This is a genomic window from Bacillus sp. MUM 116, from assembly GCF_001866655.1.
GTDB lineage: Bacteria > Bacillota > Bacilli > Bacillales > Cytobacillaceae > Neobacillus.
On sequence record NZ_MLYR01000072.1, the window covers coordinates 1 to 46,577 of the forward strand.

Genomic DNA, 46,577 nt, shown 5'->3' on the forward strand with positions numbered 1-46,577 from the left:
AGCTCCGGTTTCCCGAAGTTATCCCAGTCTTACAGGCAGGTTGCCCACGTGTTACTCACCCGTCCGCCGCTAACCAACAGGAGCAAGCTCCTATTGATTCGCTCGACTTGCATGTATTAGGCACGCCGCCAGCGTTCGTCCTGAGCCAGGATCAAACTCTCCAAGAAAGTTGATTTAGCTCGAAATTTACGTTGGCTTCACTTCAATAAATGAAATGAATAATTATTGTTTGTTGACGTTTTTGTTTGTTTAGTTTTCAAAGAACAATCATAGCAGCTAATAAATTTTTAGAAACTATTTATTAATCTGCTTTTCAACATCGCTCGAAAGCGACTTCTTTAATTTAACACATTCAACTTCATAATGTCAACAACTTTTAAAATTTATTTTTCGTTGTTTGACGCTCTTGAAGAGGACGAGATTTAATATATCATGATAATTAAATGATTGCAATATAATTTTAAAAGTTTTTCAAAGAAAAAAAATCAAGTAACTGATACATTATCTGTTTTATTTATTCCTTAAAGAATTATCCCCATTATATCCATTTCGTATTTCAACTCCTTATCGAAAATTATTAGTGAACTTCTGACCTTTTCTTTGTAAATAAAATTCATCAAAATAATTCCTCCCCCTCATTCATACGATATAATAAAAAATAACTTTTATATTTAAGAAAAAGATTTAAAATTGGACGTGAATTTATATGAATAGTATCGACACAGAAATACTGATAAAACTTGGAATTTCTGCAGTGCTTGGTCTTATCATCGGACTGGAGCGTGAGCTGAAAAGAAAGCCTGTGGGTTTAAAAACAAGTCTCGTTATGTCTATTGTGAGCTGTTTACTGACGATTGTTTCTATCCAATCAGCTTATATGTTCCCGGATTCAAAACATGTGAAGATTACCATGGACCCGCTCCGACTTGCTGCACAGATTGTCTCAGGAATTGGTTTCTTGGGAGCCGGAGTGATATTAAGAAGAGGAAATGATAGTATTTCCGGCCTGACTACTGCCGCAATGATATGGGGAGCAGCCGGTATCGGCATTGCTGTCGGGGCAGGCTTTTATTGGGAGGCATTTGCCGGAGTACTACTTCTTATTATTAGCGTGGAATTTATTCCATTCCTAATGAAGCTTATTGGTCCAAAACAATTAAGGGAAAAAGAAATCAGCCTTCAGTTATTTATGAGAGATAAAGATCAAATCGAAAAAGTTATAACATTTATTATGGAGAAGCATTATATTATTCGCAGAATTCGAATTAAAGATTTAGACAATGGTGATCATTCGGTGCAAATTTTAGTAGCTGTAGATTATCGCGAAAAAACAACAGATGTATACTATTCTATTTCCCAATTCGATGGTGTTAAAAAAGTAGAGGTGGAAAGCATTAGTTAAGAGCCATTTCATATGGCTCTTTTTTTATAATTTTCTCTTGCAAGAATGGCGCAAGGAATATATAATTTATCTTATACAAAATATACGGGGGATTAGCTCAGCTGGGAGAGCGCTTGCATGGCATGCAAGAGGTCAGGGGTTCGAGCCCCCTATTCTCCATAATTAAGAAAACCTTTGCATTTGCATAGGTTTTCTTTTTTTACGCAGATGAATTGGTTTATTTTCCCTTTTCTTCAAATTTTACCTTGCAAGATCTAGGAGTAAAAAATTATAATTAAAACTAGATTAGAATTTTCAAAATTTTTAAAAATAAAATTCAGGAGGTGGGACAAGATAATAATCAAATTTTAAATTGTCCTTATCTTTATTTCTTACACTTAAGCCAGCTATGTCTTTTTGTTTTGCAATCCTCATAAAAAACCAATGATTTAATCTGAGAGGGGGAGCTTCTTGTGGAGGCTAAAAAAGCGAAAGGAAATACTGAAAGCGATTACACAAAGATTGCACAGTCCGCAGCATTTCAAAAATTACTCTCCGAAAAGAAAAGGTTTATCGTCCCAGTAACCATCTTCTTCTTTTGTTTTTATTTTGCTCTACCAATCCTAACATCTTATACCACCGTGTTAAATCATAAATTTATCGGCAGTATTACCTGGGCATGGGTATTTGCTTTCCTTCAATTTATTATGACATGGGGTTTATGCATCCTTTATTCGAAAAAGGCAGCAAAATTTGATGAAATGGCAAATCAAGTAATTGAGGAAGGGGGCAATAGCTAATGAATAAAGCAGCATTTATCATGTTTCTCGCCATTGTTTTTGTTACGCTCATCGTTACCTATTTAGCCTCAAAGCGCACGAAAAACGCAAGCGAATTTTACACTGCCGGCGGAGGTCTGACAGGCTGGCAAAATGGACTGGCCATTGCCGGGGACTATATGTCAGCCGCATCCTTTCTTGGAATTGCAGGAGCTGTAGCCTTAACCGGATTTGATGGTTTCTTCTATAGTATAGGTTTCCTCGTAGCCTATCTTGTTGTTTTATACTTAGTTGCTGAGCCCCTAAGGAATCTTGGAAAATATACTTTTGCCGATATGATTGCCGCACGATTTGATACAAAAAAGATCCGCGGCTTTGCAGCGATGAACACGGTTACGATTTCGATTTTTTATATGATTGCCCAACTCGTTGGAGCAGGTGCACTTATAAAATTATTATTGGGCTTGGATTATACGACATCTGTATTAATTGTTGGTGTCTTAATGACCGTGTACGTTATATTTGGCGGAATGCATGCAACAAGCTGGGTGCAAATTATTAAAGCGATCCTTTTAATGGGTGGTACTTTTGTCATCTCGATTATTGTACTCGCTAAATTTCATTTCAGCATTACCGATATGTTTTTACAAATGAAAACAGCCACTCCTTTAAAGGAAGCCTTCTTAAATCCAGGGGTAAAATATAAAATTGGTTTAGATACCATCTCTCTAAATATGTGTCTCGTTTTAGGTACTGCCGGCCTTCCACATATTCTAGTCCGTTTCTTTACGGTAAAAGATGCAAAAACTGCCCGCTCATCCGTTGTCTATGCGACATGGGTGATTGGAATCTTCTATGTGATGACGATTTTCCTTGGCTTTGGCGCAGCTGCATTCGTTGGTAATGAAGCGATTGTAACAGCAAATCCTGCTGGAAATATGGCGGCTCCGCTATTGGCGAAGGCGATCGGCGGCAATATGTTGTTTGCGTTTATTTCTGCTGTTGCCTTTGCAACAATCCTTGCAGTTGTTGCTGGTCTTGTGTTAACAGCAGCTTCCGCCTTTGCACATGATATCTACAATGAAATCCTTCGTAAAGGGAAGGCAACTGAAAAGCAGCAGGTAGCAATGGCACGTTATGCTGCCATTGGGGTATCTGTTATTTCAATTATTCTTGCATTGGGAGCGCAAACGTTAAATGTTGCCTTCTTAGTGTCACTTGCTTTCGCGGTCGCAGCAAGTGCAAACCTGCCGGTGATCATCTACACAATTTACTGGAAACGTTTTAACACAACAGGTGCATTATGGGCAATGGTTGTTGGTCTTATATCGGCAATCGGGTTAGTTTTAATTAGTCCAAGTGTAGTGAGCCCTGAGGTCGGAAAGGCCATTTTTGTCGGCAATCCTATCTTCCCATATACGACACCGGGAATTGTATCCATCCCGCTCGGATTTCTTGCAGGTTTCCTAGGAACAATCTTCTCGAGTCAAAAGGCAGACGTTAAGAAATATGAGGAAGTGTTGGTTAAATCAAATACAGGAATTGGGATGGGTCAATAAATGAATGAAAGGGACTGAATTTCAGTCCCTTTTATTACTCCTTTTCTTTGTATAAGAAGGAGTCATTTTTTTGCTGTTTTTCGTTTTTTCTTTTATCGAATGTGACTTTGAATTGATCGGTTTTCGCTTTGATTGATTCCCTTTTGTTTGCTTATGTGTGGCAGGTTGGGAATCACTATCTGTAATTTTTTTCTGTTTCTTCCCGCCCTCACTTTCGAATACCTGTTTTTGAATCCGAATATTTAACTCCTTTTCAATCAGCTCCAATGTGGGTTTGTCAGCAGAAGAATAAAACGTGATGGCTAAGCCTTTCGTTCCCGCTCTACCGGTTCTGCCAATCCGATGGACATAGCTTTCCGCATCCTGGGGAATATCGTAGTTATACACATGCGTCACTCCCTCAACATCCAGTCCCCTTGCAGCTACATCCGTCGCGATTAACAATTGAATTTCAGCGTCCCTAAATCTTTTCATAACTTGCTCTCTTTTGGCCTGCGACAAATCTCCATGCAATTCATCACAGGAAAACCCGTGTGCTTTAAGAACCCCAAACAGTTTACTGACCCTTCTTTTTGTTCTGCAAAAAATAACCGCAAGGAATGGTCGGTGGGTTTCTACTAATTGAATTAATGTTGCTTGTTTTGCCCGGTCAATGGTATGGATGGCAATTTGTTTTACATTTGCAGCTGGTCCTTGCCTTTTTTCCACCTGAATATATTCTGCTTCCCTCATATGCTTATTCGCCAGGTTCCGAACCTCATCTGGAATTGTTGCTGAGAAAAGCATCGTCTGCCTGCTCTTTGGAGTTTCTTTAATAATATCCTCTACTTCCCTAAGAAACCCAATATGAAGCATTTGATCCGCTTCATCTAAAACAAGGAAGTCAACACTAGATAAATCAAGCGTTCCTCTTCGAATATGATCTAAAAGCCTTCCGGGCGTTCCGACAACAATCTGGACATTTTTTGCTAACTTTTTTAACTGTTTATCAACATCCTGACCTCCATAAACAGCTAGAATATTAACTTCCTCTTGATCCTGGACCATCTTATTTATCTCATCTGTAATTTGCAAAGCTAACTCTCTTGTCGGCGTCACAATCAATGCTTGAACATGTTGTGCTGCTGGATCAATCTTTTCAAGGATTGGCAAGATAAAAGCAAATGTCTTTCCTGTTCCAGTTTGTGCTTGTGCAATCACATCTTTCCCGTTCATCACAAATGGTATGGATTGTGCCTGAATAGGTGTCGGTGTCGCGATACCAAAACTGCGTAATTTTTCCGTTAATTCTTTTGAAATTCCTATTGATCTAAAATCAGGCAATGAAATCCCTACTTTCAATTCAAATAATTATCTATTCATAATGAGTGTTTATCAAAAATAAAGCAATTAAACTTTTTATTCTAACTAGTTTGAGAATGCTGTTTTCGTAAACTTTGTTGCTCTTGAATAAGGAGAGTGGTTGATTGGAACGTAGGGATGCTCCCTTTCCGCGGGGCGGGCGGTGAGCATCCTCGGAGCACAGCTCCTGTGGGGTCTCACCTTTTCCGCTGCTCCCGCTTGAGTCTCGCACCTTCCGTTCCAATCAACCTGTTTATCAATAGGTTGCATTTTCAAAACTTATTTCAAAACAACAATCTTTTAGAAAAGAGCCTTTGAGAATGATAAAAAATCCTAACATCGTCTATGGATGTTAGGATTCTTTTCATTTTTAACACTGCTCTCGTCCAAGCTCTACTGCAGTTTTTTGATCTCCTTTAAATAAAGAGATACGGCACTTCAGTGAAAAGTCTTCAAACTTGCAGCGATATTTTTCAAGCTGGTCCTGCCCGCAGGAATTGCTGCCGAGGCCATTTTGCTTGTAATCAATATTCAACACGATATAGTCTCGTGGCTTTAAGTCAATTGTATGCTTTGCGTCCTCAATGTCACTAACTTCATATCGTGAAGCACTGAAATTAAATGTTTCATCGGCGATAAATATGAGTCCCTTTTCACTGTCATTCGTAAAGCTTACCCAATCACAATCTGAACGGTTGCCGTTTTCTTGTGGTTTTACATAATTTGTGAATAAACCCTCAACTGATTGGGTGTAAACACCTAAATGGTTGGCTTGTTTTGAATCAGGGTAGCTTTCACCTGGTCCCCTTCCACGCCATATTGCTTGTGAAAAATCTTTATTAAGCTGCAGATTGATGCCTAAACGTGGAATCATGTTCGGAGCATTTTCCTTCATACCGGATGCAATACCGTTAATGGAAAATACAATATCTCCGTCAGGATAGATTTTATATTGATACTGAAGTTGATAATACCAAGAACTGTTTGTTGTACCGTAAAGTGCGTCCACCTCCCATTCAAACACGCCATCGTTTAATTGGTAGCGCACCTCTTCCACGATTTCATGGCCTAAATGCATAAAGTATTTGATCCGATAATCATTCAGCAAATACATATCATTATCGATAGGCGCACGCCAAAAATGAAAACGAGGTCCATTTTGAAAATAAATTTTGCCGCTTTGGCTAACTTGTTTTAGTGTTCCCTTAACACAATCAAATGTAACGGAAAAATCCGACCCCTTCACGTGGAGCAGCGCACTTTCTTTCGTTACCTCAAGATTTCCGGCTGTATGGACCTTCGACAGCTTAGGCTTACCTGGAAGTACAAAGGAGGCGTTTGCTATTTCATGACTTTTTTCCGCCCATGGTGCAACCTGTTTGAGTTTATATGAAAAGACAAAATAATAGTTAGCCCCGCTAACCCGGTCAATGTCTTGTCCCGCAGGAAGCTGAACCTCCACCTTTTCTCTCGCATTCAGCTTGGGAAGTTCAACAGTAAAAGACTCCAGCAATTGATCATCTTCATAAAGAGAGCATGTTAATTCTAAATGATCCAATGACAGAAAATCATATCGGTTGATTAAACGGAATCTCCCATTTTCAATATCTAAACATTCCGTTTGTACCGGTTCAATGACCTTTTTATATTCAAATAAACTCGGGGAAGGTGTACCATCAGGCATGATTAAACCATCAATACAAAAATTCCCATTCGTCGGATCGTCACCAAAGTCTCCACCATACCGATAGTAAACTTTTCCATCTTCCGTGATGGCCTCAATTCCGTGATCAAACCATTCCCATACGAATCCGCCTTGAAGTTTATCATACTTATAAAATAAATCTTGGTACTCTTTTAGATTTCCCGGTCCATTTCCCATTGCATGTGCGTATTCACAAAGAATATGCGGCTTTTTCGTTTTTTCAATGACTTTATCCATCGTCAGCTTTTCATTATGTTCCAGCCACGTATACATCGTACTGTATACATCAGTTACTTCTGCTTCAAAATCTCCTTCATAATGAACAAGACGGGTCGGGTCCATTTGTTTTGCCCGCTTTGCCATCGCACGGAAGTTATCACCAAATCCAGACTCATTTCCAAGCGACCACATAATAATGCATGGATGATTCTTATCTCGTTCAATCATCCGCTCAAGACGTGAAACATAAGCCGTTTCCCATTCGGGGTCATTGCTAATCCAATCATATTTTCCTGTCAGTTCAAAGCCGTGACACTCTAAATCCGTTTCATCAATTACATACATCCCGTAGTAATCACAAAGATCATAGAGATAGTGGGCATTCGGATAATGAGCAGTCCGGATCGCATTGATATTGTTTTGCTTCATTGTCTTAATATCCCGCTCAATTTCTTCTTTTGTAACAACCCGGCCTGTTTTAGGATTATAGTCATGACGATTAACCCCCTTAAGTTTAATCGCCACACCATTTACAAGAAATTGATCACCAACCAGTACAATCGAACGAAATCCCACTTGCTGGTGAATTACCTCTATGGTTCTATCTTCTTCTATAACTGTTATATAAAGGTGATATAAATTCGGCTGTTCTGCACTCCATTTTAATGGTGAGTTAATCTTTTTAGAAAAAGGCTCTTCTGCCTTCTGTTCCTCAACAAAAACCAATTTTCCATTTGGATCGATTAATTCATAAACAAACGTTTGGTTCCGTTCTTCCGTCAACTTCACCTTAACGGAAAGTAATGCATCTTTCCAGTCAGCATCAAACGTGGTATTTACCGTATAATCATAAAGACCGGCAACAGGTCTGGAATATAGTTCGACCTCACGGAAAATACCGCTTAACCACCACATATCCTGATCTTCCAAATACGTGCCATCCGACCATTGGAAGACCCGGACTGTCAAGGTATTTGTGCCTTTCCAGCAAAGATTTGTTATATCAAATTCTGATTGAATCCGTGCCCCTTTGCTATATCCTGCGAATTCTCCATTAATATACAGTTCAAAAGCCGAATCTACACCATTAAAACGAAGAATTAATTGTTCATCGTTGAAATCCCGGTCTATCTCAAATTCACGTCGATAAATCCCGGTTGGATTTTCTGTCGGCACCCGCGGCGGTATAATGGGAAAGTTATACCATAGATCAGAGTAATGCATTTTCCCATAACCTTGCATCTGCCAATTTCCTGGGACAACAATCGTATCCAAATCATCTTCGTAAAAACCATCTTCCCAATATTCAGGGGCTTCAAGAAAAGTAAATTTCCACGTCCCGTTTAGATTCTGATAATAATGTCCATTACTAGCTTCTCCTATTTTCGCCGCTTCCCGCGATGGAAAGCTGATAAAATGTGCACGGGCAGGAAGACGGTTGATTCCGTCAGTATGGATATCTTCCCATCTTTTTATATTTTTCAAAACTATCACCTCTAAATTCAGCATGATTCTTCACTTTTTTCGTAGTTTTTGTTGTTTTTAACAGAACTTTTTCCGATAAATAATGATGATGGAGTGCAAAATTACACTTAATCTTCGATATATCGGGTTTATCCGCGAATCTAAGTCATTTATCCGCAAATCAAAATACTACATATAACTCAGCTTTATTCTTTTACCGATCCACCCAGGATTCCGGATATAAAATGCTTTTGCAGCAATAAGAAGAAAATCATAATCGGAATCGTTGATAAAGTGGTTCCTAGCATCAGTTGTCCATAATCAATCCGGGCCATTCCGATTAAGCTCGATAAGGCAACAGGCAATGTAAACATTTCCTTAGAATTCAGTGTAATAAGCGGCCAAATTAAACTATTCCATTGTGACATAAAAAGAAAAATCGCAACGGCAGCGAGTGCTGGTCTTACGACAGGTAAAATGACCGAAAAGAAAATTTTAATTTCCCCTGCCCCATCAACTCTTGATGCCTCAATAATCGAGTCCGGAACAGCCTGCATGTTTTGCCTCATTAAATAAATCGCAAAAGGGGAGGCAAGGCCTGGCAATATAATCGCTTGGTACGTATTCAACCAGTCAAACGACACCATCATTTCAAATAATGGAATCAATGTAACCTGGGAAGGAATCATTAACGAACATAAAATCATGAAAAAAAACAATTTTTTCCCTTTAAAACGATATTTCGCAAATGCATAACCGGCCATGGCGGAAATAAGCGTACTAACAAAGGTATACACAAGCGCAATAAATAAGGAATTCCAAAAGATCTTTGCAATCCCTAATGATTCACTAAGAGAGTGAAAGTTTTTCGCCAAGTAATCTCCCGGCAAAAGCTTTGGCGGCAGACTAAAAATTTCTCCGGAAGGATGAGTAGAGCCGACAAGCATCCAATAAAAAGGAGCTATCGATATAACGACCCCGATGAACAACAATCCATATATTCCGATTTTGGAAGAAAGCCTACTTGAAGTATTCATGTATTCTACTCACCTACCAATTTCATTTGAATCCAGGAAATAACGGCCGTTATCAATACCAAGACATAGGCAATGGCTGATGCATAGCCAAAATCAAAGAATTTAAAACCGGTCTCATATAAATAAAGTGTAATCGTCATGGTAGCATTATTTGGCCCCCCATGAGTTAAAATAAATGGTTCATCAAATAACTGAAGGGTGCCAATTGTTGACATTACCACCGTAAAAATAAACACTGGTTTTAACTGTGGGACGGTAATCATAAAAAATTGCTTGACCTTTCCAGCCCCGTCAATACTGGCCGCTTCATATAATTCGGACGGGATATTCTGTAAACCTGCTAAAAAAATCACCATATTGTATCCGGTCCATCTCCATGTCATCACAAGAATAACAGACGCTTTTGCCCAGAAAGGACTAGTTAACCAATGAATAGGCTTAAAACCAAAAAATGATAGAAAATAGTTTACAAGCCCAAAATGCTCATCCAATAGAATCATAAATACAATGGATGCCGCAACAAGAGCTGTAATGGCCGGCATAAAATAAGAGATTCGAAAAAATGCCTTTGCTTTTACCATTGAAGAGTGCAGCCCAACAGCAATTAATAAGGAAAGGAAGAGCATGAATGGAACTTGAACAATCAAAATTTCAAATGTATTTAATAATGATTTATAAAATACCGGATCATGAAATAATCGTGTATAATTGGCAAACCCCACAAACGTTTTCTCCACACCACGAACCTCTTGAAAGCTTAAAATCAATGAAGAGATTACCGGGTAAACCGTGAAAACTACTAATAAAAGTAGTGCCGGGCCGATAAAAAAGTAGGGAGCATTTTTTGGTGTGATGATATTTTTTTTCGTAGTTACCCTTAATGTTTTCGCAGTTGTTTGTATCTTTTCAGTCTGAGCCATTGTATCTCCCCCTGACATCAGAGAATATGATAGAAATGAGAGGAGTAACCTCCCCTCTCTCTCTAATAAAATCTTTCTATTTTACTTCGTTTTTTAATTGATTCTCAGCATCTTTTAATGCGGATTCAACTGATTTATTTTCAAGCAGTATAGCCGCTTGAGCATTGCTTGTCAGAGCGCTAGCTTTTGATAAATACTCATTTTCGTTAATTTTTGGGACTTGATCAACAATATCGGCAAACCTTTTAAATATTGGTTGATTATTAAAGTACTGATTGTTTTTAGTAAATTGTGGCGCACTATAGGTTTCTTTCAAGGATGGGAAAAGCCCATATTTTTCAAAGCCTAATAATTGAGAGTCTTTATCTGTTGTAAAGAAGTCAACAAAGGCATAAGCAGCAGACTGGTTTTTACTAGTCGCCGGAATCAACAAGGACGAGCCGCCTACGTTCGCATACCTGTTACCGCCATTTTCAAAGCTTGGCAGATAAAATACATCCCATTTTCCTTTTAATTTAGGGGCTTGGTCCATAATGGAGCCTGCATACCAAACTCCATAAGGAACGGTCGCTACGCTGCCGTTTACTGTAGCCGTTACAATTCCATCCCAGCCCTTGTTGTTAAGGATTAAATCCTCATCATGTAGCTTTTTAATGACGTCCATTGCACGAATGGCTTCCTTGGATTGAAGCGTGATTTTTCCATCCTTATCAAAATAAGAAAGTCCCTGTTCCTGCATCATCATTTGGAAGACGCCATCATAATTGGGAATATCAATCGGTAACATCTTGGCGCCGGTTGCTGCTTTTATTTTCTTGCCAGCTGCAATATAGTCATCCCATGTTTTGATGGAATTTGGATCTACATTCGCCTTTTTAAAGTAATCGACACGGTAGAATACCCCTGCAGGACCAATATCCCAAGGTGCAGCAATGAAGTTGCCATCCTTATCTTGAACTGATGCGACTTTTGCCTGATTGAAAGAGTCTTTGTGCTTTTCATATCCAAGCTTACTTAAGTTCAAAAACCCTTGTGGGAATTGATGAACATAACCTGGAATTCGTTCATCCTCCATTAACACAACATCCGGAAGGCCTGACCCCCTTGCAGCTAAACCAACAGTTAACTTGTCATAAAGATCCGAGCTATTAAAGTCTTCTACCTTCACCTTTACATCTGGGTATTTCTTTTGAAATTTTTCTACTGAGGCTTTCATTGTTGCTGCGGCAACATCCCATCCCCATATAGTGATCGTTCCTGAAGGATGTTTGGCATCACCGGTTTTTTCCCCATTACTTGCAGAATTCGAACAAGCGGCTAGTAAGAGCAAAAACAAAGCTAATATCATTGACATGAACTTTCTCATTTTTCGGCCCCCTATTTTTCAAAAAATGATTGTTTGTATTATTTAGCCGATTCACATGTTTGCGTATTTTTTTGATATGTTCGCCATGTTATGCACCATTTGTCCGGATGATCCAAATAATCTTGCTCGTCCATTTTGTGAATGGTGCTATTATGCGGGGCTGTTTTCACAATCTCCGGATTTTCGTATGCTTCTTTTGAAATTTGCTCTAATGCATGAATATATTCATCTAAATCTTCTTTCGAATAGGACTCTGTCGGCTCAAGGGTGAATGGCTGTTTCACTATATATGGATGGTGACTGGTCCAGTAATGGAGACCGAAATCAGTCATTCTTAACGTTACATCCTCTGTTGTCACTCCAGTTTCCTTCGTAAGCTGCTCCCAGCTGTAACGAACCTGTTCTAGGCGATGGCCTTTAACATATGGAGCACTCGCACCGCGGATTGCTAAGACCTTATGGTACATATAGTTATTGTTTAAAACCGCAATTTTCGCTACTTCCTTGAGTCCTTCTGCTCCAAGGGCGCGAATCCATGCATATGCACGTAAAACGGTTTGGGCTACACCGTGGAAAGAACGGACCTTACCAATTGAATGCTTTAAATCATCGTTAAGCTTATATTTACCATCAACAAATTCGACAATTGGTGCTGGTAAGAAATCTTTTAATTCTGCTGTTACCCCAAGTGCACCCGTTGCAGGTCCGCCACACATATGTGGTGCAGCAAATGTTTTATGAAGATTAAAGAAACACATATCAAAGCCTGCTTCTTTTGCTCTTGTTATTCCTAAAAGCCCATTTGCATTTGCCTGGTCGTAAAAGCAAATTCCACCTGCCTGATGAACAATGTCTGTAAATCCTTTAATTTTCGGATTAAAAATTCCGGTATCTTCCGGGTTTGCAACAACAAAACCGGCTGTTCTTTCAGAAACGGCAGCTTTTAATTTTTCAATATCCGGGAAGCCATTTTCATCCGGATGAAGAGTAATAATTTTATAACCTTTTACTGCTGCCGTTGCAGCTTGGGATGGGTGGGAGAAAATCGTCGTAATAATTTCATCCCGCTGATTCCCTTCGCCTCTATGTTCATGATATTTCTGAACAATCGATGCCATAGTAAACAATGCCTGTGTACCACTGCTTGGCTGGAAGGAGAAATAATCCATCCCGGAAATCTCCCTCATACAAAGGTCCAATTTATAAAAGATTTCCAGCATTCCTTGTACCGTATCTTCATTTTGAAGCGGATGAAGCTCCATCATTTTTGAATCACGAATTAATAATTCGTTAATTTTGGGAATGTATTTCATCGTACATGTTCCCTGTCCAATTTCAACATTAAAATCAGACCCTAATGTTTCTTGGGAAAGTCTTAAATAATGCCTTAATACCCGTGCTTGACCAATTTCCGGAAGGCTCGGTTTCTTGCTTCTTTGCATGGATTTTGGAATGGAAGATACCCCATCACCAACCGATGCTGCAATTCTTTCACTTACTGGAGGCAGTTCTACTCCTTTTTCTCCAGGTTGATGGAGTTCGAAAATGATTGGTTCATTCCATTTTGCTTGATGAAAATCACGGGTTTTGTTAGTGCGCATAATCCTTTGCATGAATGAATCTCCTCTCTTTTTAAATTATTTTGATAAAATATCCTTTAGGGTTTGAACAAGATCATCAATATCTTCTTTCGTATGGATTTCCGTTACACAGAATAAAGCTGATTGGCCAAACTCGGGAAACTCTTTTGAAAGATCCTTCCCGCCAAAAATTTTCCGTTCTACTAACCTTTGATTAATCTCTGCTACAGTGATGCCCGTTTGATTAAAGTCCACAATAAATTCTTTGAAAAATGGTGAATCTAAGCGCGATCCTGAAACACCCGGAATTTGATTTAATTGCTGCACCGCATATTGACTGTTTTGCATGATGGTTTGACCCACTTCCTGCATACCATCAGGACCAAGCAATGCAAGATAGACACCTGCTGTGATTCCCCATAGGGCTGTCTGCGTTCCGACCGATTCCTTCCCTTTTTCTCTTAAGGCAAAAGAGGTTCTATCATATGCCACATCGCCAAAACCATATTCCCCCTCTTTAATTGTTGGAACAATTCCAAATAAGCGGGATGGATATTCATTCACGAAGTTCACATCATTATGGGTAGCAATGAAGCCGGCCTGCCCGCCGCTGTAATTCATATGCATGCCCAAAGGCTGTAAGTCTCCGCAAACAATATCCGCACCGTAATGACTCGGCGGTGCAAGAACACCAAGTGAAATGGGATCAACCCCAACAACCATTAAACTCTGGTTTTCTTTTAATAGAGTAGAAATTTCCGTCCCTTGTACTTCAATAAATCCAAGATAGGATGGATTTTCAAAATAAAGAGCGGCAACGTCATCTGTTAACTTTGCTTGTAAATCTGATAGGTCCAATGCCCCTGACTTTAAATCAAATTGTACAAATTCAAATTCTAATTCTGGTGTTCCGTAATTGATGATAATTTTGCTACGTTCCGGTGCAACTGTTTTAGCTAATAACACCTTTTTCCTTCCGGTAATCCGTGCAGCCATTCGAATCGATGTAGCTGCCGCCTGCCCCCAATCAAAGGTAGGAACATTGACGACATCCATATCCACTATTTCGGCTACTAAACTCTGATACTCAAAAAGAGCTTGGAAGCGTCCATGATCCTCATAAGGCTCACCTGCATATGCAGTCAAAAATTCAGAGCGTTGATTGATTTCATCACATACAGCTGGAACGAAATGCTGCCAACAGCCGGCCCCTAAGAAATTTAAATATTCTTTTGTGCTGATGTTTTTATTAAGAATTCCTTCAATATGCCGCCGCAATTCGTATTCTGTTAATGCAGACGGCAGCTTTAAATCCTCTTTCAGTTTAAGTTCCTCTGGAATACAGGAGTATAATTCCATGATGGAGTCGACTCCAATTACCTGTAACATCTCAGCTTGTACTTCAGGAACCATATTTGGTATATACGGATGAACTTTTTGTGACATAACCCTTACCTCCTTATTATCTTAAAAAACCTAAATTTTGATTTTTCCAAAAAATCAAGCCAAGCCACCGCCATCTACAATTAAAGCAGTTCCTGACACCCAAGAAGATAGATCGCTTGCAAGGAACAGCACTCCTTTTGCAATATCTCTTGGTGTACCCAGTCTTTCCAATGGCCGTCCTTTTGCAGATGATACAAGGAAGGCATCTTCTTTTAAGTTTAATTGCTTGGCTTCGTCCCTTAATAATGGTGTATCTGTATCACCCGGGCAGATACAATTTACACGAATGTTTTGCGGACCATGGTCAATTGCCATTGCTTTTGTTAAATTTACTACCCCGGCCTTCGCTGCGCAGTAGGCTGCCGCCAGATCTCCGCCTTTAATCCCCCAGCCTGATCCGGTATTAATGATGCTGCCGCCTCCGCTTGAAGACATTAATGGAATTAAATATTTTGATAGAAGATAAACCCCTTTTAAGGAGACGTCTAACACTATATCCCAATCGGACTCTTCCAAATCAACTACTGTCTTTCTTCTTATCACACCTGCATTATTAAAAAGAACATCAATTCGTCCATAATTTGCTTTAAGATGATCTCTTACCGCTTCACAATCCTTTGCATTTGTTACATTGCATCGAACAAACTCAGCCTGATATTCTTTGCTTCTTAATTCACCCGCCGCTTTCTGACCGTTTTCTTCATTAATGTCTAAAAGAATTACCCTTGCCCCTACTTCTGCTAATAAAGTAGCAGCAGCGAGTCCAATCCCTGATGCTCCTCCCGTTACAACACATACCTTGTTTTCTAATCCAAAATAATCTTGAGTTAACATACGTAAAACCTCCTATATTTCAATAAATCCAAGCCTTTTTATTTCATTAATGCATGAGCTAATAAAAGGAAAACACTAGAAGTCCAAGTAAAAGCCGGATCTCTCAGACTTTCTCCTGTTAACGCATGGTAATTTTCCGCCATCCCAGATTGGTTAGCCATGCTGCAAAACCTTTGTGCCACTTCCTGCGCTATTTCTGTCTCCCCTGACTCTTCCAATCCTTGATAAAGTAACAAGGTGGTCGGTGCCCAAATTGGCCCCCGCCAATAGCCATCCTCCCGGAAATATGGGCTCGTTGGTTTTTCTGTAGCTAATCCAAACTGGGTTAAAAATTCGTTTACAAGTCCTCCTGCCAAAACTTTGCGGATTGATTCAGGAAGACGTTTTCCAAGAATAATAGGTATATAAAGTACCAGGCTTTCAGACTCAATGCTGGAGTGGTTTCCTGACTTTACTGCGGTAAATCGATCCTGTTTCCAAAAATGGCTAATCAAGCGGTTAAGTAAATCCTTTGACTTCGCAGCCCACTCAAAAGCCTCGTCTTTCTTCCCTAATTCATCCGCAATCTCAGAGAGTACCTCTATTTGTAAAATCAGGAAGGAAGATAAATCAGGGCTTTCAACCGGTGTTCCTTGGTGGAAAATCGTACTATTATCCCAACCGCTGTCATTGCCATGATTATATTGCGGAATTCCATCCTGATCGTCATCTCTATATTCGAACCACCATTCCGTCCATTTACATAAAGGTTCATATACTTCCTGCAATCTTTCTCTTGTCACAAACTCGCGGTTTTCCATTAGCTGTTTTAATGTCCAGCCATGGATCGGGGGTTTGGTAAAGTTCCATAAAGCAAAACGGTTGTTTAGAAAATCTGGAAGCATGCCCGTCTCATCCTGATGTTCGAAAAAAGTCATGAATTGGTCCCAAGCTAATTGGGGTTGTTTTTTCGATAAAGCTAAAGCATTAAAGCAATGATCCCAGCTCCAAATGTTTGTCATCCAATTCTTTGACATATACATGGCCGGCCTTGTTAAAAGCCCTTCCGGCTGAACAACACATGACCATGTGATATAACTAGCGAGTGTTCTCCCATTAATCCATCTGGATTCACATTCCAGTGAGTGGTTGAGCCAGTTTTGAAATTCCAACCTAACCAGTTCTTGAGCTTTTGAAAACTCCATATATTGCCGCTCGTGCCATATTGTAAAAAATTCTTCAATCGCACATTCCATCTTCAAAGACACTGGATCTGGTAAAAAATCAGCCACAATCTTTAGACAGCGCTGTTCTTGAAACGGCGCATCCATCAAGAGCTCCCCTTTAATGGGTGTCAGCATATAACGAATTTCCTGTTTTGAATGATTAACCTCAAAACGGTTATCGTTAGCAGGGACGGCATAATCATAAGCACCGGTTATACCGGTTAGGCGAATACCTACCCCTTGACTTCTAATTTGTAAAACCTTTTCTTCACTCATAATAAAGTCAGCGAATCCCTTATCCGCTTCGAGCCGAAGAACAGTTGGATTTAATACCGGCCTATAAGGCACCACCTGATTATTTGCAAGAACCTCAATCCGAAAAACCTCTCCTAAATCGTTGTCACCATTTCGGACGTTCCTCAAATACAAATGATTTTCATCTATTCCATGTATTGGCGAAATGACCATATAGGAACCGTAACGGCTGAAAGGAACCTTTTTAATATCAAACATCTAACCACCTCCTCTTGTACTTAAATTTCCTTTATCCTTTAACTCCGGACCTGGAGTTATCCTCTACAATATAGCGCTGAGCAAAGAAGAATAAGATAAGCGGCGGCAGACTGATCAAGAAGGTAACCGCCATAATGCTCTCCATATCCACTCCAAACATTCCTTTAAATTGCGCCAAGCCAAGGGTTAACGTATATTTACTTTGATCATTTAAGAAAATAAGCGGTCCCAGATAATCGTTCCAGCAGGTTAAAATATTAAACACTGCAACCAAAATCAGCGAAGGCTTCATTAACGGCAAGTAAATTTTATAGAAAATTTGAAATGGATTCGCACCATCCATACGTGCCGCCTCATCGAGCTCTTTTGGGATGGACATAATAAATTGCCTCATTAGAAAAATATAAAAGGGTGCTCCAAACCACGAAGGTACAAACAGTGGCTTAAGTGTATTAATCCAGCCGAGGAAATTAAATTCCATATATTGAGGAATCATCGTTACCTCCCATGGAATCATCATCGAAGCAAGCAGGACAATAAACAAAAAGTCTCTCCCTTTAAATTTAAAACGGGCAAAGCCATAGGCAACCAGTGAGGACGAAATCAGCTGCCCAATCGTCGACATGACGGTTACGGTGACCGTATTCATAAAAAACTGATTAAATGGCTGTGACATCCAAGCTTCTTTAAAGTTTCCCCACTCAAATTTGGACGGAATCCATTTAGGTGGAAATTGGTATAGCTCCTGCTGTGATTTCAATGAAGTCGTCAGCATCCAGAAAAAAGGTGCCAAAAACAGAAGTGAAAAAAAGATCAGTAATATATAAACAGTTGTTTTCTCAATTCTTCTTTTTGTTTTCATGAAGCACTCCCCTACCCTGGTATCCTATATACGGTTATTTATTTTTAACTTCCCCTTCGTAATAAACCCAGGCTGATGATGATTTAAAGACTAATAGAGTTAAAATTAAGACAATGATAAACATGAACCACGCATTAGCAGAGGAATAACCCATTTTAAAATACTTAAACGCATTTTCATAAACGTACATAGCATAGAAATACGTAGACCTTAGCGGGCCCCCACCAGTCAAAACGAGCGCAAGGGTTAATTGTTGAAAAGCGCTGATAATCGTTGTGATTAAATTAAATAAAATCGTCGGTGTTAACATTGGAATCGTAATTTTGAAAAACTGTTGAATTTTATTGGCCCCATCAATGGAAGCTGCCTCATACAAATCATTTGGAATAGCTTTCAATCCAGCCAGGAAAATCAGCATCATGGTCCCTTGCCCCCATAGGCTGGCAATGACCATCGCTATCAATGCCGAATGGGGATTGTTTAACCAATCCGGTCCTTGTACCCCCACCAGAGATAAAAAATAATTCAGGATTCCATATTCGCCGTTATAAACCCAGGCCCAAATCATCGCAAGGGCAACTCCTGAGATTACAGTTGGTAAATAGAAAATGGTTCGAAATATGGAATGTCCTTTTATCTTCTGATTCAATAAAATGGCCAAAAAGAGTGCCGTCACGAGATTAAGCGGAACAAATAAACAAGCAAATTTAACTGTCACCCATAAGGACTCCCAAAATAATGGATCGTCGGTAAACATGGTCTTATAATTATCAAATCCAATAAACTTATGTTCGCCGATTATTGGCCAATCAAAGAAACTAATAAACAACGAATATAGCAATGGACCTAACGTAAAAGCTAAAAATCCAATAATCCATGGTGCAATAAAGAGAAGGGGGACAATCTTGTCCCACCGTTTCGTTTGTTTTTTGATTTTTACAATAGGTGCGGATGAGGTATAAACGGGTTTCAACAAAAAACACCTCTTTTTAGTTTTTACTGTCCAATATACTTCTCTGAATCCTTCACAGCCTCATTCAATAACTGTTTACCGTCTTGTCCAAGCATGATTGCATTAATAGCAGCTGATAGGTTTCGATTGATTTCATCCCAATTTTTATTTAGTAAAAAAGCAGGAGTATCATTTGATCGTTCAAGCATTTTATAAAACGGCTTAATGATTGGGTCTTGGTCCGTTTTCATTTCTTTTACTACACTAATCCGAACAGGTAAATCAGAGGTTCTCATTTTAATCGCTTCTGGTGATGAATAGAATTTCACAAACTTCCAAGCTAAATCCTTATGTTTAGAATCTTTTGCGATTGAAACTGCTGAAGAAGCAATAACACCTTTTACAGGTTTTGCACCAAATGACGGCATTTCGACTGTACCGAAATTCACCTTCGCTTCCTTAAAGCCTTCCAATGGCCAAATACCGCTTTCCCACATGGCAAGCTTACCTGCCTTGAATATATCATCACCGCTTTGTTGATTTTTCCCTCCAACAAGGACAGCACTTCTATCCTTTACCATATCTGCAAACATTGTTAGTGATTGGATTGTCTCTGGACTATTCATGTATCCCTCAATTTTCTTTCCATCATTACTAATAAAACTTGAACCATTGCTCCAAACAAAACCTTGTAAATCATACGTATCCGGCTCAGGTCTTACTCCGAATCCATACTGTTTCTTGGATGGGTCAGATAATTTCTTTGCAATATTTTTAAAGTCATCCCATGTCCAGCCATCTTTCGGATAAGGGATTTTTGCTGCATCAAATAAATCCTTGTTGTAATAAACAACCCTTGTCGTGAAACCTGCTGGCATCCCATACACTTTTCCATACATACTGGAGTAGTTAAATAACCCCTGATAAAAATCATTCATGTCCATTTCCGAATCATTTTTAATTAAATGATCAAGCGGTTCCAACGATTGAAAGTAAGCAGGAAAATTCCACATATACATAACATCCGGAGGGTTTTTTGCCCCAAACGCTGCAGCCAGCTTCTGATCAAACCCATCTCCGTAAGCTTCTACTTGAACCTTTACATCCGGGTTTTTTTCTTCAAATTTTTTCGCAACCATTTCTTGGATTTTTAATTCTTCTCCTGAATCCCATGTAGCAAAACGAAGGATCGTTTTTCCGCTGCTATCTTTCCCATTTGCATCTCCCGTACTGCTTGATTTACTGTTGGAACATGCAGCCATTGCAAAAAGTAAAAGGAATGCTAAAAAAGTAACCATCAATTTCTTCATTTCAATTCCCCCTTTTTATCCTTATAAATAACAGAAACCGCTTTCATTGTAACCTGTATGAAAGCGGTCTAAAACTTAAATTCATCTTATTCTATTTGTAATATTGTTTGAAGTTTTACAAAATACAGAATGATTAGCGATTTTGTTAGCTGATATTCACCTTTTTGTTTTGTCGATAATCGGATGGTGTGATCCCTATACATTTTTTAAACCATTTACTGAAGTATTTTCCATCCTGAATCCCTATTTTTTCGCTGATTTCCTGTGATGTCAGCGATGTATTTTCAAGAAGATTACAAGCCGCCTGTACTTTTATTCTTTCCGTAAAGGCGATAAAACTTTCACCTACAGCTTTTTTAAACATAGTACTAAAATGGCTGCGGCTTAGGCCAACCTCAAGCGCAATATCTGTAGAAGAAATAGGTTCATCCAATTGCAAAATAATCTTTTCGACAGCCTTTTGAATCGGTAATGGCCAATTTTCCATGGAATAGTTAAATTGTTTTTCAAATTTTAGCTGTCTGTATAGCGATGAAACACCATTCATCCACTCTTTTTTTCCTTGATTTGGACCATTTACCTTCCATCGAACAGTTGGCTCAATCCCTCTGGCTTCGACGAGTATTCGCTCAAATTGCGGCTGTGACTTTTCCGGAATAAAAATAAACGCCTGATCCTGACCGCAAGGAATTTTTGCAAATAGTTTATCTTCAGATGATAGCTTGGCAAGTAAAAACTCAAAGCTTTTTAAATGATTTAATAAATAAATAAAATAGGGCTGCTGCATCCATTTCCAATCTTTTGAAAACAACTCTTCTAAAATCGTTGGAAACGAGTTATCAAAATCACATAACCACTCATAGAATTCCTTTGCCAATGAAGAGGAGTCAAAGCTATTTTGCTGACGGTTAATTGAATTGAGTTCACCCTCGAATCGCTTAAGATATTCTTCAAATTGCTGATCCTGGAAAGCTGTTTTCAAAATATACCCTGAGGCACCTATATTCATCCCCTCCTGGGCATATGTAAAGTCTCGATGACAGCTTAACAATAATATTTTTGTTTCAGGAGAAGATTGTTTAATTTTTCTCGCAAGTTCGATACCGTTCATTTCCGGCATGACAATATCTGTGATGACAATTTCGGGACAATGTTCCTCGAATATTTCCCAGGCCTTTTGCCCGTTGGGGGCATCCGCAATCACCGTCATTTGATATTTTCCCCAATCAACAGTTGCGATTAATCCTTTTCGAACAATTAATTCATCGTCAACAATCATTACCTTAATCATTTGTGTTTCTCCTTTTGGGCCATCTCATTCTAAAGATTGTCTTAACCCCGATAATAGATTCGATTGTTAAACCATACTCAATACCAAAATGGAGCTTTATACGTTGGTCGACATTATAAACGCCGATTCCTTTTCCTCTTACATCATGTTGTTTCGGGTCAAGAAGTTTCCTAATGGTTTCCTTATCCATTCCTTTTCCGTCATCTTCTAATGTAAGTTCAATATATTCATGTTTTTCCGCCACTTTCAGTTCAATTCTCCCTTGTCCATCTTCAAAAGCATGAAAAAAGATATTTTCAAATAATGGCTGAAGAGTCATTCTTGGAATTAAGCAGTCTAAACATTCATCCTGTACTTCTTCAATGTAATCAAATGTATGGCCGTACCGGACCTCCTGTACCTTTAAATAATGCTGAATGGTCTGTAGTTCTTTTTGCAATGGGATTAACTCATCAGAAAAATTTAAGTTCTCATGGAGGACCTCTGTTAAATGGTAAATCATTGCTTGAACTTCCTTCGCCCCTAAAAGTCTTGCCTTCCACTGGATTGAGTTTAACGTGTTAAATAATAGATGCGGGTTAATTTGATAATGGAATGCCTTTAACTCGGCTTGTCTTTTTAAACGCTCTGTTAAGCTAATTTGATCAATTAATCCTTTAATTTGATTAACCATGTCATTAAAGCTTCTCCCTAAAACCGCTAATTCATCATCTGAAGTAATTGCTATTTGTGTATTTAAATCCCCTTTACTTACCCTTTCCATGGAGGTTTTAAGACTTTTGATCCGTTTTGACATTGGAACAGAAAATAAGACTGCTAAAATGCAGGCCAGAATGATTGAAAATATTATAGCTAAAATGCTGTAACGATAAATGACATTTGAAGATTTGTAAAAATACTTTTGCGGAATCCGGACATTAATATCCCACCCATACGTCTCGATATGGTTTTTATATACAATATCTGTTGGTAAATCCCCTGGTGCATTTTTGGTTTTATAGACAATCTGATGATTACCATTTTTTAGAGTAATCGAAGAATGTAATGATTTTTCTAAGAACGTAATATACGAAAGCAATTCCTCAGCATTCGTTTCAATTAAAAGCTTACTGCCTTTTAAAACACCGAACTGGCTTTCAATTGGCAAAACCATTCCCATTAATTTTTCTTTTTTATTCCCTGTATAATAATGGTCTGCATTATAGAAGCCAATCCATAGCTGACCCTCATTTAAGTTATTAATTTCTTTCCAAAAAGGCTTCAGAAAGAGTTGATGAACATTCAGACGGTCATTTCCATAATAGTAGCCTGAATTTGTTATTAGATAAATCCCCTTTGTATTATAGGTTTTATGTGCTTCCAAATACCGTTCAAAATTTTTGTTTTCAATAAAGGCCGAATACGTCTTTGGTATTTCTTCTTTTAAAATGATTAAAGTTGGATCAGAAAGATAGTTATTGATATCCTTTGAAACTACATACATTTGTTGAATTGTATTTTCAATTTGTTTATCTAATTGTGAAACAGCAAAACGCTCATAATCATTATATTGTTTGTTGACAATCGTCGAAGACTTTTCATAGGAAAGCAGACCAAAGAGAGCTAATGGAATAAGCGCCACCATAAGAAAAAACACAACCATTTTTGTGCGGATATTACGATAAAAAAGAAATTTTATTCCTGCTGCTATATTTTTAAAAAAATTGTTCATTTCTCCCACCATTCAAAGAAAGAGTTTTCTGCCATAATCTATCATATCAAAAATATTGGGAATTGAGAGAACTTTTAAAATTGAAGCTAAAGGAAAAACCTGGTGAAATTTTCATCGTAAGAAAAAAGAAAATAGGTAAAAACTATATTCATTCAAAATTAAAGAGGTGGATATTTTATGAGTGAACAATGCTTTTACTGCACGAATGAGATCGAAAATAATCAGTTCCATCATGTTACTTTTATATCTTCCAACAAGGAAAGAGACGAAACACTCTGCGGCGAATGCTACCAAGAATGGTTACATGGATTAAAAGAATGAATTTTATTCAGCAGCCCCTCCGGCTGCTGATTTCTATTTTGGACCTAAAAACTCCCTGACCCCTTTTATCTACATACTTTCATCTCCAATTTTTCCTCGTTCTTTTTATCTTCCAATTATGGTATCTTTAGTTAACAAATAAGAATGTAACCATGCAAACAACAGGAATAAAGGGAATGTATAACCTTGAAGTGGGAAATTGGAGTGTATTTCATTGTCAATTAAAAAGAAACTTCCATTAATTTTTTGTATAATCGTTTTTATCATTTTAGTCGCGAATAATGCCTTTCATTATATTCGGTCGAAAAATCAATTGCTTGACTATAATAAAAAAGAAATTGCCATGATTACAAAAGAAGTTTCGGTTCAGGTAGAAAATACAAAACAAGGCTCAGAATATGTTGAAGACATCCTTGCAAGAGAGTTACGGATTGCTTCGATTGCGATAAAAAAAGCACTTCCGCCAAGATACCAGGACGTAACAAATGAACAGCTAGAAAAACTTGCAAGGGAATTAAGAGTTTCCCATATCACGCTTTTAGCCAAAACGAAAGATGACGTTGTCGGTGTCCGATCCTCAGACCCAAAAGAATTGAATATGGGGACAAAAGGCTGGGGCTACTGGTATGATGCCTACCTTCAGCTTTTTGCATTAAAACCCGTTACTGTAAAAAAAGGGCTGGCTCTTCCTTATTACTGGTCCGGACCAATGGAAAAAGCCTCCTCCAATCCCGACCATATAGATAAATGGGGCTATTATTATGATGGCACAACCAATTATATTATTGACCCTTACTTTCGTGATAGTACGGTTCTGGAATATGAGGAACGTTTTGGTCCAGGGAAAATAATCGAGAACTTTACAAAGGAACCAGGTATCCTGGAAATGTCAGTTTTGAATCCGAAAAACTTTGGTCAAAAAGAAGAAGTGGTTCATTTAAACGGCAATAGCTATACGCGGATTTCTGCAGAGCCTAAATGGTATGGTACCTATGATAAGTATCCGAATATTAAGGTAGATGCCAAATTTGTTAAAAAAGCGATACAAACCAATAAAGTCCAGTATTATCATGGCACGCTTAAAGACAAGAATGTGATGAAAACCTTTGTTCCTGTAAACATCAGAAATGATCAACCCTATGTAATTTGTCTTGTTTATGATTACGGTCTAATCCAAAATGAACTGTTACATGAGTTAAAAGTTCACATTCTTCTTTCCATTGTGATTATGATTCTCGTATTAATCATTAGTTTTATTTTTTCCCGTTCCATTACAAAACCAATTGGATATATTGTCGAACAGGTCAATGAAATTGCTTTAGGTAACTTCGGGAAAAAATTACATTTAAATCGCAAAGACGAACTGGGATTGCTCACCGAAAATGTGAATGCTTTATCGAACCATTTACTACATTATGTCAATGATTTAAATCAAAGTAAAAAATTAATTGAATATCAAGCCCATCATGACCCGCTGACAGGTTTGACCAATCGCAGATACTTTCAGGAGCAGCTAAAACCCATTATTGATGAAGCGAATGAAAAACACGAAACCGTATCGGTTTTATTTATCGATTTGGATCGGTTTAAACATGTTAATGATTCCTTTGGACATAACAAAGGGGATGAATTACTGAAAATCGTGGCAAATCGGATCCAAAGGTGCCTGTTGGAGAATAATCATCTTATTACAAGACAAGGCGGCGATGAATTTATCATTTTAATGAAAAATTTGGACGTGGATGCAACTACCGCAGCTGCAGAAAAAATCATTAATACGTTGAAAAAACCATACTCCATTGCTGGAACTGAACTTTACCTCGGTGCCAGCTGTGGAATCAGTATGTATCCAAAGCACACCCATAATCTGGATACATTAATTATCTATGCAGATATGGCAATGTACTCTGCGAAAAAAATGGGCGGCAATCGGTTCATTGTTTTTAACGAACATATTAGCAAAATAAGTCAGGAACGTCCAAGATTTGAGTCACGACTAAGAAAAGCAATCGAGAATCAAAAAATAGCAGTTCATTATCAGCCAAAAATGAATGTTCAAACGAACACAATTTACGGTGCAGAAGCATTATTAAGATGGACAGATGAGGAATTGGGCTTTGTCTCACCAGAGGTTTTTATCCCGATTGCAGAGGATACGGGATTAATTCAGCCACTATGGGAATTAGTCATGAAGAAGGCTTGTCAACAGGTAAGTGAATGGAATTCAAAGTTCCAGCGGTCATTAAACATTTCTGTCAATTTCTCTGCTAGGCAATTTCAGGAGCCTTCCAATATGGTTAAACAGGTGAAGAATATTTTGCAGGAAAGTAAATTAGATTCAAAGAATTTTGAGATAGAAATTACCGAGAGTATTCTACTTAATAATTCAACGGAACTTGTACAATCCCTTCAATCACTGCAGGACATGGGGATTTCCATTTCCATTGATGATTTTGGGACAGGGTACTCATCGCTAAGTTATTTGAAAAACTTGCCGATTAACACCTTAAAAATTGATAAATCCTTTATTCAAAACATTAGTGAGAATCTAGCTAATACAGAAATTCCGGAAGCGATTATTAATATGGCCCGCGGACTTCAGCTGGATGTAATTGCCGAAGGGGTCGAAACGGAGTATCAAAAAGAATTTTTAATAGCAAAAAATTGTGTACAGATGCAGGGATATTTGTTTAGTAAGCCATTAAGTCATGACGCGTTTGAAGCGTTTTTAAGTAAATAAAAGGCAGCCTCGGCTGCCTTTTTATTTTGCACATTCTAATTTATAAATATTGCTGCCTGTCTCATCGATGTTTAACAGTTTTACGGACATGGTTGAAAAAGTTTCTTGCAACGCTTCAGCGGCCTTGGTGCCCTTTCCCTTTTCTGCAAAGCAAAGCATTGTCGGGCCTGCACCGCTTAGAGCTACTCCAAATGCACCATTCGCTTTGGCTGCTTCCTCAATTTCTGAATAAAAAGGAATAAGCGGTTTTCGGTACGGCTGATGGAATAAATCGGACTCCATCATTTTTCCTGCGAGCTCCCAATTTTGACTAAGAAGTGCGCCAACTAATAAGTTTGCGGTAGCAGAGGCTTGAATTGCTTCAGAATACGGAAGTACTTCCGGCAAAACTCCTCGCGAATCCTTCGTTAACAATTCTTCATTGGGAATAACAGCAATCATTTCAAACGCCAGATTTGGCAGGGACACTAGATCCACTTCGTTTTTCTGATAACATCCCACTACTAATCCCCCATATAACGAAGCTCCAACATTATCAGGATGCCCCTCCAATTCAGTTGCAAGCAATAGCTTCTCATGGGCTCCCAACCCAAGATTTCCAACAAAATCAGCTAATTCAATCGCTGCAACAATCGCCGATGCACTTGATCCAAGTCCACGGGCTAATGGAATCTCACTATTTATTTTCACCTTACAAGGTGTCAGGGTCTTTCCGTATTTTGTTGCAATCTCGAGGGCCACTTGGCAAATGAAATTTTCCTCATTGTTTGGAAATTGGCTTAATTCCGCTGTTTGCGCAATAAACTCCCAATGATTACTCTTTTCCACTTCTAAAGTTAAATATAAATCGACAGCTATTCCAATTGAATCAAATCCTGGACCAAGATTGGCAGAACTTGCTGGAACTTTGATTATGACACGGTTATCCAGGGTCATCCACAGACAACTCCTTTTTATCTCTATTTTCTAACCACTCTGTATGAACTTTTAACTTCCTTCACTGCAGACAAGTCTTTTAATTCTACTAAAATATCCTCAATATTGGTTAACGATGCCTGATGTGTAACCAAAACAATTTCTGCGGTTTCATTTTTAGTAACCGGCATTTGCAGAATTTTTTCAAAGCTGACTCCATATTTTGCAAAGATGGAAGTAATGTCTGCAAAAACACCGACCTCATCTTGCACATGAATACGCAAGAAGTATTTCGAATACTTTTCCGAGTCATCCTTTAAGCGTTTTGGATATTGCGGTGCTACCGCACTTCTTCCATTGACACCAAGTCTCAAGTTTTTAATCACACCTACTAAATCGGAAACAACTGCTGTAGCTGTTGGCAGGCTTCCGGCCCCTGGGCCATAGAACATCGTCTCACCGACAGCCTCTCCATAAACATAAACCGCATTATATTCATTTTGTACTGAAGCAAGAGGATGATCATTAGATAAAAATGTAGGCTGAACACTTACTTCTACTTTTTCACCCTCGCGATGAGCATCCCCAATCAACTTCATCGTATAACCCATCTGCTTGCCGTATCGTAAATCTTCTTCAGTAATTTGGGTAATCCCGCTGACTTTTACATCCTCAAGGTCAATATGCATGGAGAATCCCAAAGTAGCAAGGATGGTCATTTTACGAGCAGCATCTAATCCTTCTACATCCGAAGTTGGATCTGCTTCCGCAAAACCAAGCGCTTGAGCTTCCTTTAAGACCTCTTCATAAGCAAGACCTTCCGAGCTCATTTTCGTTAAAATAAAATTCGTTGTACCATTTACAATCCCCATTAATTGAGTAATCCGATCGGATGCAAGCCCGTCAACCAAACCTCTTAAAATCGGGATTCCCCCTGCAACACTTGCTTCATAAAACAAGTCGCAGCCATTTTCCGATGCAAGCTTTAATAGTTCGGACCCGTGAAGAGCCATTAAGTCCTTATTTGCTGTGACCACATGCTTGCCACTTTGTAGTGCACTTTGTAAATATTCCTTCGTTTTCCCTACTCCCCCCATAACTTCAATCACCACATCGATTTCCGGATCTTGAAGAATATCGTCAGGGTTATTTGTTAGAAGTTGCGGATTTATTTCAGCAGGCCTCGTTTTATGTAAGTCATGTACAAGTATTTTTTTAATTTCAACTGGGCATCCAACTTGATGCATTAATTTATCTTGATGATTTTTGATGATTTTTACAACGCCAGATCCCACAGTTCCTAATCCTAATAATCCAATAGAAATAGCTTTCATTATTTTCCCTCCTAAAAGTCCACCCTAAATGCACAAATGTTTCTCTATAGTAGACATTATATAATTCTCTAAATCTTTTTACAATAGTTGTGTTTTGTTTATATCATTTTATAATCGCTTACTTCCTTATCACATAAGGAATTTCATTATTCAGAAAAAAATTTATAAAAATTGCTCAAAAAAATAGTTTTTTTAGCCCTTTACAACTTCAAACGCACCATTTAGAATATTCATTAAATTCACACAAAATAGTGATGATGAAGACGGTATTAATAAGGGGATTCAGAGAGCCGGTGGCCGCTGTGAACCGGTGGCCTTTCTTAACCTACCTAGCACTTCTGAACTGGCACGCCGAAATATATTTTGTAGGCCAGCCCGGTAAAAACCGTTAAAATGTTGAGACTGCAAAAAGTTTATGCGGCAAAAGAGGGTGGCACCACGGTTGATCACGTCCCTCATAACACGACACAACTGTCTGTTATGGGGGATTTTTTATTTTAAATATAACATGAATAGAAGCCAAGGAGGAATGATTTAAAGATGTATAAGGTATTAGTAACAGATGGAATCAGCGATACTGGCTTAAAGGCATTATTTGATCATCCAAATTTTATCGTAGATCGAAAGCCAACACTACCAACAGAAGATTTAAAAAAGATTATCGGTGCTTATGATGCCCTGATTGTTCGCAGTCAAACAAAGGTCACTGGGGAGCTGTTGCAGGAAGCAAATCAACTTCGGGTTATTGCCAGGGCCGGTGTCGGGGTGGATAATATCGATGTGAATGCCGCCACTCGCAAAGGAATTATTGTCATTAATGCACCGGGTGCAAATACAATTGCAGCTACCGAACATACCTTGGCCATGATGCTTTCATTAGCAAGAAACATTCCTCAGGCGCACCAGAAAACATCTTCTGGTGAATGGGATCGTAACTCATTTAAAGGGATTGAATTGTATAAGAAAACTCTTGGCGTTATCGGCATGGGGAAAATCGGAGCCGAAGTGGCAAAACGGGCAAAAGGCTTTGGAATGAATATCCTGGGATTTGATCCTTATTTAACGGAAGAAAGGGCAAAAAAGCTGGGAGTTACAAAAGCAAGTCTTGACCTAATTGCCAAGGAATCAGATTTTATTACCATCCATACACCACTGACGAACGATACCAAAGGACTAGTCAATGAAGAGTATTTACAGAAAACCAAAAAAGGTGTCCGCTTAGTCAACTGTGCCCGTGGTGGAATTATCGATGAGAAAGCATTGGTTCGAGCAATTCAATCCGGTCATGTGGCGGGAGCAGCACTGGATGTTTTTGAAAAAGAACCAGTGGCAGATCCTGAATTACTGCAAAATCCAAATATTATCGTGACACCACATTTAGGAGCTTCTACGGTAGAAGCACAGGAAAAGGTTGCGCATGAGGTCAGCGCTGAAATTATTGAGATTTTTGAATCGCAGTCCGTCCATCATGCTGTAAACATGCCGCAAATGTCAGGAGAAACACAGGCTAAACTGCAGCCATATATAGTGCTAGGCGACCAAATTGGCCAGCTTGTCGTACAATTGTTAAAAAAAGCTCCCGCTAAAATTGAAATTAATTACTACGGGAACCTAATTGAGGAGGACACAGAATTATTAAATCGAATCATGATAAAAGGAATACTTTCCCGTCATTTAAGTGATTCCGTCAATCTCATCAACGCCCTTCACCTTTTAAAGGAACAAGGAGTTTCCTATAATGTGCAAAAAAATGCTACCAATAAAGGGTTTGCTAATTATATGGAGCTGACCATTTCGCAAGGCGATGAATCTGCTAAAATAGGTGCAACAGTCCTAAGCGGATATGGAGCACGAATTGTAAAGATTAACCAATATCGGATAGATGTAAAGCCTGAGGAGCATCTATTATATATTAAACATAAAGATGTACCAGGCATGATTGGTAAAGTAGGTTCGCTTCTCGGCGACTATGAAATCAATATCGGTACCATGCAGGTTGGCAGAGCGGCAGTCGGAGGCGAAGCCGTCATGGTCCTAACTCTTGATAAAACATTGAACTCAAATGTTCTGCAAGCATTAAACCTGACTGTCGGCATAGAAGAAGTACAATTACTAGAATTGGAGAATTTCGTCCCATCTGAACCGGGGCAGGTAGAAGCGCAGAATGTGGAAAGTTTTCTATAAGAATAGAAAGGGATGGCCATCGCTGCCATCCCTATTTGTTACAATATATTCTTTATATCCAGCACTGAATCCAAGATATAGTCGGCTTCATGTTTTTCAAATTCACTTCTGGCATCTTTTCCGGATAGACCGGTTAAAACGGCAGCAAATTTGCAGCCAAGCGTTCTTGCTGCTAAAAGATCTGCTAACGAATCTCCAACGACTAAAATCTCTTCGCCATTTTCAAGTGGAAGCGGTGTATTTAAATAATCTGCTAAAGAAGCTCCTTTCCCCTGCTCGGCCAATATATAAGTATATGGATGCGGCTTCGATAGGGATCCTTCTTGAGGGAACTCTCTCTCCGCTATTAATACTTCATCGGCTGTGACAATATGCTTTTGATTAAATACTTGCAGCCAATTTAAATGTTTAAAAGGCAATAGTGTTTCCAATGCCGGACGTCCAGTCCCAATTCCAATCTTATAGCCGGAATTTTTAAGAAAATGGAAAAGCTCAGCAATTTCCTCTTTTGGAGCTAACGTTGTTTCATTGGCTAAGAAACCTTCTTTACCTAACTGAACGGATGGTCTGCCCGTTGATTCGAAAACATTCTCGTCCCCTACGTACCATTCTTGTGATACATGTTCACAAACAGACCAAAGAGTCCGATCTTTATCAAAAATCGAGGTTTCAATCCCAAGCTTCTCTTTGGCCAAAACATTAAGGTAACTTAAAAGCTCTTGTTTAAAAGCATTGGTTCGTTCAAACTCTTCAACAAATTTATCAAAATTCATTTGAACATTATATCGGCTTAAAATCTGCCCCATTTCTACTAAAGTTTCCCTTGAAATTGGTGCTTGGAGCCACTGATTGATTTTTTCATGTTCCTTATCCTTAATTTGATCAAACAGATGAATGAGCTGACAGCAAAAAGTTAAATAAATCATATCCCAGTTTGCATTCAGACCACGTGATTTTTGTAGTTTTAACACTTGATCATTCTCAAATACTTTTGCACGGATATCTTTAATCTCAGATTCTGTGTAGTTTATTTTAAAAACTTTAGGAGCTAAAGCCAAATAATTTTTGCTGAATAACATCTCCCAAACTGTAAGTCCCGAGGCATCAAAATAATGTTCTTCACTTAATAGTACCCCATCAACATCAAAAAGAATCGTTTTTACCATTTACCGTCCCTCTTCCTCCTGCGCTTTTATCCTTTATCGTACCACAGCAGACCATCCTTTTTAAAGTAAAAAACCGTGGGTTTAAAAATTAAGCAGCACGGTTTTCCTTATTAAACATGGGATGAGTTTTCATAACTAATATATTGATTATATAAATCCTTCATAGCTGCAATTAATGCATTTGCCGCTTTTCCGCGATAATCATTTTTTAGACTCTCAACAATCTCATCAATCCCATCTTGTAAGCTATGCCCCTTCAATATTTGCTGGACATAGTGCCTGCCATGTTCTGTTGCAAGTGTACAAGAGGATTCGATTATCACTCCGTACTTTTTATCAATTTCCACCGTGATTGTTAAAGATTCAAAGACATTTTGTGCTGCCATCCCTTGAGGCAAACGGGAGTGCCCTGCTAAAAAATAAGTTTTTAAGCTTGCCATAATTTCACCCATCTCTTTATCTTAGTATAAGAATTTATAAATTGCTTTGAGAAATGTCCAGCTCCAGCGCCTAGCCCCTCGAGGGAAAAAATGAACTGCTTTTTTCCTAGGTTGCTTCGGTCCTGTCGATGAAGTCAAAGAACGACTTCACCGCCAGGCCCTCCAGCACTTGTCGGGGCTGACCAAGGCGCTTGCGCTTTTCTTATTTCTTAATTATATTAAACAAAGCTTCGTCATTTTCCTCCTAAAATCGATAAAAAAAGCCAACAAAACAATCAATAACAAAAACGTCACTGAAAGTTTTACTGGCTTTTATTTGGAGTCCTTTGGAAAGGAGGGGTAAATAAATTAGGCAGTTCTCATAAAATATTTACTTATATAAAAGTTAATCTATACCAATAGAAATATATTTCACTTCTAAATACTCATCAATCCCGTAATGACCGCCTTCTCTGCCAAGTCCGCTTTCTTTAAATCCGCCGAATGGTGCTTGGACAGTGGATGGTAAGGCATCATTCAAACCAATAATTCCATATTCAAGCTGTTCTGTTATTCTAAAAGAACGGCTTAAATTTTGTGTATAAACATACGCAGCCAATCCGTAGATGGAATCATTTGCACGGGCAATTACTTCTTCTTCGGTTTTAAAAGTCGCGATTGGTGCTAGCGGGCCAAAGATTTCATCTTGCATACATTCCATTTCATCATGGATGTTCGTTAAGATGGTTGGAGCGTAAAAATATCCGTTCTCTTCGGCTGGTTTTACACCACTATAGGAGATTTTACCGCCCTTTTTCACTGCGTCCTCAACAAGTGTTTCCACTTTTGATAATGCTGCTTGGTCAATCAATGGACCAACGTCAATTCCTTCTTCCAAACCATTACCGACCTTTAATTTTTCTAACTCATTTTGGAACAAATCAACAAATTGATCAGCGACTGATTCCTGAACATAGACCCGGTTTGTACATATACAGGTTTGTCCCGCATTGCGGAATTTTGATTGAACAAGACCCGCTGCTGCTTTCCTTAAATCAGCATCATCCATCACGATAAATGGGGCATTCCCACCAAGCTCAAGCGATACTTTTTTAACGGTATCAGCGGCCCCTCTCATCAATGTTTTTCCAACTTCAGTAGAACCGGTAAAGGTAATTTTCGTAACGCGTGAATCCTTTAACCAAACATCACCAATCTCGGATGATTTTCCTGTGACGACATTTAAAACTCCTTTAGGTATCCCAGCTTCTTGAGCAAGCTCCGCCAGTTTTAATGCTGTAAGTGGAGTTTGATTGGCTGGTTTTACAACCGCTGTACATCCTGCAGCAAGTGCCGGACCGACTTTTCTCGTAATCATCGCTGCCGGGAAGTTCCAAGGCGTAATCGCCGCAATGACCCCAACAGGTTCTTTTCGGACAAGAATCCGTTTATTTGGGTGGGAGGCAGGAATCGTTTCCCCATAGATTCTTTTTCCTTCTTCTGCATACCAAGAGATAAAACCGTTGGCGTAAACGACTTCTCCCAATGCTTCTTTCAACGGTTTACCTTGCTCAATGGTCATAATTCTGGCAATTTCATGTTTATTTTCTTCTATTAAATAATGCCATTTCATTAATATTTGATAGCGCTCTTCCGCTGTCTTTTTGGACCAGGTTTGAAATGCGGTATGGGCTGCATCAACTGCCTGCATCGCTTCGTAGGCACCACCAGTTGGCACTGCACCAATAATCTCATTTGTTGCAGGGTTAATAATTTCGGTAAAAAGCTCATAATCATTACCGACCCATTTTCCGTCAATATACATTGGATAAATTTGATACTTTTGTTCCACTTTTTCCATTTTCATTTCACCTCCGATTTGACAGGGCAGCATCAATGGCCAAAACCGCTTCCATGGATTCCTCTAGAATTTCGAGCCCCTCTTCAAGCTGTTCATCCGTTATGGTTAACGGCATCAGAATACGAATAACATTCGAATAGATTCCCGCGCTTAATAATAGAAGTCCCCGTTCCCCTGCAGCTTTGACGATTTTACCAACCGTCTCTTTATCAGGGGTTTTAAGCTGTCGATCCTTCACAATCTCCATTGCACACATCGCACCAAGGCCGCGGACATCACCAATGCAATCAAAGCGCTCGGCAAGAAGCTCCATTTTTTCTATGACTCGATTTCCTAATTTTTCGGCACGCTCATTCAGATGTTCACTATCAATAATATCTAAAACGGTTAAAGCTGCACGGCATCCAAGCGGACTTCCTGAATAGGTACCGCCTATTTCTCCAACTTCTGCAGCATCCATAATTTCAGCACGTCCGATCAAACCGCTGATTGGCACCCCTGCCCCCATCGATTTGGAGATGGTAATTAAGTCCGGTTCAACTCCAAAATGTTCAATGGCAAAATATTTACCTGTACGGGCAAATCCGGTTTGAATTTCGTCCGCTACAAACAAAATGCCATATTGGGAGCAAATTTCTCTGACACGTTGAACAAACTTAATGTCTGGAACAATAAATCCGCCTTCGCCTTGAACAGGCTCCATGACCACCGCTGCAACGGTCTCAGGCGCTACATCCGAAACTAAAAATTGTTCAAATTGCTCAATCATCATATTACTGTATTGTTCTTCGCTCATCCCTTCAGGGCGACGGTAAACATATGGATATGGCGCTTTGTACACTTCCGGTGCAAATGGGCCAAATTCAAATTTATAAGGCTTCACCTTGCTGGTCATGGTCATCGTCATTAGCGTTCTGCCATGGAAGCCCCTTGTAAAAGAAATAATACCCTGGCGTTTCGTATATTTCCTTGCAATTTTGACCGCATTTTCGACTGCTTCCGCTCCGCTGTTAAAAAATGCGGCCTGCTTGGCAAAATTGCCAGGGGCAAGCTTGCAGAGTCTCTCTGCAAGCTTAATATAGGATTCGTACATCATGACATTAAAGCCTGTATGGATAAATTGACTTGCCTGCTCCTGAAGGGCCCTTACCACCCTGGGATGGGAATGACCGACATTTAAAGTTCCAATTGCTCCGGCAAAATCAATATAGGTATTACCATCCACATCCTCAACAATGGCACCCTGCGCTTTTTTTACAAAAGATTGAATATTGTTGCTGATCGCTTTAGGAACATATTGATTTCGACTTTCCAACAGTTCCTGCGATTTTGGTCCCGGAATAGCTGTTTGGAGCTTTACATATTTCTTTTCCACGTCTTTTTGCTCCCCCTTAAATTGCTAATCTAATGGTTGTTAGTTTTTCACTTGAGCTAGCACTTGCTTAAAGGCGCTGACCACTTTATCGATTTCTTCATAGCTGATTGTTAAAGCAGGCTCGATTCGGATTGTTTTTGAGTTAATTAATGTTCCTGCAACAAGGATACCGTTATCAAACATTCCTTTGGACACTTCGTAGCCGATTTCATCCTTATGGAATTCGATTCCGATCATTAAGCCTTGACCACGGATTTCTTGAACTTTATCTTCATGGCCAACCGTTGCTTTTTTCAACTCTGCAAGGAAGTATTCTCCGGCCTCAGCAGCACGCTGTGGTAAATTCTCTTCAATTAACACACCGATTGTGGCAATGGCTGCAGCACAAGCAAGTGGGTTTCCTCCAAATGTTGTTGTATGCATAAATGGATTAGGGAACCAGCTTTTGAACACTTCTTCTTTTGCCACGATGGCTCCAGCTGGCATTACACCGCCGCCAAACGCTTTTGCAAGACAGATAATATCCGGTACTACATCATACAATTCAGCAGCAAACATTTTACCTGTACGGCCCATACCTGTTTGTACTTCGTCAAAAATTAATAATGCACCATATTGATCACAAAGCTCTCTCACTTGTGTTAGGTAGCCTTCTGGAGGAAGGATAATTCCACCTTCACCTTGGATTGGTTCTAGAATAACAGCTGCAACATCTTCACCAACGGATGCACATACTTCAAACGTTTTTCTCATCATGTCGATATCGCCAAATGGAACGTGGCGGAAACCTGGAATTAATGGAAGGAATGGTTTACGGAACATTCCTTTTGCTGTTCCAGATAATGAACCCAGACTCTTTCCATGGAATGCACGAGTAGTAGAGATAAAGGTTGTTCTCTCACTGTACATTTTTGCAAGTTTAAGAGCTGCTTCGACACTCTCAGTACCACTGTTTGTAAAGAATGCATATTTCAAATCACCAGGTGTGATTTCTCCTAAAATTTTTGCCAGCATTGCACGAAGCGGATCAAGAAGGTCCTGGCTGTGAAGCGCTTGGCGTTTTAATTGGTCAGTAACCGCCTTAACAACCTTTGGATTACGGTGACCAACATTGTAAATTCCAAAGCCGCCAAGACAGTCAATATATTCTTTACCATTTACATCTTTAAACCCTGCACCATTATCAGACCATTCTACTGCAGCGAATTGACCACCTTCAGTTACCGTTTTGCGGTATTCAAGGAACCCAGGATTGACGTTTTCACGGAAACCATCCAGTGTTTCTTTTGTAATCCAAGCTGCATCATCTTGCGTAATTTCTTCTTTTTCTATTAAATTTAAAACCTTGTTAATATATTCGGTTACATTTTGATTCTTTTCACTTTTTACTTCACTTTTAAAATCGATACTCATGTTTATCTCTCCTTGTTAGTTATAAATGTTTGTTTTCTATGAATGGCAAGTGTCCGCCTCCAAAAATGGGAGCTTCCACTTCTAGAAATTAGTTTGAAAACCAGCCGATTGGCTCTACTTGCAGATTAATATTGATTTGTTTAATTTCTTGGAATTCATCAAGACCAAATGTTCCAAGACTTCTTCCAATACCACTTTGTTTGTAGCCGCCCCACGGTGCTTCGTTATAAGTTGGGTGGTAAGCATTAATCCAGGTAATGCCAGAGCGGACCTTTTTAATCACTCTTAAAGCCTTTGCTCCATCCGTCGAAAATACAGCACCAGCAAGCCCATAAACTGTACTATTGGCAAGCTTTACAGCTTCAGCTTCATCCTTGAATTTTTGAATACAGACAACCGGTCCAAAGATTTCCTCTTGAACAATTCTCATATCATTGTTCACATCTACAAAAACGGTTGGTTCGACAAAATAGCCATTTTCTAGACCGTTATTCACAATTCGGTTTCCGCCGCAGGCAATCTTGGCACCTTCCTGTTTTCCAAGGTCAATATAATAAAGGACTTTTTCCAAGTGCTGCTGGCTTACAAGAGGTCCCATTTCTGATTCAGGGTTGTTCCCTGGGCCAACTTTGATTTGCTTCGCTCTTTCTACAAAACGGTCGACAAACTTATCATAAATGCTTTCTTCGACGAGAATTCTTGAGCCGGACGAACAAACTTGACCGGAACCGGCATAGATTCCAAATAAGGCATAATCGACAGCGGTTTCAAAGTCAGCATCCGCAAAAATAATATTTGGTGATTTACCGCCAAGCTCCAAGGAAACCTTTTTCATGGTATCCGCCGCAGTCTTCATGATATGTTTTCCTGTTTTTGTACCGCCGGTAAACGAAACCATGTCTACTTCTGGATGGGAGGCAATTTCGTTTCCAACTACTTGGCCGGCACCCATGACCATATTTGCAACACCTTTTGGCAATCCGATTTCTTCAAAAATTTCAAATAATTTTTTCGGGGTTACCGGAGTTACTTCAGATGGTTTGAAGACGATTGTATTTCCGGCTGCTAATGCCGGCGCAATCTTCCATACACTCATTAATAATGGATAATTCCACGGAACAATTAAGCCGCAAACACCTACAGGCTCACGGACAACCATTGCCTGCATTGGGTCTGCTACATGGTAGGTATAACCATCCGGCTTTGTAATCAACCCTGCATAGTAACGGAAGCAAGCTGCTGCGTCACCAACATCAAACCCAGCCTCTCTTAAAGTTTTACCGTTATCCATTGTTTCAAGCTGAGTTAATTCGTCCGCATACTCATCAATTTTGTCAGCAATTTTAAATAAATAGGAGGCTCTTTCCTGTGCTGATAAACCGGACCAAACTTCCTCATCAAAAGCTCTCCGTGCGGCATAGATGGCAGCACGAGCATCCGCAACTGTTCCCTCAGGCGCATAGGTAATCACTTCGCCAGTGGCTGGATTAATGACTGGACGTGTTTCTTGATTTTCAGAATCTTTCCATTCACCATCAATAAACATTTTTAGATTTGCAACTCGGTTTTTTATTTCGACCATGTGAAAATTCCTCCTTAATTAATCCTCACTTTCTATTAATGCAAGAAGTGTGCCAACACTAGAAACCTATCAATTAAAGGTTTTTACAAATCCCTTTTTAAAAACCTATTCAAATTTGCATAAACCTATTAGCCGGTGCATAATGCAAAAAATATAAAAAGCTGCACCAGATGTTAAGTCTGATGCAGCTTTCGGCTATTACTTAGATAATTCTTCCGTATTAAAATTTTTCTCACTTAAGATTTTTTGATATTTCCTGCTTACGGAGGACTGGCTGATTCCTAATGCCTTTGCCGCTTTGGTTGTTGTTTTATATTGCTTCATGGCAAGAACGATTAACTGCTCCTCCACCTGATCAATTGCTTCCTGCAGTGGGATAACCCTCGTAATCACAGGCTTCATTTTTTTATATTCATATCCTAAAGATAGAAATTGGCTAACAAATTCAGCATCAACGGCCGGTTCATCCGCAGAAACTACTAATCTTTCAATAATATTTTGAAGTTCCCTAACGTTCCCTGGCCATGGATAAAACTCCATCACATTAATTGCGTCCGGTGTTAAATGGTAGTTCCGATCATATTTTTCATTTAACTGTTGGAGGAAATGAAATGCGAGCAACGAAATATCCTCCACCCTTTCTCTTAAAGGCGGAATATGAATGGGAATGACATTCAAGCGGTAAAATAAATCCTCCCGGAAGGTTCCTTCCTCCACCATTTTCTCCAATTTTTTATTCGTAGCTGCAATGATTTGGACATTGATCTTAAATGGAGTTGTACTTCCGACAGGAATCACTTCCTGCTCCTGAAGGACTCGCAACAGTTTTACCTGCAGATGCATTGGCATCTCACCAATTTCATCGAGAAACAGGATTCCACCATCTGCTTGTTTAAAATATCCATCTTTTCCACTCTTATCAGCTCCGGTAAAAGAACCTTTTACATATCCAAATAATTCACTTTCCAATAAATTTTCCGGAATGGCACCGCAATTCAATTTAAGAAAGGGATACTCCGCTCGTTTTCCCAGTTGGTGAATCGCCTGAGCAATGACTTCCTTCCCGACACCTGACTCCCCATGGAGAAGGACTGTGGAGGAAAAATCAGCAATTTTCTTCACTTGATTCATTATTTTTTCCATTTTCGGGCTGCAATAAATTAACTTCTTTAAAAAACGGTCCTTACTTTTAAACGTATCTAATTCCTTCTTGTATTGCTCGGAGATTTTTTTCATTTCTTTTAATTCGCTTTTCAGCTTCGTAGTTTCTGTAATATCCCGGGAAGCAATAATAATTCGATCCAGTTCGTTTTTATCGTTAAAAATCGGATTGCCAACGGCAAGAATCCTTCTTCCATTTTTCGTTTCCTGAACAACCGAAACCTTCTTCTTTCGTTCCATAACAAGCCTTGTTACAGAAGGTGTGAAGAGCCCTTGATCCTCTAGCTGGAACATATTTTTCCCAAGCAGCTCTTTTAAATCGACCTTCCAAAAATCATTGATAATATTTTCACTGTACCTGATTAATTCCCCTTTCGCATTTACAACCAAAATTTCATCGTAAATGCTCGAAAGAATGGCATTTAAGTCTTTATTTAAGTCCTTAATATGCTCGATTTCCATTGCCATTTCTTCTACCATCGGCAAATCTTGCGCAACGATAATGATTCCATCTACCTCATGGTCATAGTTTAAGATCGGGCTATAATCGACGAGGACCCCGGTCCCGTTCGTAATTTCAAGATGGTTTAGAACCGTTTTACCAGTTTCAAACACATTCTGAATGTATTCACCACTGAAAATATTTTCTGCGGGAAGATTTAAGACCTTATCAGCTGTAGACTTAATCATTTTTAACCCGGCATCATTACAATTAATAATTCGTTTTTCTTTGTCTAATACAAACATCCCCATTGGTATGGAGGTGAGCATGATTTTTAATAAATCAACACTTTTATTTTCTTGTTTAAAAAGCTCCGCCAGTATGTCTTCCCTCAGAATGTAACCGACTGGGCTGCCATCCTCTCCCCTAACAATTGCAAAGGGTTCTCCGACGATTTGAAATAATATAGGCAGAGAGATATGCTCTCCTAAGTGGCAGACACTTTCAATTGATTTTGTATGCTCAAGTAATGCCGCCAACTTGTAATTTTGCCTTTCCAACTTTTCAAATAATGGCTTATTCATTAGCGCATAGGCAAATAATTTGTCCTGCTTTTTTAGGAATAAAAAGGGTTCCTTGATGTTTTGAATGGTAGATTTAACTTTTTCTTGATTCTCGCTGACTTCAACTGCTACTATTGGCTTAATTTTTTCCTTTGCCACGGAAAACATCGTTTACATCCCCCTTAAAGCCTTGTCAATCTTATACTACACTTAATACTGAAAATTTCAAATAGAAAAAAATGCTTAAAAGGAAGATGAAAATTCCATCTTCCTTTTTAATAAAAGATAAATGAGTTGAACTAATCTGACTGTCCAGTTCCAGCTCCCGAAATACGGGCGCTGGAGCTTTTTCTTTTCATTCGGTTCCGGTTGCGAACAAGTCTTCTTTTACATAAGCTAGGACCATTCCGGGAATGACCTGGTCCCCTTCTTGAACCTCTAAAGATTGAATTTCACCGCTTATTCCTGTTTGAATAGTTTTCACCATACCGTCTGCGGTTTTGATTGTAAATAATGGTTCCCACTCATAAATTCTGGACTCTCCTTTAATGGAAACTCTTTCAATCTCTCCATAAAAAGGGCTAAGAACCACATCAAAATACATCTCTTCTAACCTCCTAGTGTTCATATTGCTCTTGAAAAGATTGTGTGTGTAAGACAAGATCAAAAAATTCATGAAAATCAGGAATGTCTTCTGATTCAATTCCTAATTTGTATGCCCAATATTCATCGTTAGGGGTATCTTCTTGACAGAGTAATACCATTTTTCCAGTCTGTAAGGAGGTAACCATTGCTTTACCGAAAAAATGCTCTGAATAACCAATCGTTAAATCATAGCGATGGTTATTAGAAATAATACAATAATAATGAAGAAGTTGACGTTCCTTCTGCTCAGATAGAAATTCCAATTTCATACGTTAAATCCCCCTTCTATATGATTAATATTTCAACCATCCTCTTAACCTTGAAGCTTCCGCTAACCGTTGTATTCCTTCAATGTAGGCAGCAATCTTCATATTGACGTTAAACTTTTTAGAAGTGTTATATACATTTTTAAAACTATCTGTGATTTTCTCTTTAAGGCGGCTGTCTACTTCTTCCTCTTTCCAATAGTAGCCTTGATTGTTTTGACACCATTCAAAATAGGAAACGATGACTCCGCCAGAATTAGCCAGGATATCAGGGACAACAAGAATCTCCCGCTCATCGAGAATGTCCAATGCCTCTTTGGTAGTCGGGCCATTCGCTGCTTCAATGACAATACTACAGTTAATCTTGTGGGCATTTTGATTATTGATAACACCGGAAATCGCCGCCGGTATTAAAACATCGCACTCTTTTTCTAATAATTCTTGATTTGTAATCGCTTGAGTAAATCGGTTGCTGACGATTCCAAATGAATCCCGACTGTCAATTAAGTGAGGGATATCTAAACCATTCTCATCGTATACCCCGCCAAGCAGGTCTCCAATCCCTATGACTTTTGCCCCTAATTCATATAAATAGTTGGCTAGATAGCTTCCGACATTACCAAACCCTTGAATAATGACGCGCATATCTTTTAACGGCATATTTTTCAGTTCACTCACCATTTGCAGGGTATACAAAACTCCCTTAGATGTTGCCGTTTCACGTCCTTTGGATCCACCTAATGCAATTGGCTTACCTGTGATAAATCCCGGTGAATCAAATTCACGGATATGGTCGTACTCATCCAGCATCCAGGCCATAATCTGCGAATTCGTATACATATCCGGTGCCGGAATATCTTTTGTCGGTCCGACAAGTTGGCTTACCGCTCTTACATATCCGCGGCTCAATTTTTCCAGTTCATTTAAACTCATTACACGCGGATCACAGATAATTCCTCCTTTTGCCCCTCCATATGGAAGATCTGTGATTCCGCATTTTAAACTCATCCATCCGGCCAATGCCTTTACTTCCTCAGGGGTAACATCAGGGTGGAAACGAATTCCGCCTTTTGTTGGTCCCGGTGCGTCATTATGCTGGGCGCGGTATCCTTGGAAAATTTTCGTTTGTCCATTGTCCATGGTAACGGGTATACTTACCTCTAAAAATCTCATTGGTTTACTCAAGAATTCAAATACTTGAGGAGGATAATTTAGGATGTTGGCCGCTTCCCTTAATGTTTCTTGAAATTCAATAAGTGAATTATCTTGTTCTTTTAAATTTGTTTCATTTTGCTTTGTACTGACAGACATTTTAACACCTCATTTTTTATACTTATGAAAGATATAAGCAAGTTCCGTGCCAACACAGAAAAACCGCTATTTTATTGGATTTTTAAAGAACAAATCTTCTAATGCCTTGGGATGATTATGAAGAAATGGTTGGGTTTATGCAATTTTGCATAACTTTTTTTAAAAAATAAAAAACGCATTCTTTTTTTACTAGAATGCGTTTTTATCAATTTCAAATATTAGGCTTCCTCAGCCTTAAATTGTGGCGGTGCAGTTCGGAATGCTTTCGTTAAATAAAGCAAATATGTAAACCCAATTGCAAACCACGTAAGCCCCATAATCAAGGAACTGGCTTCAAGATTAAACCAGAGAACTCCAACCGTTGCAGCCCCTATTAATGGCATTATCACATAATTGAAAAAACCTTTCGGTGTTCGATGCATTTTCTTCCGGAATGCATAATGACTAATGACGGAAAGGTTAACAAATGTAAAGGCCATTAAAGCACCAAAGTTAATTAAAGAAGTAGCTGTTACTAAATCAAAGAACCAAGCCGAAAGAGATATGACTCCTACCAGGACAACGTTAAAAGTCGGTGTCCTGTATTTCGAATTGACATATCCGAACCACTTTTCCGGAAATACATTATCACGTCCCATTACGTATAATAACCGTGAAATACTGGCTTGAGATGCAATGCCGGAAGCGAGTGTATTTACAAGAGTGGTGCATAAGAAAATCGATTGGAACAGTTTACCTCCAACATAAAGAGCAATTTCCGGAAGTGCTGCATCCGGATTTTTGAACCTCGAAATATCTGGGAAAAATAATTGAATAAAAAACGAAGTGACAACAAAGATAATCCCGCCACATAAGGCTGTAAGCAAAATAGCCTTAGGTATTGTTTTTTTCGGGTCTGGTGTTTCCTCCGAAAGAGTCGTAACCGCATCAAACCCCAAAAAAGAAAAGCAAAGAATCGTTGCACCGGTAATTAGTAAGGAGGCATTCATTCCTTCTTTAAAAAACGGCTGTAAATTGAATACAGTCCCCTGACCCTCACCATGATTCAATCCATTAATAACAAGGATGATAAATACAATAATAATCGCTATTTGAACAAATACAAAAAATGCATTGAAATTTGCAAGAACATTAACACTTCGCAAGTTTAAAAACGTAACGATTCCAACAAAAATAAAAACCCAAATGAAATCCGGAACGGAAGGGAATAAAGAATTTAAATAAAGTTTAGTTAAAAGTGCATTGACCATGGGCAAGAACAAGTAATCCAGTAGTGATGACCAGCCTACAAGAAATCCCAGGTGGCTGCTAATCGCTTTTTGTGTGTACGTATAAGCCGATCCAGCTTCTGGAAAAACTCGAACAAGTTTTCCATAACTTATAGCTGTAAATAGCATTCCTAGTAATGCAATGATATAAGCTGTTGGAACATGCCCCTTTGTTTCCCCAGATACAATTCCAAATGTATCGAAAACAGCCATGGGAGCCATATAAGAGAGCCCCATTACGACAATCTGCCATAACTTGAGCGACCTTTTTAAATGTACAGTATTTTCCACATATCATTCCCCCAAAAATTAAATAATTAAACCGCTTTCAATAGGCAAATACCCCTTTTGATTATCACTAATTTTTTACTCCCCCTTTGCTTTTAGAAAATCCAATATACTTAAGTGCAATTTTTATGCCAATCTTTCCACTCTTATAAAAAAAGAAAAATACTTACTATCGGTAGTTAGTTTGATAAACTCAAACAAATTAACAATTTTCTGAATTATGCAGTCATGCATACATTATTCCATAGTAAATAAAAAATGTCATCCGAAATTTCGACAATCTTTGAGTAATTTCTTTACGAATTACAGACAATAAAAAACAGTGGCATTCCATATAAGGAATCCACTGCTTTTTCTAGTTTAATACTTTTGGGCGCAATCGAGCACCTATTTTGCAAATCGATGTTTACCGATTGTAACAGTTACTGGACGTGAGTAAATCCACTTACTTACAGATGTTTTTGGATTGTAGAAAAATAGGGAACCATTGCCTTTACCTTTAAATGCGATAGCTTCATTCACAGCCCGCTTTGATGCTGCATCGGCAGGTTGATTAATTCGCCCATTTTGGACGGGAGTAAAGGCATAATGTCCGTTAGAAACTTGATAAATAACTTTTCTAATAGTATTTGGAAAATCCGGGCTTGCAACTCTGTTTAAGATTACAGTAGCAACTGCTACTTTTCCTGCATGAGGTTCTCCAACTGCCTCTGCATGAACAAGTCGTGCCATAAGCTCTTTATCTGCTGCTGAAATTGTAGAGTTTGGTAATGTTATAGTTTGACCAGCATTAAGGGGGGCATTATTGTTTGCAGCCATTAATCGATCTACAGGTACACCGAAACCTTTTGCAATTTTCCAATAAGTTTCCCCGTATTGAACTTTATGAGGGGTTCCTGTAGCTGCTTCTGATTTTGTTGTTAATGTAAATGCTGATAAAGACACCATCATTCCCGCTGCAATTACTAGTTTCTTAAGTTTATTAAAGTTCTTCAAATCTTAAAACCTCCTAATCGTTTCGCTCGTTTGTCTATCTATAAGGCTATCAGTTGTAACATACTTATTCAGCATCCAAAAAATGGCATAGTAAAATAGACTCCTTTGGCACCTGTCATAAAAGGTTTTAAACAATAAATGGAATTATCAACCAAAATTAACTTTTTTCCATTTCCCTACTACATTGGATGGTTTAGGATGGATTTTTACAAAAGATTTCGTCCTTGTAACATAAACCAATACTTTCACCAAATCGACATCCTTAAATTGAAAATCAAATAGGAATCTTTCCCTACTTTTTAGAAATAATATAGAAGAAATTAAAAATAAGGAGGTTTTATGGGTGAATAATCAACTAGTTAGTGTATTAAATAGGCAAATCGCCAACTGGTCTGTCTTGTATATGAAGCTTCATAATTATCACTGGTATGTAAAAGGCAGCAATTTTTTTACGCTGCACGAAAAATTCGAGGAATTTTATAATGAAGCAGGAGTCCATGTGGATGAACTCGCCGAGCGCTTATTATCTATCGGTGGAAACCCTGTTGCAACCATGAAAGAATGTTTGGAGCTCTCATCTATCCAAGAAGCAAACGGCAGCGAATCGGCAGAGGCAATGGTTCAATCGATTATTAACGATTTTTCGATTATTATCGGGGAATTAAAAGAGGGAATGAATTTAGCGGGGGAAGTAAGTGACGAAACCACCGGTGACATGCTCCTGGCCATCCACTCCGGCTTAGAAAAACATGTTTGGATGCTGCAAGCATTCCTAGGAAAAGCGATATAATCTCTGAAAAGAGTCCAACAAGTAGAATTGGACTCTTCTTTTCCACCTCCTAATTATAATAA

The 46,577-nt window shown here is 38.9% G+C and carries 35 protein-coding genes, 1 tRNA gene and 1 rRNA gene; 8 read left to right on the plus strand and 29 right to left on the minus strand.

Annotated features, from left to right (window positions below):
• A 16S ribosomal RNA gene (locus tag BIV60_RS17255) occupies positions 1-167 on the minus strand; the annotation flags it as partial.
• Between the two features lie 539 nt (positions 168-706).
• Here BIV60_RS17255 and BIV60_RS17260 point away from each other — a divergent pair.
• From BIV60_RS17260 to BIV60_RS17275, 4 genes are all read left to right on the plus strand, one after another.
• Positions 707-1,402: an MgtC/SapB family protein gene (locus BIV60_RS17260; RefSeq protein WP_071356945.1), complete on the plus strand. Its 696-nt coding sequence runs from the start codon at positions 707-709 to the stop codon at positions 1,400-1,402.
• A gap of 86 nt (positions 1,403-1,488) precedes the next feature.
• A tRNA-Ala gene (locus tag BIV60_RS17265) sits at positions 1,489-1,561 on the plus strand.
• Between the two features lie 293 nt (positions 1,562-1,854).
• Positions 1,855-2,181 (plus strand): DUF485 domain-containing protein, encoded by a 327-nt coding sequence (locus BIV60_RS17270; RefSeq protein WP_071356946.1) that lies wholly within the window; start codon positions 1,855-1,857, stop codon positions 2,179-2,181.
• On the plus strand, positions 2,181-3,719 hold the full coding sequence (locus BIV60_RS17275) for a solute symporter family protein (RefSeq protein WP_071356947.1): 1,539 nt from the start codon (positions 2,181-2,183) through the stop codon (positions 3,717-3,719). The genes BIV60_RS17270 and BIV60_RS17275 overlap by 1 nt, the downstream gene beginning before the upstream one ends.
• A 21-nt stretch (positions 3,720-3,740) precedes the next feature.
• Here the strand turns inward: BIV60_RS17275 and BIV60_RS17280 are convergent, their stop codons facing one another.
• The 14 genes from BIV60_RS17280 to BIV60_RS17345 all read right to left on the minus strand — a co-directional run bounded on the left by BIV60_RS17280 (position 3,741) and on the right by BIV60_RS17345 (position 23,475).
• The gene (locus BIV60_RS17280; protein ID WP_071356948.1) at positions 3,741-5,042 is read right to left on the minus strand and encodes a DEAD/DEAH box helicase; all 1,302 of its coding nucleotides are present in this window, start codon (positions 5,040-5,042) and stop codon (positions 3,741-3,743) included.
• A 388-nt stretch (positions 5,043-5,430) separates the two neighbouring features.
• Positions 5,431-8,469: a beta-galactosidase subunit alpha gene (gene ebgA, locus BIV60_RS17285; protein ID WP_218145950.1), complete on the minus strand. Its 3,039-nt coding sequence runs from the start codon at positions 8,467-8,469 to the stop codon at positions 5,431-5,433.
• A 185-nt stretch (positions 8,470-8,654) separates the two neighbouring features.
• Positions 8,655-9,485, minus strand: coding sequence for a carbohydrate ABC transporter permease (locus tag BIV60_RS17290; RefSeq protein ID WP_071356950.1), 831 nt, complete (start codon positions 9,483-9,485; stop codon positions 8,655-8,657).
• Between the two features lie 5 nt (positions 9,486-9,490).
• A complete protein-coding gene (locus BIV60_RS17295) occupies positions 9,491-10,405 on the minus strand; it encodes a carbohydrate ABC transporter permease (RefSeq protein ID WP_177177328.1) in 915 nt (304 codons plus the stop codon).
• A 76-nt stretch (positions 10,406-10,481) separates the two neighbouring features.
• A complete protein-coding gene (locus BIV60_RS17300; protein WP_071356951.1) occupies positions 10,482-11,771 on the minus strand; it encodes an ABC transporter substrate-binding protein in 1,290 nt (429 codons plus the stop codon).
• A gap of 38 nt (positions 11,772-11,809) precedes the next feature.
• Positions 11,810-13,384, minus strand: coding sequence for an aminomethyl-transferring glycine dehydrogenase subunit GcvPB (gene gcvPB / locus BIV60_RS17305; RefSeq protein WP_071356952.1), 1,575 nt, complete (start codon positions 13,382-13,384; stop codon positions 11,810-11,812).
• Between the two features lie 24 nt (positions 13,385-13,408).
• Positions 13,409-14,797 (minus strand): aminomethyl-transferring glycine dehydrogenase subunit GcvPA, encoded by a 1,389-nt coding sequence (gene gcvPA / locus BIV60_RS17310; RefSeq protein ID WP_071356953.1) that lies wholly within the window; start codon positions 14,795-14,797, stop codon positions 13,409-13,411.
• A 54-nt stretch (positions 14,798-14,851) separates the two neighbouring features.
• Complete coding sequence (locus BIV60_RS17315) at positions 14,852-15,631, minus strand: SDR family NAD(P)-dependent oxidoreductase (protein WP_071356954.1); 780 nt, start codon at positions 15,629-15,631, stop codon at positions 14,852-14,854.
• Between the two features lie 38 nt (positions 15,632-15,669).
• On the minus strand, positions 15,670-17,349 hold the full coding sequence (locus BIV60_RS17320) for an amylo-alpha-1,6-glucosidase (protein WP_071356955.1): 1,680 nt from the start codon (positions 17,347-17,349) through the stop codon (positions 15,670-15,672).
• A gap of 31 nt (positions 17,350-17,380) precedes the next feature.
• Positions 17,381-18,211 (minus strand): carbohydrate ABC transporter permease, encoded by an 831-nt coding sequence (locus tag BIV60_RS17325; RefSeq protein WP_071356956.1) that lies wholly within the window; start codon positions 18,209-18,211, stop codon positions 17,381-17,383.
• A gap of 34 nt (positions 18,212-18,245) precedes the next feature.
• A complete protein-coding gene (locus tag BIV60_RS17330; protein ID WP_256218447.1) occupies positions 18,246-19,154 on the minus strand; it encodes a carbohydrate ABC transporter permease in 909 nt (302 codons plus the stop codon).
• A 53-nt stretch (positions 19,155-19,207) separates the two neighbouring features.
• Positions 19,208-20,473, minus strand: coding sequence for a sugar ABC transporter substrate-binding protein (locus tag BIV60_RS17335; RefSeq protein ID WP_071356958.1), 1,266 nt, complete (start codon positions 20,471-20,473; stop codon positions 19,208-19,210).
• Between the two features lie 145 nt (positions 20,474-20,618).
• The gene (locus BIV60_RS17340; protein WP_071356959.1) at positions 20,619-21,764 is read right to left on the minus strand and encodes a response regulator transcription factor; all 1,146 of its coding nucleotides are present in this window, start codon (positions 21,762-21,764) and stop codon (positions 20,619-20,621) included.
• Positions 21,757-23,475: a sensor histidine kinase gene (locus BIV60_RS17345; RefSeq protein ID WP_071356960.1), complete on the minus strand. Its 1,719-nt coding sequence runs from the start codon at positions 23,473-23,475 to the stop codon at positions 21,757-21,759. Before BIV60_RS17345 ends, BIV60_RS17340 begins: the two co-directional genes overlap by 8 nt.
• Before the next feature lie 177 nt (positions 23,476-23,652).
• Between BIV60_RS17345 and BIV60_RS29790 the strand changes: the two genes are divergently transcribed.
• Positions 23,653-23,796, plus strand: a complete 144-nt coding sequence (locus BIV60_RS29790; protein WP_177177329.1) for a hypothetical protein — start codon at positions 23,653-23,655, stop codon at positions 23,794-23,796.
• 214 nt (positions 23,797-24,010) lie between these two features.
• Positions 24,011-26,536 (plus strand): bifunctional diguanylate cyclase/phosphodiesterase, encoded by a 2,526-nt coding sequence (locus BIV60_RS17350; protein WP_071356961.1) that lies wholly within the window; start codon positions 24,011-24,013, stop codon positions 26,534-26,536.
• A gap of 21 nt (positions 26,537-26,557) precedes the next feature.
• Here BIV60_RS17350 and thrB read toward each other — a convergent pair whose 3' ends face one another.
• Positions 26,558-27,472, minus strand: coding sequence for a homoserine kinase (gene thrB, locus BIV60_RS17355; RefSeq protein WP_071356962.1), 915 nt, complete (start codon positions 27,470-27,472; stop codon positions 26,558-26,560).
• Positions 27,473-27,495: 23 nt separating this feature from the next.
• Positions 27,496-28,785: a homoserine dehydrogenase gene (locus tag BIV60_RS17360; RefSeq protein WP_071356963.1), complete on the minus strand. Its 1,290-nt coding sequence runs from the start codon at positions 28,783-28,785 to the stop codon at positions 27,496-27,498.
• A gap of 540 nt (positions 28,786-29,325) precedes the next feature.
• Between BIV60_RS17360 and serA the strand changes: the two genes are divergently transcribed.
• On the plus strand, positions 29,326-30,969 hold the full coding sequence (gene serA / locus BIV60_RS17365; RefSeq protein WP_071356964.1) for a phosphoglycerate dehydrogenase: 1,644 nt from the start codon (positions 29,326-29,328) through the stop codon (positions 30,967-30,969).
• A 38-nt stretch (positions 30,970-31,007) separates the two neighbouring features.
• Here serA and BIV60_RS17370 read toward each other — a convergent pair whose 3' ends face one another.
• The 12 genes from BIV60_RS17370 to BIV60_RS17425 all read right to left on the minus strand — a co-directional run bounded on the left by BIV60_RS17370 (position 31,008) and on the right by BIV60_RS17425 (position 45,677).
• A complete protein-coding gene (locus BIV60_RS17370; protein ID WP_071356965.1) occupies positions 31,008-32,135 on the minus strand; it encodes an HAD family hydrolase in 1,128 nt (375 codons plus the stop codon).
• 110 nt (positions 32,136-32,245) lie between these two features.
• Complete coding sequence (locus BIV60_RS17375) at positions 32,246-32,575, minus strand: DUF3870 domain-containing protein (protein WP_071356966.1); 330 nt, start codon at positions 32,573-32,575, stop codon at positions 32,246-32,248.
• Positions 32,576-32,960: 385 nt separating this feature from the next.
• On the minus strand, positions 32,961-34,379 hold the full coding sequence (locus BIV60_RS17380; RefSeq protein ID WP_071356976.1) for an NAD-dependent succinate-semialdehyde dehydrogenase: 1,419 nt from the start codon (positions 34,377-34,379) through the stop codon (positions 32,961-32,963).
• Positions 34,380-34,422: 43 nt separating this feature from the next.
• On the minus strand, positions 34,423-35,790 hold the full coding sequence (gene gabT / locus BIV60_RS17385; RefSeq protein ID WP_071356967.1) for a 4-aminobutyrate--2-oxoglutarate transaminase: 1,368 nt from the start codon (positions 35,788-35,790) through the stop codon (positions 34,423-34,425).
• A 39-nt stretch (positions 35,791-35,829) separates the two neighbouring features.
• The gene (locus BIV60_RS17390) at positions 35,830-37,203 is read right to left on the minus strand and encodes a putrescine aminotransferase (RefSeq protein ID WP_071356968.1); all 1,374 of its coding nucleotides are present in this window, start codon (positions 37,201-37,203) and stop codon (positions 35,830-35,832) included.
• 88 nt (positions 37,204-37,291) lie between these two features.
• The gene (locus BIV60_RS17395) at positions 37,292-38,785 is read right to left on the minus strand and encodes an aldehyde dehydrogenase family protein (RefSeq protein WP_071356969.1); all 1,494 of its coding nucleotides are present in this window, start codon (positions 38,783-38,785) and stop codon (positions 37,292-37,294) included.
• 198 nt (positions 38,786-38,983) lie between these two features.
• Entirely contained in the window at positions 38,984-41,119 is a 2,136-nt protein-coding gene (locus BIV60_RS17400; protein WP_071356970.1) for a sigma 54-interacting transcriptional regulator, read from the minus strand.
• 187 nt (positions 41,120-41,306) lie between these two features.
• On the minus strand, positions 41,307-41,555 hold the full coding sequence (locus BIV60_RS17405; protein ID WP_071356971.1) for a biotin/lipoyl attachment domain-containing protein: 249 nt from the start codon (positions 41,553-41,555) through the stop codon (positions 41,307-41,309).
• A 13-nt stretch (positions 41,556-41,568) separates the two neighbouring features.
• Complete coding sequence (locus BIV60_RS17410) at positions 41,569-41,865, minus strand: SAV0927 family protein (protein ID WP_071356972.1); 297 nt, start codon at positions 41,863-41,865, stop codon at positions 41,569-41,571.
• A gap of 24 nt (positions 41,866-41,889) precedes the next feature.
• Positions 41,890-43,173, minus strand: coding sequence for a Glu/Leu/Phe/Val family dehydrogenase (locus tag BIV60_RS17415; protein ID WP_071356973.1), 1,284 nt, complete (start codon positions 43,171-43,173; stop codon positions 41,890-41,892).
• A 218-nt stretch (positions 43,174-43,391) separates the two neighbouring features.
• Entirely contained in the window at positions 43,392-44,732 is a 1,341-nt protein-coding gene (locus BIV60_RS17420; RefSeq protein ID WP_071356974.1) for an APC family permease, read from the minus strand.
• A gap of 384 nt (positions 44,733-45,116) precedes the next feature.
• On the minus strand, positions 45,117-45,677 hold the full coding sequence (locus BIV60_RS17425; RefSeq protein ID WP_256218448.1) for a cell wall hydrolase: 561 nt from the start codon (positions 45,675-45,677) through the stop codon (positions 45,117-45,119).
• Positions 45,678-46,068: 391 nt separating this feature from the next.
• Between BIV60_RS17425 and BIV60_RS17430 the strand changes: the two genes are divergently transcribed.
• Positions 46,069-46,515 (plus strand): Dps family protein, encoded by a 447-nt coding sequence (locus BIV60_RS17430; RefSeq protein WP_083402304.1) that lies wholly within the window; start codon positions 46,069-46,071, stop codon positions 46,513-46,515.
• Positions 46,516-46,577 lie beyond the last annotated feature (62 nt).

Coding starts and splice junctions, on each gene's coding strand:
- BIV60_RS17260 (WP_071356945.1), top strand. CDS start 707: ATGAATAGTATCGACACAGAAATACTGATAAAACTTGGAATTTCTGCA.
- BIV60_RS17275 (WP_071356947.1), top strand. CDS start 2,181: ATGAATAAAGCAGCATTTATCATGTTTCTCGCCATTGTTTTTGTTACG.
- BIV60_RS17290 (WP_071356950.1), bottom strand. CDS start 9,485: ATGAATACTTCAAGTAGGCTTTCTTCCAAAATCGGAATATATGGATTG.
- BIV60_RS17295 (WP_177177328.1), bottom strand. CDS start 10,405: ATGGCTCAGACTGAAAAGATACAAACAACTGCGAAAACATTAAGGGTA.
- BIV60_RS17300 (WP_071356951.1), bottom strand. CDS start 11,771: ATGAGAAAGTTCATGTCAATGATATTAGCTTTGTTTTTGCTCTTACTA.
- gcvPB (WP_071356952.1), bottom strand. CDS start 13,384: ATGCAAAGGATTATGCGCACTAACAAAACCCGTGATTTTCATCAAGCA.
- gcvPA (WP_071356953.1), bottom strand. CDS start 14,797: ATGTCACAAAAAGTTCATCCGTATATACCAAATATGGTTCCTGAAGTA.
- BIV60_RS17315 (WP_071356954.1), bottom strand. CDS start 15,631: ATGTTAACTCAAGATTATTTTGGATTAGAAAACAAGGTATGTGTTGTA.
- BIV60_RS17320 (WP_071356955.1), bottom strand. CDS start 17,349: ATGTTTGATATTAAAAAGGTTCCTTTCAGCCGTTACGGTTCCTATATG.
- BIV60_RS17325 (WP_071356956.1), bottom strand. CDS start 18,211: ATGAAAACAAAAAGAAGAATTGAGAAAACAACTGTTTATATATTACTG.
- BIV60_RS17335 (WP_071356958.1), bottom strand. CDS start 20,473: ATGAAGAAATTGATGGTTACTTTTTTAGCATTCCTTTTACTTTTTGCA.
- BIV60_RS17340 (WP_071356959.1), bottom strand. CDS start 21,764: ATGATTAAGGTAATGATTGTTGACGATGAATTAATTGTTCGAAAAGGA.
- BIV60_RS17345 (WP_071356960.1), bottom strand. CDS start 23,475: ATGAACAATTTTTTTAAAAATATAGCAGCAGGAATAAAATTTCTTTTT.
- BIV60_RS29790 (WP_177177329.1), top strand. CDS start 23,653: ATGAGTGAACAATGCTTTTACTGCACGAATGAGATCGAAAATAATCAG.
- thrB (WP_071356962.1), bottom strand. CDS start 27,472: ATGACCCTGGATAACCGTGTCATAATCAAAGTTCCAGCAAGTTCTGCC.
- BIV60_RS17360 (WP_071356963.1), bottom strand. CDS start 28,785: ATGAAAGCTATTTCTATTGGATTATTAGGATTAGGAACTGTGGGATCT.
- serA (WP_071356964.1), top strand. CDS start 29,326: ATGTATAAGGTATTAGTAACAGATGGAATCAGCGATACTGGCTTAAAG.
- BIV60_RS17370 (WP_071356965.1), bottom strand. CDS start 32,135: ATGGTAAAAACGATTCTTTTTGATGTTGATGGGGTACTATTAAGTGAA.
- BIV60_RS17375 (WP_071356966.1), bottom strand. CDS start 32,575: ATGGCAAGCTTAAAAACTTATTTTTTAGCAGGGCACTCCCGTTTGCCT.
- BIV60_RS17380 (WP_071356976.1), bottom strand. CDS start 34,379: ATGTATATTGACGGAAAATGGGTCGGTAATGATTATGAGCTTTTTACC.
- BIV60_RS17390 (WP_071356968.1), bottom strand. CDS start 37,203: ATGAGTATCGATTTTAAAAGTGAAGTAAAAAGTGAAAAGAATCAAAAT.
- BIV60_RS17395 (WP_071356969.1), bottom strand. CDS start 38,785: ATGGTCGAAATAAAAAACCGAGTTGCAAATCTAAAAATGTTTATTGAT.
- BIV60_RS17400 (WP_071356970.1), bottom strand. CDS start 41,119: ATGTTTTCCGTGGCAAAGGAAAAAATTAAGCCAATAGTAGCAGTTGAA.
- BIV60_RS17405 (WP_071356971.1), bottom strand. CDS start 41,555: ATGTATTTTGATGTGGTTCTTAGCCCTTTTTATGGAGAGATTGAAAGA.
- BIV60_RS17410 (WP_071356972.1), bottom strand. CDS start 41,865: ATGAAATTGGAATTTCTATCTGAGCAGAAGGAACGTCAACTTCTTCAT.
- BIV60_RS17415 (WP_071356973.1), bottom strand. CDS start 43,173: ATGTCTGTCAGTACAAAGCAAAATGAAACAAATTTAAAAGAACAAGAT.
- BIV60_RS17425 (WP_256218448.1), bottom strand. CDS start 45,677: ATGGTGTCTTTATCAGCATTTACATTAACAACAAAATCAGAAGCAGCT.